At 71.2% G+C, this 56117-nt stretch carries 54 protein-coding genes and 2 riboswitches (2 of these 56 cut by a window edge); of the genes, 21 read left to right on the top strand and 33 right to left on the bottom strand.

Annotated features, from left to right (window positions below):
* On the top strand, nucleotides 1–173 hold the final stretch of the coding sequence (locus OHT77_RS32470; protein WP_328831965.1) for a DUF58 domain-containing protein. 1183 nt of this gene lie to the left of the window's left edge; the window shows 173 of its 1356 coding nt (coding positions 1184–1356); the start codon falls outside the window, past its left edge; its stop codon occupies nucleotides 171–173.
* Nucleotides 170–2551, top strand: a complete 2382-nt coding sequence (locus OHT77_RS32465; protein ID WP_328831963.1) for a transglutaminase TgpA family protein — start codon at nucleotides 170–172, stop codon at nucleotides 2549–2551. The genes OHT77_RS32470 and OHT77_RS32465 overlap by 4 nt, the downstream gene beginning before the upstream one ends.
* Nucleotides 2552–2655: 104 nt before the next feature.
* Here OHT77_RS32465 and OHT77_RS32460 read toward each other — a convergent pair whose 3' ends face one another.
* The 3 genes from OHT77_RS32460 to OHT77_RS32450 all read right to left on the bottom strand — a co-directional run bounded on the left by OHT77_RS32460 (nucleotide 2656) and on the right by OHT77_RS32450 (nucleotide 4802).
* Nucleotides 2656–3054, bottom strand: coding sequence for a DUF3040 domain-containing protein (locus OHT77_RS32460; RefSeq protein WP_328831962.1), 399 nt, complete (start codon nucleotides 3052–3054; stop codon nucleotides 2656–2658).
* Between the two features lie 276 nt (nucleotides 3055–3330).
* Nucleotides 3331–4101 carry a methyltransferase gene (locus OHT77_RS32455; protein ID WP_328831961.1) on the bottom strand — a complete coding sequence of 257 codons (771 nt, stop codon included), beginning with the start codon at nucleotides 4099–4101 and terminating at the stop codon, nucleotides 3331–3333.
* A gap of 161 nt (nucleotides 4102–4262) precedes the next feature.
* Nucleotides 4263–4802 (bottom strand): SAV_6107 family HEPN domain-containing protein, encoded by a 540-nt coding sequence (locus tag OHT77_RS32450; RefSeq protein ID WP_328831960.1) that lies wholly within the window; start codon nucleotides 4800–4802, stop codon nucleotides 4263–4265.
* 188 nt (nucleotides 4803–4990) lie between these two features.
* On the opposite strand from OHT77_RS32450, the gene OHT77_RS32445 reads away from it, so the two are divergent.
* From OHT77_RS32445 to OHT77_RS32425, 5 genes are all read left to right on the top strand, one after another.
* Nucleotides 4991–5683 carry an ATP-binding cassette domain-containing protein gene (locus OHT77_RS32445; protein ID WP_328831959.1) on the top strand — a complete coding sequence of 231 codons (693 nt, stop codon included), beginning with the start codon at nucleotides 4991–4993 and terminating at the stop codon, nucleotides 5681–5683.
* On the top strand, nucleotides 5655–7739 hold the full coding sequence (locus OHT77_RS32440) for a YhgE/Pip domain-containing protein (protein WP_328831958.1): 2085 nt from the start codon (nucleotides 5655–5657) through the stop codon (nucleotides 7737–7739). Before OHT77_RS32445 ends, OHT77_RS32440 begins: the two co-directional genes overlap by 29 nt.
* A gap of 62 nt (nucleotides 7740–7801) precedes the next feature.
* The gene (locus OHT77_RS32435; RefSeq protein WP_266767806.1) at nucleotides 7802–8431 is read left to right on the top strand and encodes a TetR/AcrR family transcriptional regulator; all 630 of its coding nucleotides are present in this window, start codon (nucleotides 7802–7804) and stop codon (nucleotides 8429–8431) included.
* A 407-nt stretch (nucleotides 8432–8838) separates the two neighbouring features.
* Entirely contained in the window at nucleotides 8839–9477 is a 639-nt protein-coding gene (locus OHT77_RS32430) for a DUF4126 domain-containing protein (protein WP_328831956.1), read from the top strand.
* A 46-nt stretch (nucleotides 9478–9523) separates the two neighbouring features.
* Nucleotides 9524–11035 (top strand): phytoene desaturase family protein, encoded by a 1512-nt coding sequence (locus OHT77_RS32425; RefSeq protein ID WP_328831955.1) that lies wholly within the window; start codon nucleotides 9524–9526, stop codon nucleotides 11033–11035.
* 87 nt (nucleotides 11036–11122) lie between these two features.
* Here OHT77_RS32425 and OHT77_RS32420 read toward each other — a convergent pair whose 3' ends face one another.
* The 6 genes from OHT77_RS32420 to OHT77_RS32395 form a co-directional block, all read right to left on the bottom strand.
* On the bottom strand, nucleotides 11123–12118 hold the full coding sequence (locus tag OHT77_RS32420; RefSeq protein WP_328831954.1) for an SCO2102 family sporulation regulator: 996 nt from the start codon (nucleotides 12116–12118) through the stop codon (nucleotides 11123–11125).
* 56 nt (nucleotides 12119–12174) lie between these two features.
* A complete protein-coding gene (gene metF / locus OHT77_RS32415) occupies nucleotides 12175–13098 on the bottom strand; it encodes a methylenetetrahydrofolate reductase [NAD(P)H] (protein ID WP_328831953.1) in 924 nt (307 codons plus the stop codon).
* A 110-nt stretch (nucleotides 13099–13208) separates the two neighbouring features.
* The gene (gene thiE / locus OHT77_RS32410) at nucleotides 13209–13868 is read right to left on the bottom strand and encodes a thiamine phosphate synthase (RefSeq protein ID WP_328831951.1); all 660 of its coding nucleotides are present in this window, start codon (nucleotides 13866–13868) and stop codon (nucleotides 13209–13211) included.
* Nucleotides 13869–13959: 91 nt separating this feature from the next.
* A complete protein-coding gene (locus OHT77_RS32405) occupies nucleotides 13960–14331 on the bottom strand; it encodes an Rv2175c family DNA-binding protein (RefSeq protein WP_033284439.1) in 372 nt (123 codons plus the stop codon).
* 64 nt (nucleotides 14332–14395) lie between these two features.
* The gene (locus tag OHT77_RS32400; protein ID WP_328831949.1) at nucleotides 14396–15625 is read right to left on the bottom strand and encodes an NAD(P)/FAD-dependent oxidoreductase; all 1230 of its coding nucleotides are present in this window, start codon (nucleotides 15623–15625) and stop codon (nucleotides 14396–14398) included.
* Between the two features lie 44 nt (nucleotides 15626–15669).
* Nucleotides 15670–16008 carry a hypothetical protein gene (locus OHT77_RS32395; protein WP_328831948.1) on the bottom strand — a complete coding sequence of 113 codons (339 nt, stop codon included), beginning with the start codon at nucleotides 16006–16008 and terminating at the stop codon, nucleotides 15670–15672.
* A 51-nt stretch (nucleotides 16009–16059) separates the two neighbouring features.
* Nucleotides 16060–16171, top strand: a riboswitch (TPP riboswitch).
* Here OHT77_RS32395 and thiO point away from each other — a divergent pair.
* From thiO to OHT77_RS32370, 5 genes are all read left to right on the top strand, one after another.
* Nucleotides 16169–17332 carry a glycine oxidase ThiO gene (thiO, locus tag OHT77_RS32390; RefSeq protein ID WP_328831947.1) on the top strand — a complete coding sequence of 388 codons (1164 nt, stop codon included), beginning with the start codon at nucleotides 16169–16171 and terminating at the stop codon, nucleotides 17330–17332. (Overlaps the previous riboswitch by 3 nt.)
* Nucleotides 17329–17529, top strand: a complete 201-nt coding sequence (gene thiS, locus OHT77_RS32385) for a sulfur carrier protein ThiS (RefSeq protein ID WP_266767819.1) — start codon at nucleotides 17329–17331, stop codon at nucleotides 17527–17529. Before thiO ends, thiS begins: the two co-directional genes overlap by 4 nt.
* Before the next feature lie 3 nt (nucleotides 17530–17532).
* A complete protein-coding gene (locus tag OHT77_RS32380) occupies nucleotides 17533–18327 on the top strand; it encodes a thiazole synthase (RefSeq protein WP_328831946.1) in 795 nt (264 codons plus the stop codon).
* A 139-nt stretch (nucleotides 18328–18466) separates the two neighbouring features.
* Entirely contained in the window at nucleotides 18467–20434 is a 1968-nt protein-coding gene (gene pknB, locus OHT77_RS32375) for a Stk1 family PASTA domain-containing Ser/Thr kinase (protein ID WP_328831945.1), read from the top strand.
* Between the two features lie 34 nt (nucleotides 20435–20468).
* Nucleotides 20469–21350 carry a deoxyribonuclease IV gene (locus OHT77_RS32370; protein WP_266767822.1) on the top strand — a complete coding sequence of 294 codons (882 nt, stop codon included), beginning with the start codon at nucleotides 20469–20471 and terminating at the stop codon, nucleotides 21348–21350.
* A 3-nt stretch (nucleotides 21351–21353) separates the two neighbouring features.
* Here OHT77_RS32370 and OHT77_RS32365 read toward each other — a convergent pair whose 3' ends face one another.
* Complete coding sequence (locus tag OHT77_RS32365) at nucleotides 21354–21968, bottom strand: sulfite oxidase-like oxidoreductase (RefSeq protein ID WP_328831943.1); 615 nt, start codon at nucleotides 21966–21968, stop codon at nucleotides 21354–21356.
* Between the two features lie 161 nt (nucleotides 21969–22129).
* Here OHT77_RS32365 and bfr point away from each other — a divergent pair, with 161 nt between their 5' ends.
* Complete coding sequence (gene bfr / locus OHT77_RS32360; RefSeq protein ID WP_328831942.1) at nucleotides 22130–22606, top strand: bacterioferritin; 477 nt, start codon at nucleotides 22130–22132, stop codon at nucleotides 22604–22606.
* A gap of 13 nt (nucleotides 22607–22619) precedes the next feature.
* Here the strand turns inward: bfr and OHT77_RS32355 are convergent, their stop codons facing one another.
* Together OHT77_RS32355 and OHT77_RS32350 are read right to left on the bottom strand one after the other, a co-directional pair.
* Nucleotides 22620–22862: a (2Fe-2S)-binding protein gene (locus tag OHT77_RS32355; protein ID WP_266767825.1), complete on the bottom strand. Its 243-nt coding sequence runs from the start codon at nucleotides 22860–22862 to the stop codon at nucleotides 22620–22622.
* A gap of 136 nt (nucleotides 22863–22998) precedes the next feature.
* The gene (locus tag OHT77_RS32350; protein WP_266767826.1) at nucleotides 22999–24351 is read right to left on the bottom strand and encodes a class II 3-deoxy-7-phosphoheptulonate synthase; all 1353 of its coding nucleotides are present in this window, start codon (nucleotides 24349–24351) and stop codon (nucleotides 22999–23001) included.
* A gap of 96 nt (nucleotides 24352–24447) precedes the next feature.
* Here OHT77_RS32350 and OHT77_RS45075 point away from each other — a divergent pair, with 96 nt between their 5' ends.
* Both OHT77_RS45075 and OHT77_RS32345 read left to right on the top strand, forming a co-directional pair.
* On the top strand, nucleotides 24448–24504 hold the full coding sequence (locus OHT77_RS45075; protein WP_073735655.1) for a trp operon leader peptide: 57 nt from the start codon (nucleotides 24448–24450) through the stop codon (nucleotides 24502–24504).
* Between the two features lie 96 nt (nucleotides 24505–24600).
* Entirely contained in the window at nucleotides 24601–26481 is a 1881-nt protein-coding gene (locus OHT77_RS32345; protein WP_328831941.1) for an anthranilate synthase family protein, read from the top strand.
* On the opposite strand, the gene OHT77_RS32340 is transcribed toward OHT77_RS32345, so the two are convergent.
* The 5 genes from OHT77_RS32340 to OHT77_RS32320 all read right to left on the bottom strand — a co-directional run bounded on the left by OHT77_RS32340 (nucleotide 26433) and on the right by OHT77_RS32320 (nucleotide 31326).
* Nucleotides 26433–27428 (bottom strand): 2-hydroxyacid dehydrogenase, encoded by a 996-nt coding sequence (locus OHT77_RS32340; RefSeq protein ID WP_328831940.1) that lies wholly within the window; start codon nucleotides 27426–27428, stop codon nucleotides 26433–26435. The genes OHT77_RS32345 and OHT77_RS32340 overlap by 49 nt on opposite strands.
* A 62-nt stretch (nucleotides 27429–27490) precedes the next feature.
* On the bottom strand, nucleotides 27491–28519 hold the full coding sequence (locus tag OHT77_RS32335; RefSeq protein ID WP_328831939.1) for a 6-phosphofructokinase: 1029 nt from the start codon (nucleotides 28517–28519) through the stop codon (nucleotides 27491–27493).
* Between the two features lie 133 nt (nucleotides 28520–28652).
* Nucleotides 28653–29330: a response regulator gene (locus OHT77_RS32330; protein ID WP_266767830.1), complete on the bottom strand. Its 678-nt coding sequence runs from the start codon at nucleotides 29328–29330 to the stop codon at nucleotides 28653–28655.
* On the bottom strand, nucleotides 29327–30547 hold the full coding sequence (macS, locus tag OHT77_RS32325) for a MacS family sensor histidine kinase (protein ID WP_328831938.1): 1221 nt from the start codon (nucleotides 30545–30547) through the stop codon (nucleotides 29327–29329). Before macS ends, OHT77_RS32330 begins: the two co-directional genes overlap by 4 nt.
* 32 nt (nucleotides 30548–30579) lie before the next feature.
* On the bottom strand, nucleotides 30580–31326 hold the full coding sequence (locus tag OHT77_RS32320; RefSeq protein WP_328834413.1) for a lysophospholipid acyltransferase family protein: 747 nt from the start codon (nucleotides 31324–31326) through the stop codon (nucleotides 30580–30582).
* 207 nt (nucleotides 31327–31533) lie between these two features.
* Between OHT77_RS32320 and OHT77_RS32315 the strand changes: the two genes are divergently transcribed.
* A complete protein-coding gene (locus OHT77_RS32315; RefSeq protein WP_328834412.1) occupies nucleotides 31534–32346 on the top strand; it encodes an alpha/beta hydrolase in 813 nt (270 codons plus the stop codon).
* A complete protein-coding gene (locus tag OHT77_RS32310; protein WP_328831937.1) occupies nucleotides 32339–32953 on the top strand; it encodes a hypothetical protein in 615 nt (204 codons plus the stop codon). The genes OHT77_RS32315 and OHT77_RS32310 overlap by 8 nt, the downstream gene beginning before the upstream one ends.
* Here the strand turns inward: OHT77_RS32310 and OHT77_RS32305 are convergent.
* The 6 genes from OHT77_RS32305 to OHT77_RS32280 all read right to left on the bottom strand — a co-directional run bounded on the left by OHT77_RS32305 (nucleotide 32950) and on the right by OHT77_RS32280 (nucleotide 38733).
* Nucleotides 32950–33696 carry an endonuclease/exonuclease/phosphatase family protein gene (locus tag OHT77_RS32305; protein ID WP_328831935.1) on the bottom strand — a complete coding sequence of 249 codons (747 nt, stop codon included), beginning with the start codon at nucleotides 33694–33696 and terminating at the stop codon, nucleotides 32950–32952. The genes OHT77_RS32310 and OHT77_RS32305 overlap by 4 nt on opposite strands.
* 591 nt (nucleotides 33697–34287) lie before the next feature.
* Entirely contained in the window at nucleotides 34288–35241 is a 954-nt protein-coding gene (locus OHT77_RS32300; RefSeq protein ID WP_033284421.1) for an ROK family glucokinase, read from the bottom strand.
* 227 nt (nucleotides 35242–35468) lie between these two features.
* On the bottom strand, nucleotides 35469–35966 hold the full coding sequence (locus OHT77_RS32295; RefSeq protein ID WP_328831934.1) for a DUF5304 domain-containing protein: 498 nt from the start codon (nucleotides 35964–35966) through the stop codon (nucleotides 35469–35471).
* A gap of 81 nt (nucleotides 35967–36047) precedes the next feature.
* Nucleotides 36048–37217 carry an ArsA family ATPase gene (locus tag OHT77_RS32290; RefSeq protein WP_328831932.1) on the bottom strand — a complete coding sequence of 390 codons (1170 nt, stop codon included), beginning with the start codon at nucleotides 37215–37217 and terminating at the stop codon, nucleotides 36048–36050.
* Nucleotides 37218–37411: 194 nt separating this feature from the next.
* Entirely contained in the window at nucleotides 37412–37855 is a 444-nt protein-coding gene (locus OHT77_RS32285) for an SRPBCC family protein (protein ID WP_328831930.1), read from the bottom strand.
* A gap of 122 nt (nucleotides 37856–37977) precedes the next feature.
* Nucleotides 37978–38733: a metallophosphoesterase family protein gene (locus OHT77_RS32280; protein WP_328834411.1), complete on the bottom strand. Its 756-nt coding sequence runs from the start codon at nucleotides 38731–38733 to the stop codon at nucleotides 37978–37980.
* 338 nt (nucleotides 38734–39071) lie between these two features.
* Between OHT77_RS32280 and OHT77_RS32275 the strand changes: the two genes are divergently transcribed.
* On the top strand, nucleotides 39072–40868 hold the full coding sequence (locus tag OHT77_RS32275) for an AMP-dependent synthetase/ligase (protein ID WP_328831929.1): 1797 nt from the start codon (nucleotides 39072–39074) through the stop codon (nucleotides 40866–40868).
* Nucleotides 40869–40905: 37 nt separating this feature from the next.
* Here the strand turns inward: OHT77_RS32275 and OHT77_RS32270 are convergent, their stop codons facing one another.
* Together OHT77_RS32270 and OHT77_RS32265 are read right to left on the bottom strand one after the other, a co-directional pair.
* Complete coding sequence (locus OHT77_RS32270) at nucleotides 40906–42486, bottom strand: GMC oxidoreductase (RefSeq protein WP_328834410.1); 1581 nt, start codon at nucleotides 42484–42486, stop codon at nucleotides 40906–40908.
* Between the two features lie 479 nt (nucleotides 42487–42965).
* Nucleotides 42966–44108: a glycosyltransferase family 4 protein gene (locus tag OHT77_RS32265; RefSeq protein WP_328831928.1), complete on the bottom strand. Its 1143-nt coding sequence runs from the start codon at nucleotides 44106–44108 to the stop codon at nucleotides 42966–42968.
* Nucleotides 44109–44239: 131 nt separating this feature from the next.
* On the opposite strand from OHT77_RS32265, the gene OHT77_RS32260 reads away from it, so the two are divergent.
* Nucleotides 44240–45475, top strand: coding sequence for a glycosyltransferase family 87 protein (locus tag OHT77_RS32260; RefSeq protein ID WP_328831927.1), 1236 nt, complete (start codon nucleotides 44240–44242; stop codon nucleotides 45473–45475).
* Between the two features lie 17 nt (nucleotides 45476–45492).
* Here the strand turns inward: OHT77_RS32260 and OHT77_RS32255 are convergent, their stop codons facing one another.
* The 5 genes from OHT77_RS32255 to OHT77_RS32235 form a co-directional block, all read right to left on the bottom strand.
* Nucleotides 45493–46683 carry a hypothetical protein gene (locus OHT77_RS32255; RefSeq protein ID WP_328831926.1) on the bottom strand — a complete coding sequence of 397 codons (1191 nt, stop codon included), beginning with the start codon at nucleotides 46681–46683 and terminating at the stop codon, nucleotides 45493–45495.
* 30 nt (nucleotides 46684–46713) lie between these two features.
* Nucleotides 46714–47736 (bottom strand): C40 family peptidase, encoded by a 1023-nt coding sequence (locus tag OHT77_RS32250; protein WP_328831925.1) that lies wholly within the window; start codon nucleotides 47734–47736, stop codon nucleotides 46714–46716.
* Between the two features lie 256 nt (nucleotides 47737–47992).
* Complete coding sequence (locus OHT77_RS32245; protein ID WP_266767844.1) at nucleotides 47993–49027, bottom strand: C40 family peptidase; 1035 nt, start codon at nucleotides 49025–49027, stop codon at nucleotides 47993–47995.
* 210 nt (nucleotides 49028–49237) lie between these two features.
* The gene (locus OHT77_RS32240) at nucleotides 49238–50581 is read right to left on the bottom strand and encodes an NYN domain-containing protein (protein ID WP_328831924.1); all 1344 of its coding nucleotides are present in this window, start codon (nucleotides 50579–50581) and stop codon (nucleotides 49238–49240) included.
* A 36-nt stretch (nucleotides 50582–50617) separates the two neighbouring features.
* A complete protein-coding gene (locus OHT77_RS32235) occupies nucleotides 50618–50857 on the bottom strand; it encodes a hypothetical protein (protein ID WP_093625796.1) in 240 nt (79 codons plus the stop codon).
* Nucleotides 50858–51016: 159 nt separating this feature from the next.
* Here OHT77_RS32235 and OHT77_RS32230 point away from each other — a divergent pair, with 159 nt between their 5' ends.
* Together OHT77_RS32230 and OHT77_RS32225 are read left to right on the top strand one after the other, a co-directional pair.
* Nucleotides 51017–51751: a rhomboid family intramembrane serine protease gene (locus OHT77_RS32230; protein WP_328831923.1), complete on the top strand. Its 735-nt coding sequence runs from the start codon at nucleotides 51017–51019 to the stop codon at nucleotides 51749–51751.
* Nucleotides 51748–52029: an Lrp/AsnC family transcriptional regulator gene (locus OHT77_RS32225; protein ID WP_019062383.1), complete on the top strand. Its 282-nt coding sequence runs from the start codon at nucleotides 51748–51750 to the stop codon at nucleotides 52027–52029. Before OHT77_RS32230 ends, OHT77_RS32225 begins: the two co-directional genes overlap by 4 nt.
* A 498-nt stretch (nucleotides 52030–52527) precedes the next feature.
* Here OHT77_RS32225 and OHT77_RS32220 read toward each other — a convergent pair whose 3' ends face one another.
* From OHT77_RS32220 to qcrB, 3 genes are all read right to left on the bottom strand, one after another.
* Complete coding sequence (locus OHT77_RS32220; RefSeq protein ID WP_328831922.1) at nucleotides 52528–53889, bottom strand: aminotransferase class V-fold PLP-dependent enzyme; 1362 nt, start codon at nucleotides 53887–53889, stop codon at nucleotides 52528–52530.
* Nucleotides 53890–54053: 164 nt separating this feature from the next.
* Nucleotides 54054–54170, bottom strand: a riboswitch (SAM riboswitch).
* 74 nt (nucleotides 54171–54244) lie between these two features.
* The gene (trpD, locus tag OHT77_RS32215) at nucleotides 54245–55309 is read right to left on the bottom strand and encodes an anthranilate phosphoribosyltransferase (protein WP_266767850.1); all 1065 of its coding nucleotides are present in this window, start codon (nucleotides 55307–55309) and stop codon (nucleotides 54245–54247) included.
* Nucleotides 55310–55442: 133 nt separating this feature from the next.
* A protein-coding gene (gene qcrB / locus OHT77_RS32210) for a cytochrome bc1 complex cytochrome b subunit (RefSeq protein WP_328831921.1) crosses the window boundary here: on the bottom strand, nucleotides 55443–56117 show its end. 963 nt of this gene lie beyond the right edge of the window; 675 of the gene's 1638 nt are visible here — the last part of the coding sequence; the start codon falls outside the window, past its right edge; it ends in the stop codon at nucleotides 55443–55445.

The following is a 56117-nucleotide window of genomic DNA, read 5'->3' as shown; positions in this document are numbered from 1 at the left end:
CCGACGTGCCCGGACCCGGTGACGGGCCCGAGGAGCGGCTGCGGATGCTGCGCGACGCGGGCTGGACCGCCGTCGCCGTACCGCGCGGCGCCTCCCTCACGGAGCTGTGGCAAATGGCGGACCGCGAGCGGAACGGCATCACCGCCGCCGGCCTCGGGGAGGGATGGGCATGAGCGGGCGGGCACGACTGGCCATCTGCGCCTGGGTGGCCACGCTGATGGCGTCCTGCGCGATGCTGCCCCTGGTCTCCCCGGCTACCTGGATCATCCAGGCCGCCTTCATGCTGGCGATCCAGACCGGCGTGGGCGCGGCGACCCGGCGGGTGCCGCTGGCCCGGCCGCTGACCGTCGCGGCGCAGGCCCTGGTCACCCTGCTGATGCTGACCCTGGTCTTCGCGCACGCGCAGGCCCTCGCCGGGTTCGTCCCGGGCCCGGAGGCCTTCCAGCACTTCGCTGACCTGCTGCGGGAGGGCTCCGACGACGTCTCCCGGTACGCGATCCCGGCACCGCTGCACGACGGCATCCGGCTGATGCTCATCGGCGGTGTCCTGGTGATCGGCCTCGCGGTGGACACGCTCGCGGTCACCTTCCGCAGCGCGGCCCCGGCCGGACTGCCGCTGCTCGCCCTGTACTCGGTCGCCGCCGGGCTGTCCGAGAGCGGCGTCAGCTGGCTGTGGTTCCTGCTCGCCGCCGGCGGCTATCTGATGCTGCTGCTGGCCGAGGGCCGGGACCGGCTCGCCCAGTGGGGCCGGGTCTTCGGCGGGGCGCCACGCACCACCCCGGGCTCGGAGTCCTCGGGTCCGCTCGCCCCGGTCCGTACCGGGCGGCGGATCGGCGCGGTCGCCGTGGCCATCGCGCTGCTGCCGCTGCCCACCATCTCGGGCGGCCTGCTGGACGCGGCCGGGACGGGTGTGGGCGCGGGCAGCGGAGGCGGCGGCACGATCTCCGCGGTCAACCCGCTGGTCTCGCTGCGCGACAGCCTGAACGTGGACGAGAACCGCCAGGTCCTGTCCCTGAGCACCAACACGAACGACGTCTCGGGCATGTATCTGCGGATCGTGTCCCTGGACGACTTCGACGGCACCACCTGGAAGCCGTCCCAGCGGCACATCGAGAGCGTGCCGAGCCCGTTCCCCACCCCGACGGGCCTGGGCGCCGACATCAAGCGCACGGAGATCAAGACCCGGATCTCGGCCGCGGACTGGTACGCCCAGGACTGGCTGCCGATGCCGTACCCGCCCAGCGGTGTGCGGATCGACGGCAGTTGGCGGTACGAGCCGGTGGGCATGACGGTCGTGGGCGACCACGGGCAGAACACCCGCGGGGCGACCTACGAGGTCAGCAGCCTGGACGTCCAGCCGACCGCGGACCAGCTGGCCGAGGCACCCGAGCCCTCGACGGCCCTGCGCAACCAGTACACGAAGGTGCCGAAGTCGCTCCCCGCGGTGGTGGCCGACACCGCCCGCAAGGTCACCGCGGGCTCGACCAGTCACTACGAGCAGGCGGTCAAGCTCCAGGACTACTTCGCGGTGACCGGCGGCTTCCAGTACGACACCCAGGTGGACGTCGGCACCGGCCGGGACGCGATCGCCAAGTTCCTGAAGGACAAGCAGGGTTTCTGCGTCCACTTCTCCTTCGCGATGGCGGCGATGGCCCGCACGCTGGGCATCCCGGCCCGGGTCGCGGTGGGCTTCGCGCCGGGCACCCCGGAGGCGGACGGCACGGTGTCGGTGGGCCTGAAGGACGCGCACGCCTGGCCCGAGCTGTACTTCGAGGGCGTGGGCTGGACCCGCTTCGAGCCGACCCCGAACCGCGGCTCGGTCCCGGCGTACACCCAGTCGACGGTGCCCGGCAGTGACGTCCCGGACCCGGCCAGGCCCTCGGCGTCCACGAGCACGGAGCCGTCCGCGGCCCCCTCGGCGAGCGAGAGCTGCACGGCCCAGCTGCGGAAGCTGGACGGCTGCGCCAGCCAGGCCCCGGCGATCGCGGCGGGTGGTGACCCGCGGGGTCCCTGGTGGTACGTGCAGATCGTGGCCCTCGGCCTGGGCGCGCTCCTGCTGCTGACGATCCCGTTCTCGCCGATGCTGTGGCGGACCCGGATGCGGTCGGTACGGCTGGGCGCCCATGGTCGTACGGAGTCCGAGGCAGCCGTCCACACGCTCGCGGTGTGGGAGGAACTGACCGATACGGCCTGGGACTTCGGGATCCCGCCCGACGAGTCGCTGACCCCGCGCAAGGCGGCGGCCAGGATGGTGCGGCTCGGGGAGCTCGACCCGGCGGCCGCCGCGTCGGTGCACCGGGTGGCGGACGCCGTGGAGCAGGTCCTCTACGCGCCCCGGCCGCAGCTCGCCTCCGGGCTCGCGCAGGACGTGCGGCGGGTGGCCGTCGGTTTCCAGGACACGTCCGGCCGCTCCGCGCGGCTGCGCGCACTGGTCGCCCCGCGCTCGACCGTCCGGGTGGTGTGGGCGCTGTCGGCCTGGTGGACGTCGGTGACGACACGGGCGGCGGCGCTCCGGCTGCCCTCGCGCAAGCCGTCCGGGCAGCAGGGCTAGAGAGCGCGGCAGGGCATACGGGAGGGGGTGACCACCGGTCCGGTGGTCACCCCCTCACTCGTCTTCGAGGAGTGCCGCGCGTGCTGCTGCGGGGCTTGGTGCTGCTACTGGCCGCCCTGTTGCTCGTCGCGGCGGCGCTGCCAGCGCTGCTCGATCCGATCCATCACCGAGCGCCGCTGCCGTCCCTGGCGGCGGGCGTGCGGAGCGCCTGCGGCGGGCTGTTCGCCAGGCTTGGGGGCCTTGCGCCAACCGGTCACGGCGAGTACCGCACAGCCCAGCATGACGAGGAATCCCACCACGCTGACCCAAATCTGCTGTGCGACCATTCCTGCCATGAGGAGCGCAATACCTACGAGGAAGCCGGCCACCGCCTGGTAGACCCGTCGCCGGGTGTACGTGCGCAGCCCGCTTCCCTCAAGCGCTGTCGCGAACTTGGGATCTTCGGCGTACAGCGCTCGCTCCATCTGCTCGAGCATTCGCTGCTCGTGCTCCGAGAGCGGCACGGAGTCCTCCTCATCGTGCAGTCGCCGGGGCGACCCGGGGGGTCCCTTCAGGATAGGCAGGGAATCGCCCCCGTGAAACCCGCCCCTCTACGCCAATTGACCAACCGGAATCCGCCATGGCCGTCCGGCTCGCTGAAGCTTCCATTCCCCAGCGGCCGTCCTGTCATGCCGGGCGGTCTCCCTCGATCATACGGCGCCGGGCCCCCGATCGGGGGGCCTGTGGCGTACTCCATGTGCTGTCGCGCCCCTGATCAGGGCTCCGGCACAGGAGGCCGCTCACGCCTCTGTGGCACCCCGTGTCTCGCCGAGCACATGAAGCTGCGTGGCCACGGAGTGGAACGCCGGCAGCTCGGCCGCCGCGGCCTCCAGCTTCAACAGCGCGTCCAGGGCGCCGGGCTCGGTGTCCACCAGCACTCCGGGCACGAGGTCGGCGAAGACCCGCACCCCGTGCACGGCGCCGACGGCGAGGCCCGCGCCCTCGACGAACGCGGCGAGCTGGTCGGCGGTGAAGCGGTGCGGGACGGGATCGGCCTCGCCCCAGCGGCCGTTCGGGTCGTCCAGGGCCTGCCGGGCCTCCTTGAAGTGGCCGGCGAGGGCGCGCGCGAGCACGGCACCGCCGAGTCCGGCGGCGAGCAGGCTGAGGACGCCCTCGGGGCGCAGCGCGGCCACCACGGTGCGGACGCCCTCGGCGGGGTCGTCCACGTACTCCAGGACGCCGTGGCACAGCACCGCGTCGTAGCCGCCGCGCTCGACCACGTCGAAGAGGCCGTGCGCGTCGCCCTGGACGCCCTTGACGCGGTCGGCGACGCCGGCCTCGGCGGCGCGGCGCTCCAGCGCGAACAGCGCGTTCGGGCTGGGGTCGACGACGGTGACGCGGTGCCCGAGGCGGGCGACGGGCACCGCGAAGTTGCCGCTGCCGCCTCCGGTGTCGAGGACGTCCAGCGCGTCCCGACCCGTGGCCTTGACCCGGCGGTCGAGGGCGTCCTGCAGGACGTCCCAGACCACGGCGGTACGGAGGGAGGCGCGGGGGCGGCTCGGGTCCGACACGGCAGTTGACTCCTCGGCGCGGCACCGCCTGTGGACGGCGGAGCGAACGGGCTGCCTCCCCGGTCCCGGTGGCTGACGGAGGGAGGGCTTCAGGCGCCTTCCACCCTATTGCCTCCGGTGCCGTACCTGGTCATGTGTCTCGCGCGGCGAACGCCGCGTGCTCAGCCCGCGCGGTCCCCCGGCCGCTCCGGGTCCTGGCGTGGCTGGGGCAGGACCGGCTGGAGGACGAGCATGCGCTCGACCAAGCGCAGGAACATCGCCACGTCGCGGATGAGGTCGTCGGCGTCCCGGCGGGTCGCCGCGCCCTGGATGCCCGCCTCGGCCCGCGCGCGGCGCCGGGCGCCGGAGGCGAACAGGGCGCTCCACTCGGTCAGTTCGGGTGCTATCTCGGGGAGGACCTCCCAGGCGCTGCGGATGCGGGCCCGGCGCCGGGCGGTGGGCTCTGGCTGGACGCGCGCGGCGAGGACCGCGGCGGCGGTGCGCAGGGCGGCCAGGTGGGCCGTCGCGTACCGCTCGTTCGACGTCTCGAGGACGGCTGCCTCGTCCAGTCCGGCGCGGGCCTGGGCGAGGAGGTCGAGGGCGGCTGGTGGGGCCGTGGCCCGGCGGAGCACGGGGTGCACATCGCTCGCCGGGCCGGTCAGTGAGGGGGCAGGGCCGGAGGCGCGGCGCCGACGGGCGGCGGCTGCGGACGAGTTGGCCATGACGAACCTCCTGTCGTCGTGTGACGGCACGCCCAGTCAGGTAGTGCCGTATGTGACCCATCGTGGGGTATGGCACTGACAATCCGTTCTGACCTGCGCTTTTGCTTCGATCGAAGGTTCGGGTTACTTTTTGCACTGACCAGTCAGTTCAAAAATGCTCGACTCAAAGGGGCAGGGGGCGGGGAACCGTGGGCGGGGTCGGTGTCACAGCCGAGGACTTCGGGGTGAAGGGGCCGCGCGGCTGGGCGTTCCGGGGGATCTCCCTGGACGCCGGGCCCGGGTCGCTGATCGCCGTGGAGGGGCCGTCGGGGTCCGGGCGTACGAGTCTGCTGCTCGCGCTCACCGGGCGGATGAAGGCGTCCGAAGGGACCGCCGTCGTGGGCGGGTCGACGCTCCCGAAGCAGTCGGCTGCCGTACGGCGGATCAGCGCGCTGGCCAATGTCGCCGGGGTCACCGACCTCGAACCGGCGCTGACCGTCGGCGAGCACCTGCGGGAACGGGCGCTGCTGCAACGGCGGTTCGGGGACTCGGTGCGCGGGCTGCTGCGCCCCCGGTCCGAGCGGGCCGTCGAGGCGGGGCTGCGGATCGAGCGGGCACTGACCGCCGCCGGGCTCGACCGCGAGGCGCTGCCCAAGGGCGCCAGGACCGCCGTACGGGATCTGGAACGGCCGCAGGAGCTGCGGCTGTCCATCGCGCTAGCGTTGATCGGGCGGCCCGCGCTGCTCGGTGTGGACGACGTCGATCTCAAGCTCTCGGATGCCGAACGGGACGAGATCTGGGCGCTGTTGAGGTCGATCGCCGACGCCGGGACGACGGTCGTGGCGGTATCCACCGAGGGGACGGAGAAGGCCGATGCACGCGCCACGACTGGCCGCGCTTGAGCTGAAGCGCTTCGGCAGGGGGAGGCTGCCGCGCGCCGCGCTGGTCGCCCTCCTGCTGCTGCCGCTGCTGTACGGCGCGCTGTACCTGTGGTCCTTCTGGGACCCGTACGGCCGCCTGGACCGCATCCCCGTGGCGCTCGTCAACGACGACAAGGGGGCGAGTGCCGACGGGAAGAAGGTCACCGCGGGCGACGACATCACCAAGGGGCTGCGGGACAGCAAGACGTTCGAGTGGCACGAGGTGAGTGCGGCCGCCGCGCGGAAGGGCGTCGAGGACGGCACGTACTACCTGTCGCTGACCATGCCGGCCGACCTCAGCCGACGCGTCTCCTCCAGTGCGGGCGACGACCCGGAGACGGGCGCGCTCCAGGTGCGGACGAACGACGCGAACAACTACATCGTCGGGCAGATCTCCAGGACGGTGTTCAGCGAGGTGCGGTCGGCCGCGTCCACGAAGGCCTCGCGGACGTTCCTGGACCGGATCTTCGTGTCGTTCTCCGACATCCACGGCCAGACCGTGAAGGCGGCCGACGGCGCCGACAAGCTGAAGGGCGGCATCGGGACGGCCGAGGCGGGCTCCAAGGATCTCGCCGACGGCCTGAAGGACGCCAAGAAGGGCAGCGGCAAGCTTGCCAAGGGCCTCAAGAAGCTCGACACGGGCGCGGGCACCCTGGCGGACGGCTCCGCACAGGTCGCGGCGGGGACGCAGACCCTCGCGGACACGGTCAACGGGGTCGCCGACAAGGCGGGTCCCTTCCTCAAGGACAACGAGAAGACCATCGGGGACACTGCCCAGTTGGTCGCCGATTCCGCCAGGACGATCCGCGCCAACCTCGACGTCCTGGTGAAGACGGCCCCGGTCGCCGCCAAGGGCGCGCACGCCGCCTCGGACACCCTGGACGAGGTCTACAAGGCGCGCTGCGAGAACGTCGTCCTGAAGGATGAGGCCTGCCCCGACCTGAAGAAGGCCGCCACGGCCGCATCCGACGTGGCCAAGGTCGCCGACGACGTCAACAGCCTGGTCGCCGACCAGCACGGCGACCTGAAGAAGCTCGACGCGAACCTGGCCACCCTCCAGACGCAGGCCCAGGCCCTCGCCGACCACGCCCCGCACCTCTCCGAGGACCTCGACGACGCGGTCGCCAAGGTCAACAAGCTGAACGACGGCGCCGGGAAGGTCGCCTCGGGCGCCAGGACCCTGCACGCCGGGCTCGGCACGGCCGACACGGGCGCCACCGACCTGGACACCGGCGTCGGCAAGCTGAGGACCGGCGCGGTCGACCTCAACGGCGGCCTGTACAAGCTCGTCGACGGCTCCGGGAAGCTCGCCGGCGGCCTGCACGACGGCGCCGCGCAGATCCCGGACTACGACAAGCGGGACCGCGACCAGCGCACCGGCGTCATGGCCGACCCGGTCCACCTGGCCTCCCAGGACCTGCACAAGGCGCCCAACTACGGCACCGGGTTCGCCCCGTACTTCATCCCGCTGTCCCTGTGGGTGGGCGCGATGGTGGCCTACATGCTCATCGCGCCGATGAACCGGCGCGCCCTCGCCGCCGGTGCCTCGGCCTGGCGGATAGCCCTCGCGGGCTGGCTGCCCGTGGTCGCGGTCGGGGTGCTCCAGACGGTGGCCCTGATGGCCGTGCTGCACTGGGCGATCGGCCTGGAGATGGTGCGGGCGGCCGGCACGATCGGCTTCCTGTTCCTGGTGACGGCGTGCTTCGCGGCCATCGTGCAGTGGCTGAACGCCCGCTTCGGGGCAGCGGGCCGGATCCTCGTACTCGCCCTGCTGATGCTCCAGTTGACGTCGGCGGGCGGCACCTACCCGGTGCAGACCAGCCCGGGCTTCTTCAACGCGATCCACCCCTTCCTGCCGATGAGCTACGTCGTCGAGGCCCTGCGGAGGCTCATCACGGGCGGTGGCCTCGGACCCGTGTGGCACGCGTGCGTGGTGCTCACCGCGTTCACCGCGGGCGCCCTCGCGCTGACCGCCCTGTCGGCCCGCCGCCGCCAGGTGTGGACGCTGGACCGGCTGCATCCGGAGCTGACCCTGTGAGCGCGCGCAGGACCCCGGCACCCCTGCCCGCGGCGCAGGCCGGGCCTGTGACAATCAGGCCCATGGAAAGCAGCAACACCCCGTCGGGCGGCAGCACGCGCCGCGAGGCCACCCGGCAGAAGCTCTACGAGGCGGCCGTCACGCTCATCGCCGAACAGGGCTTCTCCGCCACCACGGTGGACGAGATCGCCGAGCGTGCCGGGGTCGCGAAGGGCACCGTCTACTACAACTTCGCGAGCAAGTCCGTCCTCTTCGAGGAGCTGCTGCGGCACGGCGTGGGCGTCCTCACCGCCTCCCTCAGAGAGGCCGCCGAGCAGACGGCCCGGGACGGCGGCAGCAAGGTGGACGCCCTGGACGCGATGATCCGCGCGGGCCTCGGCTTCATCGCCCGCTACCCGTCCTTCACCCAGCTCTACGTGGCCGAGCTGTGGCGCACCAACCGCTCCTGGCAGCCCACGCTCCTGGTCGTGCGCCAGCAGGTGAACGCGGCCATCGAGGACGTGCTGCACGCGGGCGTGGCGGGCGGTGAGTTCAGCCCCGAGATCGATGTCCGGCTGACGGCCGCGGCACTGGTCGGCATGGTCCTGGTGGCCGCCCTGGACTGGCAGTCGTTCCAGCCGGAGCGCTCCCTGGACGACGTGCACTCGGCACTGTCCCGGCTGCTCCAGGGGCGGGTCAGCGGCGGCCACTGACGGCGGCCCACGAAGAGGCCGTAGCAAGAAGCACCGACAGCAACGGCACGCACAGAAGCGCCGGTTCGCCGTGGCCGCGTCCCCCGCGGGCCACCTCGAACCGGCGCTCCCTTGTGCTCCCCCGTACGTTCCCCCCGTTGGAACCCCCGTCGGTCGGTCCCAGGGTTCCCCCGTGCCTCGCTTCCGCCGAGATGTCCGGCGGAAGGAGCGGCCAAGGGCGCGGGCCCCGTTCCGCCGCCCCGTGTCGGCGGTTCCGGAGCCGCGCCCCTTTCCGTGCCCCTACTCTCTCGTTCGCGCAGGTCGCACCCCATCCGCGCGCGTACTCATCTCACTCCCTAGGTACGGATACTCAGCCGTACGCACTCAGGCCCAGGACGCCGGGTTGTCGAGTGGCTACTATCGCCTCCGTGTCCGTACTCCCCCTGGTCTTCACCAGCGGCTGGGCCAGCGGCATCAACGCGTACGCGGTGGTGCTGCTGCTCGGGATCTTCGGAGCGACCGGGGTGACCGACGCGGTCCCCGAGTCGCTGCAACGCCCTGAGGTCCTCATCACGGCGGGCGTCCTGTTCCTGTGCGAGGCCGTCGCCGACAAGATCCCCTACGTCGACTCCCTGTGGGACTCCGTGCACACGGTGATCCGGCCGGCCGCCGGAGCGTGGGTCGGCGCGGTGCTCGCCGGGCACAGCGGTTCGCTGAACGACGTGGCGGCGGGACTGATCGGCGGTTCGTCGGCACTGGCCAGCCACGCGGTCAAGAGCGGGACGCGGATGGCGATCAACACCTCGCCCGAGCCGTTCAGCAACGTGATCATGAGCTTCGCGGAGGATCTCGGGGTCGGCGGGATCGTCTCGTTCGCCATGTTCCATCCCCAGGCCGCGGCGATCATCGCGGCCGTACTGCTGGCGGCCGGGCTCACGGTCCTGTTCTTCCTCATCTCCCGGATCCGCCGCTTCCTGCGCCGCAGGGCCCAGCGCCGCGAGGAAAGACGCCTCGGCGCGCAGGTGGGGCACGTGCCCGGACGACCACCGGACCAAAATCCCTGGTGACCGCCCGCGGCCGTGACTGTCAGTGGTGGCCGATACAGTCGCAGGCATGGCACGGATTGCGGTGATCGGCGCCGGCATGGGCGCGATGGCGGCCGCTGCCCGGCTGGCCGTCGCGGGCCACCGGGTGGCGGTGTACGAGCGTACGGAGACGTACGGCGGTGCGGTGCGCCGCTTCGAGCGGGACGGGTTCGGCTTCGACACCGGCCCCGGGCTGCTGCCCGTGCCCGCGGTCCACCGCGACCTGTTCATCAAGACCGGCAAGCAGCCGCTGGAGGACCTGGTCGAGCTGGTCCAGGTCGACCCGTCCTCCCGGCACGTCTTCGCGGACGGTACGACGGTGTCGTTGCCGAACGCGTCCCGCGCGGGCGTCGTCACGGCCCTGGACGGGGCGCTGGGCGGCGGCGCGGGCCAGCGCTGGGGCGACTTCCTGGTCCGGGCCCGCGAGGCCTGGGACCGCACCCGCAGACCCCTCCTGGAGGAGCCCCTGTGGCCCAACTGGTCGGTGCTGGCCGACCAGGAGCCCTATCCCGCGGTCCCGCACAAGAAGCTGCTGCGCACCCGGCGCGCGAGCACCCTCGCCGAGATCGGCACCTGGGAGCTGCGCGACGACCGCCTCTCCGCCCTCCTGGAGAGCCACGCCCTCGCGTACGGCCTCGATCCCCGCACCGCTCCCGCGAGCGCGGCCGTGCTGCCGTACATGGAGCACGCCTTCGGCACCTGGTATGTGCGGGGCGGCATGCGGGAGTTGGCGCGCGCGGTGTACGAGCGGTGCCTGGCGAGGCGGGTCGAGTTCGTCTTCGGGGCCGAGGTGACCCGGGTCCTGGAGAAGGACGGGCGCGCGGCCGGAGTCGAGCTCGCCGACGGCACGGTGGCCGACGCGGACCATGTCGTCGCGGACGTGGACCCGGTGCGGCTGCGGACCCTGACGGACCGTCCACTGGACCAGGAAGGCGACGTACAGGCCGACTTGAGCTCACCGCGGGCCGTGCGCTGCACGCTGCTGCTGGCCCTGCGCGGCCCGCGCGAGGCCGGGGCGGTGCACCGCACGGTCGTCCACGCGCCGGACCGCGAGGCCGAGTTGGACCTCCTGGCCTCCCCCGGCGGCGACGAGCCCGTCTGCCCCACGGTGACCGTGCTGCGCCCCGACGACCCCGCGCTCCGGCCGGACGACGCGCACGAGTCCGTGGTGGTGTCCGCCGTGCTGTCGGGCGACGCGGGCTGGGAGGACGCGGGGACGGTCCGGCGGTACACGGACTTCCTCCTCGAAGCCGCCGGACGGGCCGTACCGCAGCTCCGCGAGCGCCTGTTGTGGCACGAGGTGCGTACGCCCGGGGACACCGAGGGCGAGACGGCCACCCGCTTCGGCGCCGTGCCCGCGCCGTCGCTCGCCGCCGGTCAGGGCCGTTTCCTGCACCCGGCGAACACCACGCGCGTGCCCGGCCTCTACCGGGTCGGCGGCTGGTCCCACCCCGGCGGGGGGCTGCCGCACGCCGGGATGTCGGGGGCGCTGGTCGCCGGACTGATCGTGGAGGGGCCGCAGTTCAGAGGGTCCCAGTGAACGACCGTCGGTAGGTGGGCCCCAGCAACCGGGGCCCAGTAGACGGCACTCAGTAGACGGACCCCTGTAGAGGGCCCTCAACTGGCTTCAGAAACGGTACTGCTCGTCGTACCCGGGGCCCGACTGCGGCTGCTGCTGGGGCTGTTGCTGGCCGTCGCCCTGGTAGGGATACTGCTGGTCCGGGAGTTCGCCGCCGTAGGTCTCGTCGTTGCGCTGCTGCGGGACCCACACACCACCGGCCGGGGTCTCGCCGACGTAGCCGCCGTTGCCGTACTGGTCCTGGGTGTAGCCCTGCTGGGGGTACTGCTGCTGGCCGTCGTAACCCGTGTCGTAGCCGGTGCCGCCGTACGTCTGGGCGCCGGTGTACGGGTCGGAGTAGGCCGCGTACTGCTGCTGGCCGCTGGTGTCGTAGCCGTACTGCTGCTGGTCGTAGCCCGTGTACTGGTCGTAGCCGTAGTTCTGGCCGTCGCCCTGGGCCGCGGCCGCGTAGGCCTGGTCCTGGGTCTGGCCCGCGGCGGCGTACGCCTGGTCCGTGCCCGCGAAGTCGGGGTCGGTGGCGTTCGCGTAGGCGGCGGTGTTGTACACGCCGTAGGAGCCGGTGTCGTCCGGGAGGGGCTGCGGCTCGTAGACCGAGGTGGTCTCGGCGGCCGTGGGGTTCAGGGGGCGGTTCGGGGTGAAGACGTCGTCGCGGTCGTAGTCGTCGTCCTGGCCGAAGGCCTTGTTCCGGTCGTAGTCCTGGAAGGCGCCCTCGGCCGACTCGGGGCCGGGCGCGTCCGGGTCCCGGTCGTCCGGTTCGCCGCGGCGGCGCTTGATGCCGCCCACGCTCGGCCGGCCGGAGACCGCCCAGCCCGCTTCGAAGCCGCGGCGGAACGAGAGGGTGACATAGGTCTGGCCGACGGCGAAGGCCACGGCGCCGAGGGCGATGACGACGACGGAGGGGATCAGCACACCCAGGACGACGCCAAGGAAGCCGACGAACGCGAGCAGTCGCCAGCGCAGGCGTGCCTTGTACTGCAGCAGCACCTCACCGAGCAACCACAGTGCGACGATGCCGAACGCGATGTAGAGGACCGTCCAGCCCATGTACGCCCCTCTCCCAGTGGCCGCTACGCAGTGTGTCGTATGTCCGGGCGGCCGGTCTAGGCCCGCGGTGGATGGTGCAGGCCCAGGTTCTCGTAGATTTCCAGCGTCGCCGTGGAGTTGTTGAGCGTGATGAAGTGCAGTCCTGGCACGCCCTCGGCCAGCAACCGGGCGCAGAACTCCGTGGCGAAGTCGATCCCGATCGAGCGTACAGCCGCCGGATCGTCTTTGGCTGTGAGGATTCGCTCTTTCAGAACGGCCGGGATGTCGGCGTTGCTGAGCTGCGGCAACCGCTCCAGCATCCGCACGCTGGTCACCGGCATGACCTCGGGGATGACGGGGGTCGCGCAGCCCGCGGCCTCGACACGGTCGCGCAACCGCAGGTACGACTCGGGTTCGAAGAACATTTGCGTGATCGCGTAGTCGGCGCCGGCCCGGCACTTGTCGACGAAGCGCGCGACGTCCGTGTCCCAGTCCGGGGAGCGCGGGTGCATCTCCGGGAAGGCGGCGACGCCGACGCAGAAATCGCCCGACTCCTTGATGAGCCGCACCAGTTCGGCCGCGTACGTCAGCCCCTCGGGGTGTGCCACCCAGTCGGCCATGGGGTCGCCGGGCGGGTCGCCGCGCACTGCGAGGATGTTGCGGATGCCGGCGTCGGCGTACTGGCCGATGATGTTGCGCAGTTCGGCGACGGAGTGGTTGACCGCGGTGAGGTGGGCGACCGGGGTCAGCGTGGTGTCGGCGACGATCTGCTCGGTCTCCTTGACGGTGCCCGCGCGGGTGGAGCCGCCGGCGCCGTAGGTCACGGAGACGAAGTCGGGGGCGACGGCCTCGACCCGCCGCAGCGCGCTCCACAGGTTCCGCTCGCCCTTGGGGGTTTTCGGCGCGGAGAACTCGAAGGAGTACGTCCTTTTGCCGGTCGCGAGCATGTCACGCACGGTGCGTGCGCGATCAGTCCTGGTGGATGCGGTTCCGAAGGCCATACCCGCAGGTTAGTCAGGGGGCGGCGGACACCCAACCGGAACAGGGAATTTGCCTGTTTTGTCGCCCTGTTGTCCACCCATCGGACACCAGGCCTCAAGGCGTACCCCGGTCAGGCCTGCCGCAGCCGCTTCGCGAACTCGGCCGCCGCCGCGCCCGGGTCGTCCGCTTCCGTGATGGCCCGCACGACGACGACACGGCGGGCGCCCGCCTCCAGCACCTCGTCGAGGTTGCCGAGGTCGATGCCTCCGATGGCGAACCAGGGGCGGTCGGTGCCCAGGGCGGCCGTGTACCGGACCAGGTCGAGGCCGGGGGCGTGGCGGCCGGGCTTGGTGGGGGTGGGCCAGCACGGGCCCGTGCAGAAGTAGTCCACGCCGTCCTGGACGGCTGCCGCGGCGGCCTCGGACTCGGCGTGCGTGGAGCGGCCGATCAGGACGTCCTCGCCGAGGATCGCGCGGGCCGCGGGCACCGGGAGGTCGCCCTGTCCGAGGTGCAGCACGTCGGCGCCGGCGGCGTGGGCGACGTCCGCGCGGTCGTTGACCGCCAGGAGTCTGCCGTGCCGGGCGCAGGCGTCGGCGAAGACCTGGAGGTGCTCCAGCTCCTCGGCTGCCTCCATGCCCTTGTCGCGCAGCTGCACGATGTCGACCCCGCCGGCCAGGACCGCGTCCAGGAACTCCGCCAGGTCGCCCTGGCGCCTGCGGGCGTCCGTGCAGAGGTAGACGCGGGCGTCGGCGAGTTCCGCGCGGGCGGCTGCTGCGGCGGTGTCGGGCATGCGTGTGTCCCCCGTTGTTCGGTGTGTGGTGGTGTCGCGTACGGGCCGCGGTGAGCTTCCCCGCGGCCCGTACACCTGGCGGTCGTCCGGGTCAGACGGCGAGCGCCTGGGCGCGGCGCTTCACCTCCGTGCCGCGATTCTCGCTCAGGGCCTGCGCGGGGGTGCCGGGCAGGCTGGGGTCGGGGGTGAAGAGCCACTCGAGCATCTCTTCGTCGGAGAAGCCGTCGTCCCGCAGGAGCGTCAGGGTCCCCGTGAGGCCCTTGACGACCTTCTGCTCGGCCCCGTCGATGAAGGCGGCGGGGACGTGCAGCGCGCGGTTCTCACCACGGCGTACGGCGATGACTTGGCCGTCCTTGACCAGCTGCCGCACGCGTGTCACCTCGACATCGAGCAACTCTGCGATGTCGGGCAGCGTGAGCCAGGCGGGGACGAGAGCATCGATCTTTGCGTCAATCTCGGTCACGTAAACAGCGTGCCATCCCGGACTGACAGTCGGAAGCCGGGCCGGTCCGACCCGGTGGGACGAACTAGGCGATAGCTGCCTTCATCGGGAGAGAAGCATCGGCCAGCCGCTCGTGGTCCATGGGGGTGGCCGCCTCGATCAGCCGGCGGCCCTGGGCCAGGTCACGGGGGCGGCCGACCGCCAGGAGGGCCACGAGACGGTCCCCGCGCAGCCAGCAGACGCTCCACGCCGGGGTGGACGGGTCGCCACGCCACAGGGTGGTGTCGGCGGACGCGTGATGACCGGCGTACTGGACGAAGCGGCCGAACTGCTCGGACCAGAAGTACGGCACCGGGTCGTAGACCGCCGAGGTCTCCCCGACGATATTCGCGGCGACCGTGCGCGGCCCCTGGAGGGCGTTGTCCCAGTGGTGGACGAGAAGTCGCTCGCCGTACCTCCCCGAGGGGAAGGAGGCGCAGTCGCCGACCGCGTAGACGTCCGGCACGGAGGTGCGCAGGTGGTCGTCGGCCAGGACCTCGCGGTGGGCGCCCAGTTCGATGCCGGAGTCCGTCAGCCAGGCGGTGGCGGGGCGGGCGCCGATGCCGACCACGACGGCGCCCGCGGGCAGCCGTGAGCCGTCGTCGAGGACCACTTCGCCGGGCTCGACGTGCGCCACGCGCGCGTGCGTCCGCAGGGTGGCCCCGGCGGCGGCGTACCAGGCGGCCATCGGTGCGGCCACCTCGGCGGGCAGCGCCCCCGCGAGCGGCCGGTCGGCCGCCTCCACGACGGTCACCGCGCAGCCCGCCTCGCGCGCGGCGGTGGCGAACTCGGCGCCGATCCAGCCCGCGCCGACCACCACGATGTCGTGCTGCCGGGCCAGCACCGGGCGCAGCCGCTCGGCGTCGTCCAGGGTCCGCAGCAGATGCACGCCGGGGATGCCGTCGGCGCCCGGCAGCCGGATCGGTTCGGCACCGGTGGCGAGGACGAGGACGTCGTAGGGCACCGGGCCCTCGGCGGTGTCCAGTTCGTGGTCGGCGGGGCGCAGGCCCACCACCTCGCGCCCCAGCTGGACCTCGAGACCGAGCGCCTCGAAGTCGACGTCGAAGGCGGAACCCTCGGCCTTGCCGAGCAGGACGGCCTTGGACAGCGGGGGCCGGTCGTACGGCTGATGGGGTTCCGCGCCGATCAGAGTGATGGTGCCGGTGAAGCCCTGTTCCCGGAGCGCGACCGCGGTCTGCACCCCGGCCATGCCCGCGCCGACGACGACCACGCGCCGTCCTGCCACCGTGCCCTGGTCCCGCGTCTGCTCGCTCACTCGATCACCATAGACACCTGACAATTTGTCAGTCAGCGGGCGCGTCAGGTGACCTGTTCCACACTGCTGGTCCCGTGTCCCTCCTGGGACTCCCACTCCCAGGTCTCCTCCAGGCGGACGCGGCCGTCGGGCAACTCGGTCACCAGGGAGACGCAGTGCCCGGAGGACGTCGTCCCGTCCGCCTTCAGCTGTACGTACCGGAAGTCGATCCGGTCCCCCGCGCGCGTGCCGACGAGACGCCCCCGTACGACGTCGCCGCCCGCGTACTCGGCCCAGATCCCGCCGTCCTGCTCGTGGTAGGTGAACCGGGTGCGGGTGCCGACCTGACCTGGGGCCTGGTCCGCGACGGGGGCGAGGACGAGACCGTCGAGCGAACGGGCCATGGACAGCGGCTCCCTTACTGGCACACAGGGCACGGGCTAGGGTGGCCAAGGTAAAGCACTCGCGGGAGTCCGGGCGTACCGGGCTGAGAGGGAGGCTGGCGGCCTCCGACCGTACGAACCTGATCCGGGTCATGCCGGCGAAGGGAGGGGCTGGACGCCCATGCCTGCACATACGTCAGACGTCCTCGTCGTGGGGGGCGGGATCATCGGCCTGGTCACGGCCTGGCGCGCGGCCCAACGCGGCTTCGGCACGGCCGTGTTGGACCCGGAGCCGGGCGGCGGGGCCGCCCAGGTGGCCGCCGGGATGCTGGCCGCCGTCACCGAGCTCCACTACGGCGAACAGACCCTGCTCGCCCTCAACCTGGCCTCGGCACACCGCTATCCGGACTTCGCGGCCGAGCTGACCGACCTCACCGGCCTGGACCTCGGCTACCGCCGCTGCGGCACGCTGGCCGTCGCCCTGGACGCCGACGACCGGGCCCATCTGCGTGAACTGCACGCCCTGCAGCAGCAGTCGGGCCTGGACTCCGAGTGGCTGTCCGGGCGCGAGTGCCGGCGCCTGGAGCCGATGCTCGCGCCGGGCGTGCGCGGAGGGCTCAGGGTCGACGGGGACCACCAGGTGGACCCGCGACGGCTGGCGGCGGCGCTGGTGGCCGCCTGCGAGCGCGCCGGGGTCGTCTTCCACCGGACCTGGGCCGAGCGGCTCACGGTCGCGCGGGACCGCGCCACAGGGGTCGTCACACGAGAAGGCGCCACGCTCGTCGCAGACCAGGTGGTGCTCGCGGCCGGCAGCCTCAGCGGGCGGCTCACGGGCGTCCCTGACGACGTCCTGCCGCCCGTACGGCCCGTGAAGGGCCAGGTCCTGCGGCTGACCGTGCCGGAGCGCCACGCGCCGTTCCTCAGCCGCACCGTGCGGGCCGTGGTGCGCGGCAGCCACGTCTACCTCGTGCCGCGCGAGAACGGCGAGCTGGTCGTCGGCGCGACCAGCGAGGAACTGGGCTGGGACACCACGGTGACCGCCGGCGGTGTCTACGAACTGCTACGCGACGCACATGAGTTGGTCCCCGGGATCACCGAACTGCCGCTCACCGAGACCCGGGCCGGACTGCGCCCCGGGTCCCCCGACAACGCGCCGCTGCTCGGCCCGACCGCCCTGCCGGGACTGCTGCTGGCCACCGGGCACTACCGCAACGGCGTGCTCCTCACCCCGGTCACCGGCGATGCCCTCGCGCACGCCCTGAGCACCGGTGAACTGCCGGACGAGGCACGCCCGTTCACCCCGAAGCGATTCGCCCGCACGGAACTCGTGGAGCAGCCCGCATGAACATCTCCGTCAACGGCGAGCACCAGGAGATCGCTCCCGGCACGCCCCTGGACGTGCTCGTACGGTCCCTCACCCCGGCCCCCTCCGGGGTGGCCGCCGCCCTCAACGAAACCGTCGTCCCGCGCGCGGAGTGGCCGTCGACCGCCCTCTCCGAGGGAGACCGCGTCGAGGTCCTCACCGCCGTCCAAGGAGGCTGACCCATGGCAGACGACCCCTTCGTCCTCGGTGGTACGTCCTTCACGTCCCGGCTGATCATGGGCACCGGGGGTGCCCCCAGCCTCGACGTCCTGGAGCGCGCGCTGGTGGCCTCCGGTACGGAACTCACGACGGTCGCGATGCGGCGCGTCGACGCCTCCGTGCACGGCTCGGTGCTGTCCGTCCTGGAGCGGCTCGGCATCCGGGTGCTGCCCAACACCGCGGGCTGTTTCACGGCGGGCGAGGCCGTGTTGACGGCGCGGCTGGCCCGGGAGGCTCTCGGGACCTCGCTGATCAAACTCGAAGTGATCGCGGACGAGCGCACGTTGCTGCCCGATCCGATCGAACTCCTCGACGCCGCCGAGACGTTGGTCGACGACGGCTTCACGGTGCTGCCGTACACGAACGACGATCCCGTGCTGGCGCGGAAGCTGGAGGACGTCGGGTGTGCGGCGATCATGCCGCTCGGGTCGCCGATCGGGTCGGGGCTCGGGATCCGCAATCCGCACAACTTCCAGTTGATCACCGAGCACGCGCGTGTGCCGGTGATTCTGGACGCGGGGGCGGGTACGGCGTCCGACGCGGCGTTCGCGATGGAGCTGGGATGTGCCGGTGTGATGCTCGCCTCGGCGGTGACGCGGGCGCGGGAGCCGGTGCTGATGGCGTCGGCGATGCGCAACGCGGTGGAGGCGGGGCGGCTGGCGTTCCGGGCGGGGCGTATCCCCCGTCGGCACTTCGCCGAGGCATCCTCCCCGACAACCGGTGTGGCCTGCTTGGACCCGGAACGCCCCGCCTTCTGAATCCCCGCCCGCCGGGCCCCACGGCCCGGCCCCGGACGCCCGCACCACCATGAGGTATCCGTCACAGGTCGGCTGCAGTACCGCCTCGAAACCGGGCGAAAAGGCCGTGCTTTCAGCCGTGGCTCGTACACTCACCTGCGTGGATACGACCCTTCATGACCCTCTCGTCGGGCAGTTGCTCGACGGCCGCTATCGCGTCGACGCGCGGATCGCCGTCGGCGGGATGGCCACGGTCTACCGGGCCGTGGACACCCGCCTCGACCGGGTTCTCGCGCTCAAGGTGATGCACCCGACGCTGGCGGCGGACGGCCACTTCGTGGACCGGTTCATCCGCGAGGCGAAGTCCGTGGCGCGGCTGGCGCACCCGAACGTGGTGCAGGTCTTCGACCAGGGCGCCGACCGGACGTACGTCTACCTGGCGATGGAGTACGTCGCCGGCTGCACCCTGCGGGACGTGCTGCGCGAGCGCGGGGCGCTCCAGCCGCGGGCCGCCCTCGACATCCTGGAGCCGGTGCTCGCCGCGCTGGGCGCCGCGCACCGGGCCGGGTTCGTGCACCGGGACATGAAGCCGGAGAACGTGCTCATAGGGGACGACGGCCGGGTCAAGGTCGCCGACTTCGGGCTCGTCAGGTCCGTGGACACGGTCACCAGCACCACCGGGTCGGTGCTCGGCACGGTGTCGTATCTCGCGCCGGAGCAGATCGAGGGCGGCAACGCCGACCCCCGGGTCGACGTGTACGCGAGCGGTGTCGTCCTGTACGAGATGCTCACCGGCCGGAAGCCGCACGAAGGCGACTCGGCCGCGATCGTGCTCTACAAGCACCTGCACGAGGACGTCCCGCCGCCCTCGGCCGTCGTGCCGGGGCTGGCGTACGAGCTGGACGAGCTGGTCGCCACCGCCACCGCGCGCACCCCCGACCTGCGGCCGTACGACGCGGTCGCGCTGTTCGGCCTGGTCCGCGAGGCGCGGGCGCGGCTGAGCGACGGACAGCTGGACGCGGTGCCGCCGCAGGCGCTGACCTCGGAGCATCCGAACGCGGAGAACCGTACGAGTGTGATCCCCCGCTCGCTGACCTCCCCCGCGCTCGGCTCCGCTCGCGCGGGGGGACCCCCATCGCGTCCGCTGCCGGTCGACGACGACGGGCCCGGTGACCCGCTCAACCGCACCAGCCGGTTCGAGAGCGGTCCGCCGCTTCCTCCCCGGCGGCGCGAGGCACGGCGGCCCCGGCGCGGGCTGCTGGCGATCGTCGCCGCGCTGCTGCTGGTCGTGGGGGTCGGGACGGGCGTCTGGTACATCAACTCGGGCCAGTTCACGAAGGTCCCGCCGCTGCTGTCGAAGTCCGAGGCGCAGGCGAAGGACCGGCTCAAGGAGGCCGGTCTCGACGTCAGAAAGGTCGACCACGCGTACAGCGACACCGTGAAGCGCGGCACCGTCATCAGCACCGACCCGGAGTCCGGCGCCCGCATCCGGAACAACGACTCGGTGGCCCTGACCATCTCGGACGGCCCGGAGACCGTGAAGGTCCCGGATCTGACGGGTCTCCGCCTGGACAGGGCGCAGAGCCGGCTGAAGCGGGACGGGCTCGCGGCCGGCATGGTCACCAGGGAGTTCAGCGACGACGTCCCCAAGGGCTCCGTGATCAGCACGAGCCCGGACGCGGGCACCGAGCGCCACGCGGGCTCCGCGATTGCCCTGACCGTCAGCAAGGGCGGCGCGGTCGACGTGCCGGACGTCACCGGTGAGGACCTGGAGGACGCGAAGGCGGACCTCCAGGAGGCCGGTCTCACGGTGAAGGTGGCGGCCACCCAGGTCACCTCGGAGTACGACGCGGGCCAGGTCGCCCGGCAGACCCCGGCCGGCGACAGCCAGGCCGCCGAGGGCGACACGGTGACGCTGACGCTGTCCAAGGGCCCGGAGATGGTCGAGGTCCCGAGCGTGGTCGGCGCGAGCGTCGACGCCGCGACGAAGCTCCTCGAACAGTCCGGCTTCGAGGTCAAGGAGGACCGCGGTCTGCTCGGCCTGTTCGGCGACACCGTGAAGAAGCAGTCCGTGGACGCGGGCGAGCAGGCCCCCAAGGGGTCGACGATCACGATCACCATCCGGTGACGGGGGCGGCACGCGCGCGTGACACCCTGGTCGGGTGAGCAGCAAGCCCCCCTCCCCCGTCTCCCGCAACCCCGTCGGCGGCCATGTCCCCGTGGCCGGCGGCCTCCACTCCGTGGGCCTGTCCTACGCCCGTGAGCTGGCCGCCGAGACCGTGCAGGTCTTCGTCGCCAACCCGCGCGGCTGGGCCACCCCGGCCGGGAACCCGCGCCAGGACGAGGAGTTCCGCGCGGTCTGCGAGGCGGAGTCGATCCCGGCCTACGTGCACGCCCCGTACCTGATCAACTTCGGCTCGCACACCGAGGCCACCGTGGAGAAGTCGGTGGAGTCATTGCGGCACTCGCTGCGGCGCGGCCGGGAGATCGGCGCGCTCGGTGTCGTGGTGCACACCGGGAGCGCGACGGGCGGGCGGGAGCGGTCGGTGGCGCTGGCCCAGGTGCGGGAGCGTCTCCTGCCCCTGCTCGACGAGTTGACCCATGACGACGACCCGTTCCTGCTGCTGGAGTCGACGGCCGGCCAGGGTTTCTCGCTCTGCTCCCGGACCTGGGACTTCGGCCCGTACTTCGACGCCCTGGACGCCCATCCGAAGCTGGGTGTGTGCCTGGACACGTGCCACATCTTCGCCGCCGGGCACGACCTGACCGGCCCGAGCGGTATGCACCAGACCCTCGACCTGCTGGTGGACACGGTCGGCGAGGGGCGGCTGAAGCTGATCCACGCCAATGACTCCAAGGACGTCGTCGGCGCCCACAAGGACCGGCACGAGAACATCGGCTCCGGCCACATCGGCGAGGACCCCTTCCGCGCCCTGATGACCCACCCGGCGACCGAGGGCGTACCGCTGATCATCGAGACGCCCGGCGGCAAGGAGGGGCACGCGGCGGACGTGGAGCGGCTGAAGAAGCTCAGGGACGCGTAGGGCTCACAGTTCGGGTCCCTCGCCGGGGCCCTCCTGGTAGGAGTACCGCTGCTCCTTCCAGGGGTCGCCCACGTTGTGGTAGCCCCGCTCCTCCCAGAATCCGCGCCGGTCCGCCGTCATGTACTCGACGCCCCGGACCCACTTCGGGCCCTTCCAGGCGTACAGGTGGGGGACGACCAGGCGGAGGGGGAAGCCGTGTTCCGCGGTGAGGAGCTCGCCGTCCTTGTGGGTGGCGAAGATCGTGCCGTCGGCGGCGAAGTCCGTGAGCCGGAGGTTGGCGCTGAAGCCGTACTCCGCCCAGACCATGACGTGGGTGACGGAGGGGGCCGGCGGGGCGGTGTCGAGGATCGTGCGGGCGGGGATGCCGCCCCATTCGGAGCCGAGCATGCTGAACTTCGTGACGCAGTGCAGGTCGGCCACCACGGAGTCGTAGGGCAGGGCCGTGAACTCGTCGTGGTTCCAGCAGTGCTTGTCGCCGTCGGCGGTGGCGCCGAAGACCCTGAACTCCCAGCGCTCGGGGCGGAACTTGGGCACCGGGCCGTAGTGGGTGACCGGCCAGCCGCGCTGGAGCCGCTGGCCCGGTGGCAGCTCGGACTGTTCGACCCCTCTCTGACCCATGACTCCATCCTGACAGACCGGGGGCGGTGCACATGACCGGCTCTGGGCGGATTCGGGCAACTCCTACTAAGCATGCACTTACTGGACGACGTCTTCGCGCCGGTGCAATCATGCGGCGCAACCCGCCAGTTCCCCCCCGTTTTCTGGAAGGAGCCTCTGCGATGCAGGGCGACCCCGAGGTCCTCGAGTTCCTCAACGAGCAGCTCACCGGTGAGCTGACCGCGATCAACCAGTACTGGCTGCACTACCGCATCCAGGACAACAACGGCTGGACCAAGCTCGCCAAGTACACGCGCGAAGAGTCCATCGACGAGATGAAGCACGCGGACAGGATCACCGAGCGCATCCTGATGCTCGACGGTCTGCCGAACTACCAGCGGCTCTTCCACGTCCGGGTCGGCCAGACGGTCACCGAGATGTTCCAGGCGGACCGGCAGGTGGAGGTCGAGGCGATCGACCGCCTCAAGCGCGGGATCGAGGTGATGCGCACGAAGGGCGACATCACGTCGGCCAACATCTTCGAGGACATCCTCGAGGACGAGGAGCACCACATCGACTACCTGGACACCCAGCTCCAGCTGATCGAGCAGCTCGGCGAGGCGCTGTACATCGCGCAGCAGATCGAGCAGCCCAGCTGAGAAGCGTCCGCCCCTAAGCGGCTTCGTCCAGCTCGGCGAGGACCGGCTCGCCCTCTTCCGGGAGCATGGTCCCGGCCACGAGGTCACGGCGCGGGCAGCTGCCGCGGCCGAGGATCGCCTGGATCCGGCGGACGCACGAACCGCAGTCGGTACCGGCCTTGCAGGCGGAGGCGATCTGGCGGGGCGTGCAGGCACCCCCACCCGCGTGCTGCTGGACCTGCGCCTCGGTCACCTGGAAGCAGCTGCAGACGTACACGCGGATTCACCTCCCGCCGGGAACTTGATAAGGCCAACCTAACCTTACCCGGCGCTCAGGTGCCACAAAAGTGCTGTGGGGCGGGGATCGTATGTGATCCCCGCCCCACGGCACACTGCTGTAACAGGTGAACCGCCTACTGGTCCCTGTACATCTCAGCGACGAGGAAGGCCAGGTCGAGCGACTGGCTGCGGTTCAGCCGGGGGTCGCAGGCCGTCTCGTAGCGCTGGTGCAGATCGTCGACGAAGATCTCGTCGCCGCCGCCCACGCACTCGGTGACGTCGTCACCCGTGAGCTCGACGTGGATGCCGCCCGGGTGGGTGCCGAGGCCCTTGTGGACCTCGAAGAAGCCCTTCACCTCGTCGAGCACGTCGTCGAAGCGGCGGGTCTTGTGACCGGAGGCCGCCTCGTACGTGTTGCCGTGCATCGGGTCGGTGATCCAGGCGACGGTCGCGCCGGACGCGGTGACCTTCTCGACCAGCTCGGGCAGCTTGTCGCGGACCTTGTCCGCGCCCATCCGCACGATGAAGGTGAGCCGGCCGGGCTCGCGGTCCGGGTCGAGGCGCTCGATGTACTGCAGCGCGTCCTCGGCGGTCGTCGTCGGGCCGAGCTTGATGCCGATCGGGTTGCGGATCTGGGACGCGAACTCGATGTGCGCGCCGTCCAGTTGGCGGGTGCGCTCGCCGATCCACACCATGTGCCCGGAGACGTCGTAGAGCCGGCCGGTGCGGGAGTCGACGCGGGTCAGGGCCGACTCGTAGTCCAGCAGGAGCGCCTCGTGCGAGGAGTAGAACTCGACGGTCTTGAACTCCTCCGGGTCCGTGCCGCACGCCCGCATGAAGTTCAGCGCGCTGTCGATCTCGCGCGCGAGCTGCTCGTAGCGCTGGCCGGACGGGGACGACTTCACGAAGTCCTGGTTCCAGGCGTGCACCTGGCGCAGGTCGGCGTAACCGCCGGTGGTGAAGGCGCGGACCAGGTTGAGCGTGGAGGCGGACGCGTTGTACATCCGCTTCAGGCGCTCGGGGTCCGGGATGCGGGACTTCTCGTCGAAGGCGAAGCCGTTGACCGAGTCCCCTCGGTACGTCGGCAGGGTCACGCCGTCACGGGTCTCGGTGCCCTTGGAGCGCGGCTTCGAGTACTGGCCGGCGATCCGGCCGACCTTCACGACCGGCACGGAGGCCGCGTACGTGAGGACGGCGCCCATCTGGAGCAGGGTCTTCAGCTTGTTGCGGATGTGGTCGGCCGACACCGCGTCGAAGGCCTCGGCGCAGTCGCCGCCCTGGAGGAGGAACGCCTCTCCCTTGGCGACGGCCGCCAACCGGGCGCGCAGCTGGTCGCACTCGCCCGCGAAGACGAGCGGCGGATACGACTCGAGGTCCGCGATCACTGCGCGCAGAGCCTCGGTGTCGGGGTACTCGGGCTGCTGCGCCGCGGGCAGGTCTCGCCAGGTGTTGCCAGCGCTGGCGCTGGTCTTAGCGTTCACGGTCACGGCCTCAACATTACGGGGTCGTGTCGAGCTATTTTCGCGCGGCTCGACAGGTGAGACACCCGCTCGCTCAGGTGCGCGTGGGGTAGGGTGCCTCGCATGTTCGCGCATTCGACCCGTAACTGGTGGTGGACCGCTCATCCGGCGGCCCACTGACTGCGCGTACTCCCAGTACTCCGCGAAGGCCGCCCGAGGGGCGGCCTTCGGTGTGTCCGGGGTCCGTTCCTCTCCACGAGAAGGAACCAAGGACCCATGCATCTGGACGACCTGCTCAGCGATCCCCGCCCGTTCGCCCTGCTGCGCCGTCGCACCCCGGGCCACGACCAGGACGTGATCGAGGTCATGCGCGGCCCGGTCGCCTCCTACGACCGCCTCGCCGACCTCCCGGCCGAGGGCCTGGCGCTGATCCCCTTCCGCCAGATCCGCGAGCGCGGCTTCGACGTCCGCGACGACGGCACCCCGCTGACCTTCCTCACCCCCGAGGAGTCGTACGAGATCCCCCTCGCCGACGCCCTGGCGCAACTGCCCGCGCACGACGTCCGGGTCGAGGGCGGGGGTTTCGACGTCGACGACGAGGCCTACGGGGAGATCGTCGGGCGGGTGCTGCGGGAGGAGATCGGGCGGGGCGAGGGCGCCAACTTCGTCATCCGGCGGACGTACGAGGGCGAGATCCCGGGGTACGGCAGGGCCGAGGCGCTGGCGCTGTTCCGGCGGCTGCTGGTCGGGGAGCGGGGAGCGTACTGGACCTTCATCGTGCACACGGGCGATCGGACGCTCGTGGGCGCCAGCCCCGAGGTGCACGTCCGGATGTCGGGCGGGACCGTCGTCATGAACCCGATCAGCGGGACCTATCGCTATCCGGCCGAGGGCCCCACCCCCGAGCACCTGCTCTCCTTCCTCGCCGACGGGAAGGAGATCGAGGAGCTGTCGATGGTCGTCGACGAGGAGCTCAAGATGATGTGCACGGTCGGTGACATCGGCGGGGTCGTGATCGGGCCTCGGCTGAAGGAGATGGCCCATCTCGCGCACACCGAGTACGAGTTGCGCGGCCGTTCCTCGCTGGACGTGCGCGAGGTGCTGAAGGAGACGATGTTCGCGGCGACCGTCACCGGGTCGCCGGTGCAGAACGCCTGCCGGGTCATCGAGCGGCACGAGCTCGGCGGGCGCGGCTACTACGGCGCCGCACTCGCACTGCTCGGCCACGACTCGGGCGGTGCCCAGACCCTCGACTCCCCCATCCTCATCCGCACCGCCGACATCGACCCGGCCGGCCGGCTGCGGGTCCCGGTCGGCGCCACCCTGGTCCGCGGTTCGGACCCGGCGAGCGAGGTCGCGGAGACCCACGCGAAGGCGGCGGGGGTCCTGGCGGCTCTGGGCGTACGACCGTCCCGGCCGCGGGACGAGAGCACGCGGCCCCGGCTGGCCGACGACCCACGCGTGCGTGCCGCGCTCGACGGTCGCCGCGACTCGCTCGCCCCGTTCTGGCTGCGGATGCAGGAGCGGTCCGAGGAGCTGACCGGGCACGCGCTGGTCGTCGACGGGGAGGACACCTTCACCGCGATGCTCGCGCACGTGCTGCGGTCGAGCGGCCTCGACGTGACCGTGCGGCGGTACGACGAGGACGGGCTGCGGGAGGCGGTGCTCGCGCACGAGGGGCCCGTGGTGCTGGGTCCCGGGCCGGGCGACCCCTCCGACACGGCCGACCCGAAGATGCGGTTCCTTCGCGCGCTGACCGCCGAGGTCCTCCGGGCGAACCGGCACGGTGTCCTCGGCGTCTGCCTCGGGCACGAGCTGATCGCGGCGGAGCTGGGCCTGGAGATCGTACGGAAGGAGGTGCCGTACCAGGGGGCGCAGACGGTGATCGATCTGTTCGGGCGGGCGGAGACCGTCGGGTTCTACAACAGCTTCGTGGCGCGGTGCGACGACGAGGCCGCCGTCGAGCTGGCCGCGCACGGGGTCGAGGTGAGCCGGAGCGGGGCGGACGAGGTGCATGCGCTGCGCGGACCCGGATTCGCCGGTGTCCAGTTCCACCCGGAGTCGGTGCTGACGCTCGACGGGGCAGCTGTCGTACGGGAGTTGGTGGGTCAGCTGCGCGGGACGAGCACGTTCTCGGAGCGGCGGCCCTCCGTGTAGTCGAGGACGTTCCGGACGGTCGCCTCGATGATCTGGCCGACGGCGTCCTCGGTGTAGTACGCCTGGTGGGAGGTGACCAGGACGTTCGGGAAGGTGACCAGGCGGGCCAGGGTGTCGTCGTCGACGGCCTCCAGGGACTTGTCGAGGAAGAACAGGCCCGCCTCCGCCTCGTAGACATCGAGTCCCACGCCGGTGAAGCGGCCCTCGCGGAGTTCGGCGACGAGGGCCGCGGTGTCGATCAGGCCGCCGCGGCTGGAGTTGACGAGGATCGCGTCGTCCTTCATCACCTTCAGGGCGTCCGCGTCGATGAGCCGCTGGGTCGCCGGCATCAGCGGGACGTGCAGGGTGACGAGGTCGGACTCGGCGAGGAGCTGGTCCTTGGGGACGTAGGTCATGCCGAGTTCCACGCAGGCCGGGTTCTCGGTGACGTCCCAGCCGAGCAGGCGCATGCCGAAGCCGTGGGCGATCCGGGTGAACGCCTCGCCGATCCTGCCGGTGCCGAGGACGCCGACGGTACGGCCGCGCAGGTCGCGGCCCATCAGGCCGTCGAGCCGGAAGTCGAAGTCGCGGGTGCGGGTCGCGGCGCGGACGATACGGCGGTTGACGGCCATCGCGAGGGTCCACGCGAACTCGGCGACGGAGTACGGGGAGTAGGAGGAGACGCGGGCGACCGTGAGGCCGAGGCGTTCGGCGACCTCCAGGTCGATGTTGTTGAAGCCGGTGGAGCGCTGGGCGATGAGCTGGGTGCCGCCGGCCGCGAGGGTCTGCAGGACCCGGGGGTTCAGATCGGCGTTGACGCTGGTGGAGATGATCTCGTGCCCGGCGGCGATCGGCGCGGTGTCCTCGTCGAGGAAGACGCTCAGGCAGCGGATCTCGTGCCGGCCGGCGAACGCGCTCTCGATCAGCGGCTTCTCGTCGGCCTGGACGCCGAAGGCGAGGATCTCCACAAGCGCTCCCGTTCTGGTGGGTTATGGGCCGAATATACGGCCGATAACCCACCAGCGCCGGTTCAGCCGAAGAAGACGCCGACCTCCTCGTACAGCTTCGGATCGACCGTCTTGAGCTGGGCCGTGGCCTCCGCGATCGGGACGCGGACGATGTCCGTGCCGCGCAGGGCGACCATCTTGCCGAAGTCGCCGTCGCGGACGGCCTCGATGGCGTGCAGGCCGAAGCGGGTGGCGAGCCAGCGGTCGAAGGCGCTCGGGGTGCCGCCGCGCTGGATGTGCCCGAGGACGGTGGTGCGGGCCTCCTTGCCGGTCCGCTTCTCCAGCTCCTTGGCCAGCCACTCGCCGACCCCGGACAGCCGGACGTGCCCGAACGAGTCGAGCGTCCCGTCCTTCAGCACGACATCGCCGTCCTTGGGCATGGCCCCCTCCGCGACGACCACGATCGGGGCGTACGACGCCTTGAAACGCGAGGTGATCCAGGCGCACACCTGGTCCACGTCGAAGCGCTGCTCGGGGATGAGGATGACGTTGGCGCCGCCCGCGAGGCCGGAGTGGATGGCGATCCAGCCGGTGTGCCGGCCCATGACCTCGCAGACCAGGATGCGCATGTGCGACTCGGCGGTGGTGTGCAGCCGGTCGATCGCCTCGGTGGCGATGCCGACGGCGGTGTCGAAGCCGAAGGTGTAGTCGGTGGCGGACAGGTCGTTGTCGATGGTCTTCGGTACGCCGACGCAGGGCACGCCGCTCTCGTCCCAGAGCCGCCCGGCCACGCCGAGGGTGTCCTCGCCGCCGATCACGATGAGCGCGTCGACCTCCTGCGCGGCGAGGTTGTCCTTGATGCGCTGGATGCCGTTCTCCAGCTTGAGCGGGTTGGTGCGGGAGGAGCCGAGGATGGTGCCGCCGCGGGGCAGGATGCCCCGCACGGCGGGGATGTCGAGCCGGACGGTGTCACCTTCGAGCGGGCCTCGCCAGCCGTCCCGGTAGCCGACGAAACCGTAGCCGTACTCCTGCACGCCCTTGCGGACGATGCCCCGGATGACGGCGTTGAGTCCGGGGCAGTCGCCGCCTCCGGTCAGTACTCCGACGCGCATGGAAATATCCCTTCGCCGCGGTTTCCTGTGAGAGCCACGCTAATGGTGATCCAGGTCACAGAGGGATGGGCGGGAAGGTCAATTCGACTGAATTATGGGGGAGTTGATCTACACGACGGATCAACCGGCCCGGCTACGCGTCGTCGAGGCCGCGCTCTATGGCGTACCGGACCAGCTCCACACGGTTGTGCAGCTGGAGCTTGCCCAGGGTGTTCTGCACATGGTTCTGGACCGTGCGGTGCGAGATGACCAGGCGCTCGGCGATCTGCTTGTAGCTCAGGCCCTTGGCGACCAGGCGCAGCACCTCGGTCTCGCGGTCGGTGAGCTGGGGCGCCTTGGGCTCGTCGCTGCCGGCGGCCGGTGCCGGGTCGGAGGCCAGCCGGCGGTACTCGCCGAGGACCAGTCCGGCGAGGCCTGGGGTGAACACCGGATCGCCCACGGCCGTCCGGCGCACCGCGTCCAACAGCTCTTCCGTGGAAGCCGACTTGAGCAGATAGCCGGTCGCCCCCGACTTCACCGCCTCCAGCACGTCGGCGTGCTCGCCGCTCGCGGAGAGGACCAGGACGCGCAACGCCGGGTTGGCGCCCACCAGTTCCTTGCAGACCTGGACACCGGGCATCGCCGGCAGGTTCAGGTCGAGGACGAGGACGTCCGGGGCGGCGGCCTTCGCCCGCCGTACCGCCTGCTCGCCGTCACCGGCGGTGGCGACCACGTCGAAGCCCGACTCGGCCAGGTCGCGGGCGACGGCGTCGCGCCACATCGGGTGGTCGTCCACCACCATGACCCTGATCGGGCCCTGCTGCTCACTCATCGTGTCCCCGCCTTCCCCCGTGCCTTCGGTACCTTCAGCTCGACTTCCGTGCCCTGCCCGGGAATCGACACCAGCTCCGCGCTCCCGCCGAGCTCCCGCAGCCGCCCCCGGATCGACAGGGCGACCCCGAGCCGCCCCTCCCCCTCGGCTTGCGCGAGCCGCCCCTCGGGAATCCCGGGCCCGTCGTCCCGCACGGTCACCACGACCTCCCGGGGCTCGTCCTCGACCAGGATCCACGCCCGCGCGTCCTCACCGGCATGCCTGCGGACATTGTCCAGCGCGGCCCCGACGGCCGCGGCCAGCTCCTTCGCCGCGGGCGCGGGCAACGGCACCGGCGCCCCCGGCTCGGCGAAACTCACCTTCGCCGCGGCGTACGGCGCGAGCAGCGCCCGCAGATCGACCGCCCCCTCGCCTTCGTCCACGTCGTCCTCCTCCACGGCCCGCACGACCGCGCCCTCCGCCGCGTCCAGGGAGACCCGGGACACGGGCACCAGGCCGCCGGAGACCAGGGTGCGCAGCGCGATCTCCTGCTCGCCCGCCATCCGGCCCAGCTCGCCCGCCTCGCCGCCGAGGACGGCACCGCGCCGCTGGACCATCGCCAGCACCTGGAGGACGCCGTCGTGGATGTCACGGGCGAGGCGCTCCCGCTCCCGGGTGGTGGCCTCGATCTCCAGGGCGCGGGCGAGGGTGCGCTCGGAGGCGCGGGCGACCTCGACGACGTAGCCGATGGCGATGGAGGCGACCCAGACGAGGACGACGTTGTGCACGGTGTCGCGGGCCGGGGAGCCGCGCTCGATCAGGTTGGCGACGGCGACCGGGGTGGAGGCGAAGGCGGCCCAGCGCCAGCCGCCCTTGATGGCGTAGGCGAGGACCGAGCCCGCGGTCCATATCGACGGGAGGGTGGGGCCGCCGCTCTGTATGTGGTGGTCGTCGGCCGCGATCGGGGTGAGGACGATGCCGGTCAGCGCGATCGCGAGGTCGACGGCGAGGAAGCGCTTGGTGCAGGCGACCGCGCTCTGCACCCGGGGCAGGGTCGCGAGCGTCCAGACGACCAGGACGACGTAGAAGGCGATGGCGATGCCGGGGCGGTCGAACTCGTCGTAGGCGGAGGCGAACAGCCCGATCGCGTACAGCATGGTCAGCACGCGGTAGCCGCTCAGGGCACGCCAGAGCGGCTGCTCGACGGACATCCTGATGACGCGTACCCGCTTGGCCATCTCCCCCACCCCCGACACAGACTCCGGCCCGCCTAGGGGCTGGTCTGTTCCTTCTCCGTCTGCGCGAGCGCGGCCTTGGCCGCCTTGTCCGCTTCCTTGTCGGCCTTCGCCGCGTCCGCGATCCGGCGCTTGGCCGCCGTCGCGTAGATGTCGACGTACTCCTGGCCGGAGAGCTTCATGATCTCGTACATGACCTCGTCGGTCACCGCGCGGAGGACGAAGCGGTCGTGCTCCATGCCGTTGTACCGGCCGAAGTCGAGCGGCTTGCCGATCCGGATGCCCGGGCGCATCAGCTTGGGCATGACCTTGCCGGGCGGCTGGATCTTCTCCGTGTCGATCATCGCGACCGGGATCACCGGAGCGCCGGTGGCGAGCGCCACGCGCGCGAGGCCACCGGGTTTGCCGCGGTAGAGACGGCCGTCAGGGGAGCGCGTGCCCTCCGGATAGATACCGAACAGCTCACCGCGCTCCAGGACGTCGATCCCGGCCTTGACCGCGGCCTCGCCCGCCCCGCGCGCACCGGAGCGGTCCACCGGAAGCTGGCCCGCGCCCTTGAAGAACGCGGCCGTCAGCTTGCCCTTCACCCCGGGTGTCGTGAAGTACTCGGCCTTCGCGATGAAGGTGACCTTGCGGTCCAGCACCGCGGGCAGGAAGAACGAGTCCGAGAACGAGAGGTGATTGCTCGCCAGGATCGCGGCGCCCTCGTCCGGAATGTTCTCCAGGCCCTCCACCCAGGGTCGGAAGGCGACCTTCAGCGGTCCCCCGATGGCGACCTTCATCGTGCCGTACAACAACCGAGTGCCTCCCGTGTCTGTCGATCAGACCTTAACCCGGAGCACCGTCAAAGGACCCGACGACCCTGGTCGGTGTCAGTGCGGTCGCGTACGGTTAACCGCACCTGGACTTGTTCACACCCCTCTCAAGCACATCCCTCTCATGGACACGCGTCTCACGAACACGCCCCTCTCATGAACAGGAGACCGAAGGTGCCGGTCCTCCCCGGAGCCGAGCCGTACCGCCACGAGGGCGGGGAGGTCGGAGTTCTCCTCTGCCACGGCTTCACCGGTTCCCCGCAGTCGCTGCGCCCCTGGGCGGAGTACTTGGCCGAGCGCGGCCTCACCGTGTCGCTGCCGCTGCTGCCCGGGCACGGCACCCGCTGGGAGGACATGCAGCTCACCGGCTGGCAGGACTGGTACGCGGAGGTGGACCGCGAGCTGCGCGCCCTGCGCGAGCGCTGCTCGCAGGTCTTCGTCGCGGGCCTGTCCATGGGCGGCGCGCTGGCCCTGCGGCTGGCCGCGAAGCACGGCGACGAGATCAGCGGTGTCGTGGTCGTCAACCCGGGCATCAAGGTGCACGGCCTCGCGGCGTACGCCCTTCCGGTGGCCCGCCATCTGGTGCGTACAGCACCGGGCATCGCCAGCGACATCGCGAAGGAGGGCAGCGAGGAGGTCGGCTACGACAAGGTGCCGCTGCACTCCGCGCACTCCCTGCGTATTTTCTTCCGCCTCGTCGACAGCGAGCTGCCCCAGGTCACCCAGCCGCTCCTGCTGCTGCACAGCCCCCAGGACCATGTGGTCCCGCCGGCCGACTCGGCCCGTGTCCTCGGCCGGGTCTCCTCCGCGGACGTGACGGAGATCCTGCTGGAACAGAGCTACCACGTCGCGACGTTGGACCACGACGCGGACCGGATTTTCGAGGAGAGCTTCGCGTTCATCGGCCGGCTCGCACCCAGTGTCGGCAAGCAGGCGTCCGACACGGGCCGGGTGAGCGAGCAGGAAGGGACGGCCACAGGTGGCTGAGCACGACTCCGACCGCGAGGGCCTCGAACCGGACGAGCAGGGCGTCCCGTTCGACGAGGAGGCCGCGTGGGCCGCGATCGTCGCGGGGTACGGCGAGGAGCCCAAGGATCCGCCGGGCGCCAAGCCGTTCAAGTCGATCGAGGACCTGGCACTGCTCGACCCCGAGAAGAACGACGCCGAGCCCGCGGAGAAGGCCGACAAGGCCGAGAAGACGGACAGGGCGCAGCAGGCCGACGCCGAGGAGCCGCCCGCGCCCGCCAAGCCGCTGGGCAGCTCGGTCTCCTTCGCGCCCGGGGTCGGCGGACCCCGCGACTACTCCGCGCCGGCCTCCTCCGAGGAGGACTTCGACGAGGACGACGAGGGCCACTTCGTACCGCCGGAGCCGCCGCCGCTGCCGTCCGCCGACACCACGGCCAAGTTCGCCTGGCTCGGGGTGATCGGCGGGCCGATCCTGCTGCTGCTCGCGGTGCTGCTCAGCTGGGACATGACCTGGTGGCTGGCGACCATCGGCATCGGCGGGTTCCTGGGCGGCTTCGGCACGCTGGTGATGCGGATGCGGACGGACGAGGAGGACGGGGACGACCCCGGACGCGGGGCCGTCGTCTAACTCGCGGGCACCCTGAGGGCGGCCAGGACCGGGAAGTGGTCCGTGGCCGCCCTCACGTCTGCCTCCGTGACGCCGGGCAGGCCCAGCGGTACCCCGCAGCCGAGGACCTCGATGCCGTGCGAGGCGAAGATCGCGTCGATGCGCTGGAAGGGGTTGCCGGGGGTCCAGGTGTACTCCTCGCCCCAGGGGGCGGTGGCCCGGCAGTCCTGCAGTTCCTTGGCCAGCCGCTCGAAGGTCCGGCCGTCGGGGCGGTCGTTGAGGTCGCCGCCCGCGATCACGTGGTCCACGCCCATGCCGGCCAGCCGGTCGAGGAGCATGCCGCCCTGCTCGTAGCGCTCGTCCTGGCGGAGGCTCAGGTGGCAGCTGAGGACGCCCAGTCGGGTGCCGCCGATCCGTACGACCGCGGTCGCGAAGCCGCGGCGGTGTTCGCCGGGGGTCAGGGGGAGGAGTACGTCCTCCGAGCGCTCGACGGTCGCCCGGAGCGAGCACAGCAGGGCGGGGCCCGCGGCGGTGCCTCCGCCGCCGAGGACGACGAGGTCGGACGCGGCTGCCAGGCGGGCCAGTTTCTTGCGCCAGCGGAAGAAACGGGGGGCTTCCTGGAGCAGGACGAGGTCCGGGGCGCAGGCGCGGATGATCCGGGCCAGGGCGTCGGTGTCGTCGCGCAGTGAGCGGATGTTGTAGCTCAGGACGCGGATGATCGCTGAACCGTCGGGTTCGGTGCGGGAGTTGGGGAGCGGCGCCATGTGGATCAATCTACGCCTGACGGGTCGGGGGGCGGGGTACGTGGGCCGCCGGCGGTTGTGTGTGGCTTGTCGCGCAGTTCCTCGCGCCCCTTAAAGGCAGGAAGTGGGGCGCGCGGTTCGTGGGTGAGTGCCAGTTGTGTGTGGCTGGTCGCGCCGTTCCCCGCGCCCCTTAAAGGCAGGAAGCGGGGCGCGCGGCTCGTGGGCGAGTGCCAGTCGTGTGTGGCTTGTCGCGCCGTTCCCCGCGCCCCTGAAAAGCAGGAAGCGGGGCGCAAGGTTCGTGGGCGAGTGCCAGTTGTGTGTGGCTGGTCGCGCAGTTCCTCGCGCCCCTGAAAAGCAGGAAGCGGGGCGCAAGGTTCGTGGGTGAGTGCCAGTTGTGTGTGGCTTGTCGCGCAGTTCCTCGCGCCCCTGAAAGGCAGGAAGTGGGGCGCGCGGCTCGTGGGTGAGTGCCAGTTGTGTGTGGCTTGTCGCGGTGTTCCTCGCGGCGCTTAGAAGCAAAAAAGTGGGGCGCGAGGTTCGTGGCGACTGCCGGTTGTGTGTGGCTGGTCGCGCGGTTCCTCGCGCCCCTTGAGAGCGCAGGCAAAGGAAGGGGGTTTACATGATCGGGTCCGGTTCTCTGGCGAGGTCTGCTGCTCCGACCATGCCTGCCTTGTTGCCGAGTTGGGCGGCGATCACGTCGGCCACCGGGCGCCAGTTGCCGCCCACCAGCCAGCGTTTGTAGGACTTGCGGATCGGGTCGAGGACCAGTTCACCCTCGTCCGAGAGGCCGCCGCCGACGATGAACGCGGAGGGGTCGAAGAGCGAGGCCAGGTCGGCGAGGCCGGCGCCGGCCCAGCGGGCCAGTTCGCGGTACGAGTCGACCGCGACCGGGTCACCCTGCCGGGCGGCCATGGAGATGTGCTTGCCCTCGATGCCCTCGGGGGTGCCGTCGCCGAGCGAGAGCAGCACCTCCGCGGACTCGGGGGTCGCGTTCGCGCGCTGCTTGGCGTAGCGCACGAGGGCACGGCCCGACGCGTACTGCTCCCAGCAGCCCTGTGATCCGCAGCCGCACAGCAGCCCGTCCGGCACCATCCGGATGTGCCCGAACTCGGCGGCCACCCCGAAGTGTCCGCGGCGCAGCTTGTTGCCGATGATGATGCCGCCGCCGAGGCCGGTGCCGAGCGTGATGCAGATGACGTTCCGGTGGCCCTTGCCCGCACCGAACTTGTACTCGCCCCAGGCCGCGGCGTTCGCGTCGTTCTCCACGACGACGGGGAGGCCCACGCGGGCCTCGACCTTCTCCTTCAGCGGCTCCTGGCGCCAGTCGATGTTCGGCGCGAAGTAGACCGTGGAACGCTGGCGGTTGACGTATCCGGCGGCACCGATGCCCACGCCGACGATCTCGTGCCCGGCGCGCGCCCCGTCGACCGCGGCGGCGATGGCGTCCACGATGCCCTCGGCCGTGCCCGGGGTCGGCACCTTGTGGGTCGAGAGGATGTTGCCTTCCTCGTCGACCACCCCGGCCGCGATCTTGGTGCCGCCGATATCGACGCCGATGGTGAGTCCCATGAATCCCTCAGTTTCGGTCGAGCCCCGCTACGGCCCACCGTACCCGAGCGCCTGCCGCCGGAATCGCGTCGTTCGCCCGTAGGGCATGGCCGACGGGGTCCGGTGCGTGGAGCCGCGGGGCGCGGAAGGGGGTCATGGCCGAGCCGTGCCACCGACGACAACGCCGCAGATCCGCGTGCCGGACCCCACCGGGCGGACGCGCGTCCGGCGGCAGGACCTCGGGGCCTCTAGTCCAGGTCGATGCGTTCGCCGGGGCCGGAGTCGTCTCCGCCGTCGCCGTGATCGTTCTTGAGGTCCTTCAGTTCGCGGTCGCGGGACGTCCAGCGCTGTTCCTGGGCCTGGACGGCGGAGCGGTACGCGGCGAGGAGTTCGTTGCCCGCGGCCGCGAGGTGGTCGAAGACGTCCGGGTTGCGCTCGATGACGGGCTCGACGGCGGCCCTGGCCTGCTGGACGACCTGCTTGACCACCTGCTGGGCGGCCGGTCCCGCGACCTGGCCGAGCAGCGGGGACTGGAGGCCGGACAGCTTGTCCGCGACGGTGTCGACGAGCTTGCGCAGTTCCTCGGCGGCCGAGCCGGGCGGCGGGCCGTACTCGGTGCGGCGGCGGGCCTTCTCCGCGGCGAGGTCTTCGGCGGCCGCCGTCGCCCAGGCGTCGGCGTCGGACGCCCGCACCTCGTCGCGCGCCTCTTCCGCTCCGGCCTCGGACGGGGGGAGGTCTTCGCTCATGACGGACTCCTGACTACGGTTCGTCTCTACGACGTTACCCGAATGGGCGTACGTGCTTCACGGCCGCGCACCCACCAATCCTCACCGTCCCTGCGGCCACAGGTCCGGGTCGGGGGCGAAGCGGATGCGCAGTTCGCCCTCGCGCAGGGCGGCGCCGGCGACCGTGCAGCGGCGCAGGGCCGACGGCAGCGGCACGATCCGGCGGAACCGGCCGACGGTGACGACGAGTTCGTCACCGCGCCGGATCAGGTCGAGCTCGTCGCGTATCGCGCCGGGCAGCGGGATGTGCCAGACCAGCACGCCGTCCTCGGCCAGCCGGTCGGTCACCGGCCACTCGACGGCGGAACCGGCCTCGTCCGCTCCGGGCACGGCGAGCGCGGCGAGGTCGTCGGTGCCGCGCGGATCGTGGCCGAGGTGACGGACGGTCCGGACGTCGTACGTCCCCTGCCACTCGTCCAGCGTCTTGCGCTGCTGCGCGTTGAGACCGGCGAGCCAGGTGTCCTCGACCGACTCGGGCAGCACCCGGTTGGCGACCAGCACGTCGGGGCGCAGGCCGCGCAGGGCGAGCGCGAGTCCGGCCGCGCGGACCGCGTCGGCACCGGCCGGTCCGGGCTCGGCGACCAGTCGTACAGCCGTGTTCCGGTCGGCGAGAACCGCTTCGACGGCGGCCAGTTCGACGTCCCAGCGGCCTGCCGTGTCGTAGAGCCACTCGGAGGGCATCGGGACGCCGGCGAGGCGGCCGAGGACCGGGCGGAGGGCGCGGGCCGCCTGGCGCTCCGCGGGGAGGAGGCGGCGGAGGTAGCGGCGGAGTTCCTCGGGGAGGGCGAGGAGCGCGAGCGCGTGGGGGGTCGGTGGGAGGTCTACGACGAGGAGGTCGTACCTCTCGGACAGGGCCGCGTCCCTGAGGGCCCGGAGGAGGGCCAGTTCCTCGGCGCCGGGGAGGGGGGTCAGTTCTTCCGCGTCCAGGCGGGCGGCGCCCAGGAGTTCGAGGGCGGTCGCGGCTCTGTCCTGGAAGGCGGTGAGGTCCGCGCGGAAGGACTCCGTGGCGTCGGGGCGCCATGCCGTGAGGTTCTCGGCGGCCTGGGTGGGGGCCGCTCCCGTCACCACGCCCAGGGCGGCGCCCAGAGTGTCCGCGCGGTCGGCGCCCAGGACCAGGGTCCGGGTGCCGGTGCGGGCGGCGGCTTGTGCGGTGGCTGCGGCGAGGGTGCTTCGGCCGCTGCCGCCTGGGCCGGTGATCAGGAGGGTACGCATATGAGTGAACGGTAGTCGCTCGGTGGGGGTTGGGCGCCGTTGCCGGGGGCTCCGCCCCCGGACCCCCGTCGGCCCTGAAGGGGCCTCGTCCTCAAACGCCGGACGGGCTGAGACATACCGGCCTGGGTCAGAAGGCGCCGGAAGGGCTGGGTGGTGCCGACCAGGGCTGTGAAGTGAAGCCCCTCGACGCCCCCTTACTTCTCCCCCGACTCCACGCGCTTCTTCAACCCCGCCAGCGCCCGGTCGATGATGACCTTCTCGGCCTTGCGCTTGATCATGCCCAGCATGGGGATCTTGACGTCGACCGTGAGGAGGTAGGTGACCTCCGTCGCCCCGGTGCCCGCGGACTTGAGGATGTAGGAGCCGTCGAGGGAGCGGAGCATCTGGGACTTGACCAGGGTCCAGGACACCTCGTTGTCGCCGGTCCAGGTGTACGCGAGGGTCTGGTCGTCCTTGATCGCGCCGGCGTCCATGACGAGGCGGACCTGTTCGGCGCGGCCCCGTGCGTCGGTCTTGAGGACGTCCGCCTCCTTCACCTCACCGGTCCAGTCCGGGTAGCGGGCGAAGTCGGCGATCACTTCCATCACATCGGCCGGTGCCGCCTCGATCGTGATGCTCGAACTGGTGTGTTCCGCCATCGCTGTGGCTCCTCCAGATGCGGACCGGCAGGGCGTCGTCGTGCGCGTGTGCGTGCAGCGTGAAGGCTACCTCCCCGCCAACCCCCTTACCGCACCCCCTACCTGCGGACATCAGGGGGTGATCACCATTCCAGCGCCCAGGACTTGCCGGTCCCGGCGAAGTGGCCGACGTTGACGCACTCGGTGGCCCCGATCCGCATCCGCCGTACGAGCGGCTGGTGGACGTGTCCGAACAGTGAGTAGCGGGGTCGGGTGCGGCGGATGGCGTCCAGGAGGGCGCGGCTGCCGCGTTCGAAGCGGCGCGCGACGGTGTCGTAGACCAGCTCGGGGACCTCGGGCGGGATGTGGGTGCAGAGGACGTCGACCTCGCCCACCGCCTCGATCTTGGCCGCGTACTCCTCGTCGCTGATCTCGTAGGGGGTGCGCATGGGGGTGCGGAGGCCGCCGCCGACGAAGCCGAAGGTCCGGCCGCCGATCTCGACGCGCTGGCCGTCGAGGACGGTGGTTCCGGGGGCGGCGTACTCGGGCCAGAGGGCCGGCATGTCGACGTTGCCGTAGGTGGCGTACGTCGGAGTGGGGAAGGCGGCGAACATCTCGGCGTACTGTTTGCGGACCGCCTTCTCGATCAGGGTCGCGCGGTCGCCGCCGACCGAGTCCCAGAGGCGGGCGCCGAGTGCGCGGGCCTCCTCGAAGCGGCGGGCCGTGCGGAGCTCGACGAGGCGGTCGGCGTTCTCCTCGCCGAAGAGTTCGGGGAAGATCCCGCGCGTGTGATCGGCGTAGTCGAGGAACAGGACCAGGTCGCCCAGGCAGATCAGGGCGTCGGCACCCTCGCCGGATCTGGCCAGGTCACGGGCGTTGCCGTGCACGTCGCTGACCACATGGATGCGCGTCCCGGAGTTTCCGGCGGGTGTGGGTGCCATGACGATCAAGCGTAGGCGTGTGCGGCAAACGTGAACAGTGGCGGCCGGGCCTGCCGTTACTGGCCAGTCAAGAAAGGCGTGGACTACTGTGCGCGAGGAAACACCAATCTGTGTGACGCAGCGAACATCTCGCCGGGACCCCCTGTCGTAGGAGCCATACCGGCGGGTAACGTCCGGGCAGTCCAGTCGTGCTCAGGATTTCAACCACCGGGTCCTGACGCACCTGCCCGAGCCGTGGACCGGACCGTCGCATCACACAACGTCGTGGCGCCGGCGCCCTATGAGGAGCAGCAGTCTTGCGCGAGTTCAGCCTTCCGGCTTTGTACGAGGTCCCTGCGGACGGCAATCTGACCGACATCGTCCGCAGAAACGCCGCGCAGCACCCAGATGTCGCCGTCATCGCCCGCAAGGCGAACGGCGGCTGGCAGGACGTGACCGCCACGGTCTTCCTCGCCGAGGTGCACGCCGCCGCCAAGGGGCTCATCGCCTCCGGCGTCCAGCCCGGCGACCGGGTCGGCCTGATGTCCCGCACGCGGTACGAGTGGACGCTGCTCGACTTCGCGATCTGGTGTGCGGGCGCTATCACCGTGCCGGTGTACGAGACCAGCTCGCCGGAGCAGGTCCAGTGGATCCTCTCCGACTCGGGCGCCACCGCCGTGATCGTCGAGCAGGACGGACACGCCGCCGCCGTCGAGTCGGTGCGGCAGCACCTGCCCGCGCTCAAGCACGTGTGGCAGATCGACGCCGGCGCCATCGACGAGCTGGACCGCGCGGGCAAGGACGTCACCGACGCGACCGTCGAGGAGCGCAGCTCGCTGGCGAAGGCCGACGACCCGGCGACCATCGTCTACACCTCCGGTACGACGGGCCGCCCCAAGGGCTGTGTGCTGACCCACCGCAGCTTCTTCGCGGAGTGCGGCAACATCGTGGAGCGGCTGCGCCCGCTGTTCCGCACCGGTGAGTGCTCGGTGCTGCTGTTCCTGCCGCTCGCGCACGTCTTCGGGCGGCTGGTGCAGATCGCGCCGATGATGGCGCCGATCAAGCTGGGCCTGGTCCCGGACATCAAGAACCTCACCGATGAACTCGCCTCGTTCCGGCCGACGTTGATCCTGGGTGTGCCGCGCGTCTTCGAGAAGGTCTACAACTCGGCGCGCGCCAAGGCCCAGGCGGACGGCAAGGGCAAGATCTTCGACAAGGCCGCGGACACCGCGATCGCCTACAGCCAGGCGCTGGACACCCCGTCCGGTCCGTCGCTCGGCCTGAAGATCAAGTACAGGACGTTCGACAAGCTGGTCTACAGCAAGCTGCGCGCGGTGCTCGGCGGCAAGGGCGAGTACGCGATCTCCGGCGGCGCCCCGCTGGGCGAGCGCCTCGGGCACTTCTTCCGCGGCATCGGCTTCACGGTCCTGGAGGGCTACGGCCTGACCGAGTCCTGCGCGGCCACCGCGTTCAACCCCTGGGACCGCACGAAGATCGGCACGGTCGGCCAGCCGCTGCCCGGCTCGGTCGTACGCATCGCGGACGACGGCGAGGTGCTGCTGCACGGCGAGCACCTGTTCAAGGGCTACTGGAACAACGAGGCCGCCACGGCCGAGGCGCTGGCCGACGGCTGGTTCCACACCGGGGACATCGGCACCCTCGACGAGGACGGCTACCTCAGGATCACCGGCCGCAAGAAGGAGATCATCGTCACCGCGGGCGGCAAGAACGTCGCCCCGGCCGTGATCGAGGACCGCATCCGCGCGCACGCGCTGGTCGCGGAGTGCATGGTCGTCGGCGACGGGCGGCCCTTCGTGGGCGCGCTGATCACGATCGACGACGAGTTCCTGGGCCGGTGGGCGGCCGAGCACGGCAAGCCGGTGGGTGCCACCGCGGCGTCGCTGCGTGACGACCCGGATCTGCTGAGCGCGATCCAGGACGCGGTCGACGACGGCAACGCCGCGGTGTCGAAAGCGGAATCGGTGCGGAAGTTCCGCATTCTGTCCTCCCAGTTCACGGAGGAGTCGGGCCACCTGACGCCGTCCCTGAAGCTCAAGCGCAATGTGGTGGCGAAGGACTACGCGGACGAGATCGAGGCCATCTACCAGAAGTAGAGCGGCAGTCGGGACTTCACGAGCATCCCCTGGAGGTTCAGAAGTCCTCGGCGAGGACCCGTTCCAGCGTGCGCTCGGCGAGCGCGGTGATGGTGACGAACGGGTTCACGCCGATGTTGCCGGGCACCAGCGAACCGTCCGTGATGTACAGCTTCGAATACCCCTTCACCCGGCCGTAGTTGTCGGTCGCCTTGCCCAACACGCAGCCGCCCAGCGGGTGGTAGCAGAAGTCGTCGGCGAAGACCTTGCTGCTGGAGCCGAACAGGTCGTACCGGTACAGCGTGGCGTTGGCCGCGTTGATCCGGTCGAACAGCTTCTTGGCCATGGCGACGGACACCGCGGACTGGGCGGCGGTCCAGCCCAGTTTCACCGTGCCGCTCGCGGAGTCGTAGGTGAACGAGGCCCGTTGGGGGTTCTTGGTGATCGCCAGATAGAGGCTCACCCAGGTCTCGAACCCGATGGGCAGCGGGGCGATCTCCGCGAAGACCGGGTTGGCGGTGTTGGCCCAGTCGTCGATGCCCATGACCGGCATCGTCGCCTGGTTGGCCCCTGTGGTGTCCCAGATGTGGTTGGCGCGGCCCACCATGGTGTTGCCGTTGGGCCCCCAGCCCGCCCCGACCGTCGCGTCGAGCGCGGGCAGCGTGCCCGTGTCCCGGGCGCGAACGAGGAGTTCGGTGGTGCCGAGGCTGCCGCCGCCGAGGAACAGATAGGTGCAGCTGTACTGCTTGGTCTCGACGACCGCGCCGGTGTTGTCGATCCGGTCGACGGTCAGGACGTACGACCCGTCGCTCGCCCGGGTGATCGCCCGCACCTTCTCCAGGGTGTGGATGGTGACCTTGCCGGTGCCGAGGGCCGAGGCGAGGTAGGTCTTGTCGAGGCTCTTCTTGCCGTAGTTGTTGCCGTAGATGACCTCCTGGGCGAGGGCGGACTTCGTGGCGGTGCCGGCCGCCTCCTTCTGCATGTAGCCGAAGTCGTAGACGTTGGGCACGAAGGTAGTCTTCAGGCCCGCGTTGGCGGCGGCCTTCCGTGAGGTGCGGGTGAACTGGTACCACTCCGTCGACTCGAACCAGGTCGGGTCGACGGTGTTGACGCCGAGCATGGTGCGGGCGCGCGGGAAGTACGTGCCGTACATCTGGGTGGCGTCGACGGTGGGGAACTGCTCGGTGAAGTACGACTGGAGCGGGGTGACGGCCATGCCGCCGTTGACCAGCGAGCCGCCGCCGACGCCGCGGCCCACGTACACGGACATGTTGTCGTAGTGCACGCGGTCCAGGACGCCCGGGTAGAGGCTGATGTCCTTGTTGACGAGGTCCAGCCACAGGAAGGTGGCGAGCGGGGCCTCGGTGCGGGTCTTGAACCACATGGAGCGCTGGTCGGGGGCGGCGGTGGAACAGAACACCTTGCCGTCCGGACCCGGGGTGTTCCAGAGGCGGCCCATCTCCAGCACGAGGGTGGTGATACCGGCCTGTCCGAGCCGGAGGGCGGCGACGGCGCCGCCGTAGCCGGAGCCGATGACGATCGCGGGGGCGGACTGGACCGCGGCGGGTTCGACCGCCTGCGCGGACTGCAGACCGATACGGGTGAGACCGGCGGTGGCGGCGGTCTGGAGGGCGATCATGCCCAGTATTTGACGTCTCGTCAGCTGATGCTGCGTCAGTTTTGCTGTCATGCGCGCAGCATGTGCGGATTATTGGGTTCCGCCAAGGGGCTGCGCCGCGTTTGGGGCGCGGTGGGTGGGTGCGGTTGGTGGGTACCGGGTGGGGTGACCGGTCGGGTGCGGGCCGGTGGGGGCTGGTCGCGCAGTTCCCCGCGCCCCTAAAAACAGGGGGTTCCGCGACGCACCCTCGGCGAAGCCACCGGGGCCACGCGGCCCACCACAAACACCCACAGCCACCGCCTTTCAAGGGGCGCGGGGAACTGCGCACCCACCCGACGAACCCGGCTTTCAAGGGGCGCGAGGAACTGCGCGACAAGCCCCCACCGACCCGCACCCACCCACCGAACCCCCGGCATTCCAGGGGCGCGAGGAACTGCGCGACCGGCCCCCACCGCGCCGCACCCGCCCGGCAACCGCACCCGGTACCCCAGAAGGCGCCCCTAAAGGAGTGCCCGGAGCTTCTCCGCCAAGAGGTCCCAGCGCCAGCGTTCCTCCACCCACTGCCGCCCCCGCTCACCCATGTTCCGACGGAGTTCCGCGTCGGCGAGCAGCGCGAGGACGCGGTCCGCGGCCTCCTCCGGGGAGCCACCCCGGACGACCCACCCGGTCTCCCCGTCGAGGACCGCGTCGGGCGCACCCCCGGAGTCCCCGGCGACGACAGGCAGCCCCGTCGCGGACGCCTCCAGGTAGACGATGCCGAGCCCCTCGACGTCCAGCCCCCCACGCCGCGTCCGGCACGGCATCGCGAACACGTCACCGGCCCCGTAATGCGCGGGAAGTTCGGCCCAGGGCACGGCCCCGGTGAACCGCACGGATTCGGTGACCCCGGTCTCCCGCGCAAGCCGGCGCAGATCCTTCTCGTACGGCCCCCCGCCCACGATCAACAGCACGGCATCCGGCTGCCGGGCAAGAATCCGCGGCATCGCGAGGATCAACGTGTCCTGCCCCTTGCGCGGAACGAGCCGGGACACACAGACGACCACGGGCCGATCGGTGAGCCCGAGCCGCGCCCGCACCTCCGCCCCACCCGACCCGGGATGGAAGACCTTCTCGTCCACACCGGGCGGCAGTTGGACCATCCGCGCGGCCGCCTCGGGGCTCAACGCCGCGGCGATACGCGAGCGCGTGTACTCCCCGAGGTAGGTGATCGTGTCGGTGGACTCCCCGATGCGGTGCAGGAGTTGACGCGAGGCGGGCAGCTGCGCCCACCCCGCCTCGTGCCCGTGGGTCGTGGCGACCAGCCGCTCCGCACCGGCCTTCCGCAACGCCGGCGCCATCAGCCCGAGCGGCGCGGCCGCCCCGAACCACACCGCCGTACAGCCGTGTTCCCGCAGCAGCCCGACGGCCGTACGGGTCGCGGCGGGCGTCGGCAGCAGCATGGTCGTGGTGTCCCGTACGACGGTGAAGGGCTGCTCGGCGTCGAACGCGGCCGTCGCCTCGGCACCCTCCCGCCCCCGCTTCCACGTCGACGCGTACACGACGAGCCGCTCGGGCTCCAGCCGTAGCGCCATGTTGTGCAGAAAAGCCTGGATGCCGCCGGGCCGGGGCGGAAAGTCATTGGTCACGATCAGGGTCTTGCGCACGCGGCAGACCCTACCGGCCGCACCGGACGACGACTCACAGGCCCGCACGGCCGCGCTTCATGGCCATCGCACAGCAGATCGGGAGAACATGTGGCCCACATCCGCAGGCACGGCACGGAACAGGGGCTCAGGTGGAGATCGCGGGCGCGGGACGGCGGCTGACGCCGCTGCTGGGAACCTGGGGCCTGACCCGAGTCGTACTCCTGCTGTTCGTCTTCAAGGTGCTCGTGTTCCCCGGCCCGGACGTGACCAGTGACGTGTCGGTGATCTACCACGGCTGGTACGAGACGCTCCGCCACGGCGGCTTCCCGCTGGACGACGTCACCTGGCAGTACCCGCCCGCCGCCGCCCTCCCGGTCCTCTCCCCCGCCCTGCTGGGCTTCCTGGACTACGCGTCGGCGTTCTTCGTCCTCGCCCTCCTCGCCGACCTGACCGTCCTGGCCCTGCTCGGGTACACGGGCCTGCGCCCCGGCCGCAGCCTGCGCGGCGCCTGGGTGTGGACGGCGGGCGTCCCCCTCCTCGGCCCCACCGTCTACGCCCGCTACGACGTGATGGTGACCGCGGTGGCCGTGGCGGCCCTGCTCGCGGGCGCCCGCCACCCCCGTGTGATGGGCGCGCTGGCCGGCTTCGGAGCGCTGCTGAAGGTGTGGCCGGCGCTGCTCCTGCTGGGCGCGGTCAAGCGCCGCGCGTGGGGAGCGGCGGCGCTGACGGTGGCGGCGATCGCGAGCCTCTTCGCGGTGTCGATGCCGGGCGCGTTCGCCTTCCTGAACTTCCAGCGCAACCGCGGCACGGAGGTGGAGTCGGTGGGCTCCCTCGTCTTCCACGTGGCCCGGCACTTCGGCTGGCGGGGCCAGGTCCTCCTGAACTACGGCTCGGTGGAGTTCGTCGGCCCGTACGTCAACTGGGTCAGCACCGCCGCCCTGGGCCTCACCGCGATGGCCTTCGGCTGGCTCATGCTCTGGCGCCTGATGGCGGCCCGCTTCCTCCCGCACACCCTCGCGGACGCGGCCTTCGTCGCCGTCCTGATGTTCACGGTCACCAGCCGCGTCATCAGCCCCCAGTACATCGTCTGGCTGATCGGCCTCGCCGCCGTCTGCTCCTGCTTCCGCGCCAGCCGCATGCGCCGCCCGGTCGCCCTGGTCCTGGCCGCCGCCTTCGTCACGGTCCTGGAGTTCCCGATCTGGTTCGCCCACGTCGTGAACAGCGACGCCCTGGGCGTGACCCTCCTGCTCCTCCGCAACGGCCTCCTGGTGGCGGCGACGCTCATCGCCGCACGCGAGCTGTGGCGGGCGTCGGTCACCTGGGCGGACGTACCGCCCCTGCCGACTCAGGCGACCCGCTCGAAGGCGACGTCGGCGTCTTCCTGAGGCACGTCCCGCCCGGATCAGCCGAGTTGACCCTCGAGATAATCCCGCCACTCCGCCGTGAACTCCGCCAGTGTCACCCCGAGCACGCTCTTCAGCGCGTCCTCGACCGCACCCGGCCGCTTCTTGTGGGTGCCGACCGCCCGGTAGAACGCGCCGAGTCGGGCGACCCCCCACCGGTCCTCGATCATCCGGCAGGCCATCCAGCCGCCCTCGTACGCCTGGGCGAGTTTCGCCGGGTCGCTGCTGAAGCCGAAGTCCTTGTCGGTGGGGAGGGCGGTGGGGAGGTCGCCGTCCTGGACCGCGCTGTGGAGTTCGGGGGCGGCCTGGACGGGGGTGCGGCCGGTGCCCCGGTAGCCGATCCAGTCGGCGTAGCCCTCCGAGAGCCAGAGGGGGGTGGCGGAGGTGGTGTGGGCGCGAGTCGCCACATGGGTCGTCTCGTGCGTGAGGACGACCTGCTTGCCCACCGCGCCGAGCATCGCGTACGCCTCCGGGTTGACGATGATCCGGTCGGCGGGCGCGCTGCCCGAGCCGCCCGCCTCGCCCGTCGTCACCGCGGCGATGCCCCGGTAGGAGGCGGCCGGTGAGCCCAGGAGGCCCGCCATGCCGTCCAGGGTGCCGGGGACGAGCACGACGACGTGCCGGGACCAGTCCGTGCCCCAGGCGCCGGACACGGCCGGTACGGCGTGGTCCGCGAGGGCGCGGTAGTCGGCAAGGCTGTCGGCGGACTGGCCGACCCCCATCACCAGGCTGTGCGCGCCCTTGACGACACGCACCCTCCCCTGGTCCCACAGCTGCTGGCCGGACTTCTTCGAGGGCTTGTCGGAGTCGACGTACCACTTCCCATCGGCGGTGAGACTGAGGGTGAGGACGCGGCCGACGGTGACGGGCGCGGTGTCGTAGCCCCTGACCTTGTAGCTCAGTTCGGCGTCGGCGGTCGCGGTGGCGCCGGTGCGGTGGAGGGCGGTCAGGCGGTAGGACCAGGAGGCGAAGGGGACGGCGCTCAGGTTCTCGTACGCGGTGCGCGCGCCGGTCCGCGTGTACGCCGTCTCGTCGTGGTGCAGGACCGCCGCCGACCGGCTGTCCAGCAGGCGCTGCACATCCGCCTTCGCGCTGTCCGCCGCCGGCTGTCCGCCGCACGCCACCAGCGAGACGAGCAGCAGACACAGCGCGAACACTCCGGAGCGCGACGCCCGCCTACGACCAGTCACTTCCCGATCGTACGACCCTTTCGCGCCGGTTCAGACCCTCGTGACCGACGAGATGGGCATCATGCCGACCGGGTCGTAGCGCACCGGCGCGCCGGGGTAGGGGGCGTGGATGACCTGGCCGTTGCCGACGTACATGGCGACATGGCTGGCGTCGGAGCGGTAGACGACGAGGTCGCCGGGCTGGGCCTGGGAGAGCGGGATCTGGTGGCCGGCGTAGCGCTGTTCCTGCGAGGTGCGCGGGAGGTGGACGCCCGCGTGGGCGTACGACCACTGCATGAGGCCGGAGCAGTCGAAGCCGCCGGGGCCGTTGGCGCCCCAGATGTACGGCCTGCCGAGGGCGGAGCGGGCGGCGGCGACGGCGGCCGCCGCGCGGCCCGAGGACGGGACGCCGGCGCCGAGGTCGGGGATGTCCTCGCGGGAGGAGCGGGAGGCGCGGTCGTAGGAGGCGCGCTCGGCGAGCGGCATCCGGTTGAGCAGCTGCCTCGCCTTGGCGAGCTTGTGCTCGACGGTCCTCTTGTGGGTGGCGACGGCCTTGCGGCTGCGCTCCAGCTCGGCGAGGTGCCCGGCGGCCTCGGTGCGCTCCTGGGCGAGTTCGCGCATCGCCTCCTGGAGGTCCTTGAGCTGCTCCGCCTGCTGGGCGGTGATGCGGTCGAGGACGGAGGCCTTGTCGAGGTAGTCGGCCGGGTCGTCGGAGAACAGCAGCGCGACGGTGGGGTCGATGCCGCCGGAGCGGTACTGGGCGCCGGCGAGTGAACCGAGCGCGTCCCGCATGGTGTTGATGCGCTGCTGCTGCCGGGCGATCCGGTCCTGCGCGTTGCTCACCTGCCGGTGCAGCTGCCCGGCGCTCTCGTCGGCCTTGTCGTAGGCCTCGGTCGCCTGCTCCGCCTCGTGGTAGAGCCGGTCCACCTCGGCCTTGGAGTCGTCGTGCGGCGCGGCCACGGCGGAGGTGGCCGGCAGGGCGCCGAGTGCGGCGGCGGCCGCGCTCAACACACAGACCGCGGCGCTGGCGCCTCGGTCGAACCCGGACGGTGCAGGGCGGCGACGAGATCCCACGGGGAGTCGCACTCCTTCCGCTGGCGGACACGGACCGCTTCCCCGGTGCGGGGAAACGCGCCAGACAGTAGCTCTGTGAAGGGGTGCGGGCCAAAGACCGCCGCAGGCACACAACGTGACGCCCCGCCTATGACGCAGGTCATCGGCGGGGCGCGGGGTCATCCTGGTGTGTCGCAATTCGCCCGTTCGGGCGGCGCACAAGGGCCGGAGAACGACCGGAGGGGAACCGGATCCGGACGGATCACATCCCGACGGATCAGATCCGGACGCCGAACTCGAAGGTCATGTTGCCGATCGCCTCGTAGCGGACCACGGCACCGGTGTGCGGGGCGTGCAGCACCTGGCCGTTGCCCGCGTAGAGACCGACGTGGTGGAAGTCGCCGTAGAAGATGACCAGGTCGCCGACCTTGAGGTCGCTCTGGCTGTAGATGCGGGTGCCGGCGTTCGCCTGCGCCTCCGACGTCCGGGGTATGGAGACGCCGGCCTGGGCGTAGGCCCAGGAGGTGAGGCCGGAGCAGTCGAAGGAGGACGGGCCGGAGGCGCCGTAGACGTACGGGGAGCCGATCACGGACTGGGCGGCGGCGAAGGCGGAGGCCGCGCGGCCCGAGGCGGAACCGGTGCTGCCGAGGTTCACGCGCGAGGTGGAGCGGGAGGCCGCCTGGGCCTGCTCCTGGTCGAGCGCTGCCTTCTCGGCCGCCGTCAGGGTGTTCAGGAGCTTCTGGGCCGTGGCCAGCTTGGCCTTGACCTCGTCCTTCTTCTTCTTGAGCTCGGTGCGGGTGGCGGAGAGGTCCTTGAGCTTGCTGCTCGCCTCCGCGCGCTCCTGGGCGAGTTCGCGCTGCTTGCCCTGGATCTTCGTGAGCGCCTCGACCTGCTGGCTGCTCAACTGGTCCATCGTGGACGCCTTGTCGAGGTAGTCGTCCGGGTCCGAGGACAGGAACAGCTGGATCGACGGGTCGATGCCACCGGTGCGGTACTGCGCGCTCGCCATGGTGCCGAGGCCGTCCCGGAGCTTGTTCAGCTCCTCCTGGCCGCGGGCGACGTTGTCCTGGATGGTGGAGATCTCCTTCTGGAGCTTCTCCTGCTTCTCCTGGGCGCCGTCGAGCTTCTCGGTGGCCTGCTCGGCCTGCTCGTAGAGGGCGTCGACCTTCGCCTTGACCTCGTCCTTGCTGGGCTTCTCGCTCGGCGCGGCATTCGCGGCCTGAGCGCTGAAGGCAACGGCGGCTGCGGCTGCGGTGGTCAGCACAGTCACACGCGTGCGGCTCGGCTGCTTCGGTCGACGATGGGACGCCACGGAGTCGAGCTCCTTCTATTGAGTGATCACCCGTTCGGAGGTTCGAGGCCTGACCCTAGTGATGTTTCTGTGATCAGTTCAAATCCTCACACGAAAAAATGCCGTCACTCAAAGCATTCTTTGCACATAACCAACGTGCAGTGATGGTCGATTGACGCTACGTTGCGTGACAGTTCGGCCAATTCAGGCATTAAACCTGTACGTTGACCTTCACGACAGTCGCTTCAGGAGTACCGCAGAAGCGACGGGCCGCGCGCCCGCCTTCGCGATCCCGTCGGCCACCTCGCGGTCGGTCGACGCGACGATCACCGGCCGGCCCGGCGGCTCGGCACGCACCAGCTGACGGATCAACTCGTCGGCGGTGACGCCCGGTTTGGAGAACAGCACCCGCACCCCGCGCGGCGGCGCGAGCAGCACGGGCGCGGCCAGCTCGGCCCCGTCGAAGACACAGGTGACCTCGGCGCCGGTCTGCGCGGCGAGCTGCGAGAGCTGCCCCAGCAGCCTCAACCGCTGCTTCTCCAGGGGCATTTGGGGATAGCCGGTCTTGGTGACGTTGTAGCCGTCGACGACCAGGTGGGCCTGCGGCAGCGCGAGCAACTGGTCTAGGATCGCGGGGTCGTTCTCCGACAGCGCCCGCGCCGCGATGTCCTTCGGGGTCATTCGTCCCGGTTCGACCGCGTCGACGGTCTCGGCGGGCCGCACGGACACCGGCGGCAACGCCAGCTCGCGGCGCAGCCCTTGGGCCGCGTCCAGAACGGTGTCGAGCAGCAGCCGTACCCGCATGTCCTCGACGCTGCGGCCCTCACGGGCGGCCTTGCGGGTGGCCTCGAGGGCCGCCTCCGCCTCGCCCAGGCGTGCCTTCAGACGGCGGCTCTCGCTCTCGGCGGCGGACACCTGGGTCTGGCTCTCGGCGCGCGCGGCGTCCGTCTCGGCCCGCAGCTTGCGCAGGGCGGCCTCGCCGCGCTTGACGTCACTGTGGGCGGCACGCAGCTTGCGGTGAAGCGATTCCGCTTCCTTCTTCGCCGCGTCCAGCTCGGTGCGCAGCCGCTCGGTCTCGGCCCGGGTCGCGTCCCGCGCCTGCGCCAACTCCTCGCGCAGCCGCTCCAGTTCGGCCCGGCTCTCCTCGTCGGCGCGCTCGGCGTCGGCGCGCAGCGCCTCCTCGCCCGCGGCGGTGACGAGCTTCACCCAGCCGGTGGGGCGCAGAACATAGGCCGCGGCCGCCACATCGAGCGGGTCCGCGGCCGGGGGCGGCGAGCCGGAGTCGAGGGCACCGGCCAGTTCCGACTGGGCCTCTCTGAGTTTCTCCCCGATGCGCTGCCGGAACAGCGGATCGGTCTCCAGCGCGGCCGCCATCGCGTTGCCCGCGAACTTGGCGCGCCGGTTGGGGGCGAAGCGGGCGTACTGTCGTAGCTGCGCGGGCAGTTCGGCGACGGTGAGGCCGCCGAAGCCGTCGGAGACGATCTGTACGACCCGCCTCCGCACACCGTCGGGCAGCGGACGGTCGAGCACCTCGGCGGCGCCGTCGCCCGGCCCCCCGCCTGAGTTCTCCACCATCCTCACACCCCAATGTCTGTGCGGGGCCTCTCCCTCTCAGGAGGCGGCGCCCGGCCTGTCCACGAGTTCCACCTGATCCACGGCGTTGCACCAGCGGCAGCGCACCGACTCGATGGTCTCACTGACCACCTCGCGCTCCTCCACCTTCGGCTCACCGGCCAGGTCCAGGTGGAGGTACTCCACGACCTTCGACGAGCGCGTCACGTCGAAGCGCGTGAGGTTGCCGCAGAGGGTGCAGCGCCACCGCGTCGAGGCGGTCGGCAGGGGAACCGTCATCGTGGCTGTCCGCTTCCTTCGTTCCAGTTTCCGTGATCGCCGGTTTCCCCGGCGCGTGTGGCTCGTAACCCTACGGCCTGGCGGGTACTCACCGCTCGGCCGTCCGCAGCGGCGATTCACCCTGTCCCGTTGCGTCCCGTTACGTCATGCTCTGTAGCCATGATCAGCAACTGGGGCTCGGCCCTCGTCAGGACGTTCCGCGGCACATCGGCACCGATGACCTACGCCCTGATCGGCCTGTGCTGCCTGATCTTCGTCCTGGGCCCGGCCTCGGGTTTCGTCCCGTCCTACGGCACCAGTGACACGCTGCTCGCCGCGCAACGGGCGTACTTCCGCCGCTGGGGCGTGGTCCCCGCCGAACTGTTCGCCCACCCCACCCGCGAGGCGCTGACCCCGGTCACGGCCCTGTTCATCCACGGCAGCTGGGTCCACCTCCTCGGCAACATGCTCTTCCTCTACGTCTTCGGAGCGATGACCGAGGAACGGCTGGGCCGGGTCGAGTTCACGCTGTTCTACCTGGTCTGCGGGTACCTCGCGCTGCTGGGCTACGCGGTGGCCAACACGGACTCCGAGCAGTCGCTGGTCGGCGCGTCCGGGGCGATCTCGGCGGTCCTCGGGGCGTTCCTGTACCTGTTCCCCCGGGCGCGCGTGACGAGCCTCCTCCCCTTCCTCTTCTTCCTGCCGCTGCGCTTCCCCGCGTGGGTCGTGCTGCCGTTCTGGGCGGCCCTGCAGTGGCTGGCGGCGGGGCAGGCGGCGACGGGGCCGGGGGTGGCGTACCTCGCCCACCTCGTGGGCTTCACGCTCGGGTTCGGCTACGCGTGGGTGCGATTCGGTCGTACGACTAGAGTTGGGGCCGCCCCAGCAACGGTCCCCGAGGGAGAGAACCAGCCGTGATCACCGCGATCGTCCTCATCAAGACCAGCGTGGACCGGATTCCGGAGATCGCCGAGTCGATCGCCGCGCTCGAATCTGTGAGCGAGGTCTTCTCTGTCACCGGTACGTATGACTTGATCGCGATGGTTCGGGTGCGGCAGCACGAGGATCTGGCCGAGGTGATTCCTGGGCGGATCAGCAAGATCCCCGGGGTGGAGGGGACGGATACGCACGTCGCCTTCCGGACGTACTCACAGCATGACCTCGAGGCCGCGTTCGCCATCGGGTTGGACTCGTGAGGTTGGGCGCGTAGTGGGGTGGGGGGCGCGGATCGTCTGCGGGTGACCGGTCCGTCGTGGCTGGTCGCGCAGTTCCTCGCGCCCCTGAGGGGGTTGCTCTCAGGCTCGTTGCATCGGTTCGGGGGCGCCTCGGGCCCGCCGGGATGCAACGGCACTCGTTGTGACTGCTCGCGCCCGCGGGGCGGAGCCGCAAATCGACACCGCTCCGCGCCCTTTAGGGGATCGGCCTGAGGCTTGTTGCATCGGACCGGGGGCGCCTCGGACCCGCCGGGTACAGCGGCGCTCGTCGTGGCTGGTCGCGCCCGCGGGGCGGAGCCGCAAATCGACACAGCCCCGCGCCCTTTAGGGGATCGGCCTGAGGCTTGTTGCATCGGACCGGGGGCGCCTCGGACCGCCGGGTACAGCGCCGCTCGTCGTGACTGCTCGCGCCCGCGGGGCGGAGCCGCAGATCGGCACCGCCCCGCGATCCTCACGGCATCCGCTTGACGTCAGGCGAGATCACACCGCCGGGACGCAGCGGCCGTTTTCTGTGTGGTAGGTCCACTTGGCTCCCTTGGTGACCAACTCGCGGACCGCGCCTACGAAGCGGTCGACGTGCTCGTCGGGGGTGCCTGCGCCGAAGCTGACTCGGATGGCGTTGAGGGACTTTTCGCCGGGGGCCGCTTCGGGGGCGCCGCATTCGCCCTGGGTCTGGGGGTCGGTGCCCAGGAGGGTGCGGAGCAGGGGGTGGGCGCAGAAGAGGCCGTCCCGGACGCCGATGCCGTACTCGGCGGAGAGGGCGGCGGCGAAGTGGGAGCTGTTCCAGCCGTCGACGACGAAGGAGATCACGCCGACCCGCGGGGCGTCGTCGCCGAACAGGGACAGGACCTTCACCTCGGGGACCTCGGCCAGGCCCGCCCGTACCTTTTCGATCAGGTGCTGCTCGCGGGCGACCAGCGTGTCGAAGCCCGCTTCGGTGAGCGCCTTGCAGGCCGACGCGATGGAGTAGGCGCCGATGACGTTCGGGGAGCCCGCCTCGTGCCGGGCGGCGCTGTCGTGCCACTCCACGTCCACTCCCCCGTCCTCGCGCCGCGTGACCTTGCGGCTGGCGCCGCCGCCCGCGAGGTAGGGGTCGGCCGCCTGGAGCCAGTCGGCGCGGCCGGCCAGGACGCCCGAGCCGAAGGGGGCGTAGAGCTTGTGGCCCGAGAAGGCGATCCAGTCGACGTCGAGGTCCTGGACGGAGACCGGGTGGTGCGGAGCGAGCTGGGCGGCGTCCAGGACGATCCGGGCGCCGTGGGCGTGCGCGGCGGCGGCCAGTTCGCGCACCGGCCACAGCTCGCCGGTGACGTTCGAGGCGCCGGTGACGCAGACCAGGGCCGGCCCGTAGGGGTCGCGGGCGGCGAGGGCCTGCTCCAGGGTCTCGACGGCCTGGCCCGGGGTGCGCGGGGCGTTGAGGTAGGTGACCCGGGCGTCCTTCCAGGGCAGCAGGGACGCGTGGTGCTCGGTCTCGAAGACGAAGACCTGGCAGTCGGCGGGGAGCACCGCGGCGAGCAGGTTCAGGGAGTCCGTCGTGGAGCGAGTGAAGATCAGCTGGTCGTCGGGACGGCAGTCCAGGAACTCCTCGACCGTCTTGCGGGCGTTCTCGAACAGGTCGGTGGAGAGCTGCGAGAGGTAGCCGGCGCCGCGGTGCACGCTGCCGTAGTACGGGGCGTAGGCCGCGACGTCGTCCCAGACGCGCTGGAGGGCGGGGGCGCTGGCCGCGTAGTCGAGCGCCGCGTAGGTGACCTCGCCGCCCGTGACGAGCGGGACGGTGACATCCCGGCCGAGAACGGGCAGCGGTGCACAAATGGTCTGGGCGGCGGCAACGGTGGCGACAGACATGGTGAACTCCCGTGAGAGGCAGGCGAATTCACTGCGCGAGCCGACACGGCTGCGGCGCAGGAAAAGAAGAAGGGGGTATGCGGAGGCGGGGCTCGACGCCCTATCGCATTCGCTTGCTCACAGAGGGCTCCCTCGATGACCAGGACCCCTGGTGTCTTTCGAGGGGCCCGCGCTTGCCGCAGACCTCGCTGCCTACGGCCTGGTCTTCACCCGGGGCACCCCGCCACGGACGGAGGGTTGCCGGACAGTCGGCCGGGGCCTCATGACTGTCACTCATGACCTGGTCAGAAAACTTACGCGATGTGATCGTCGTCCCGCAACCCGTGTCCGGATCGCGGGACGACGACCCACTCGGTCACGCGTTGCTGGCGGCCGCCCAGCGCTCCAGCGTGCGCTTCGCGGCCCCGGAGTCGATCGACTCCCGCGCCTTCTCCATCCCGGCCCTGATCCGGTCCGCCAACGGCCCGTCCCCGGCCTCGAGGGCCACCAGGGCGGCCGCCGAGTTCAGGAGTACGGCATCCCGCACCGGGCCCGTCTCGCCGTCCAGGAGACGGCGGGCCACGTCCGCGTTGTACTCGGGGTCGGCACCGCGCAGGGCCTCCACCGGGACGAGTTCGAGGCCCACGTCCCGGGGGTCGAAGGCCTCCTCGGTGACCTTGCCGTCGCGGACGTTCCACACCCGGGAGGTGGCCGTGGTGGTCAGCTCGTCGAGACCGTCGTCACCGCGGAACACCAGCGCGGAGGAACCCCGTTCGGCCAGCACGCCCGCGATCAGCCCGGCCATGCGGGTGTCGAAGCAGCCGACCGCCGACGAGGTGACCTTCGCCGGGTTGGTCAGCGGGCCGAGGAGGTTGAACGCGGTCGGCACCCCCAGGTCCCGCCGGACCGCCCCTGCGAACCGCATCGTGGGGTGGAACTTGGCCGCGAAGCAGAACGTGATCCCGGCCTCCTCCACCACCTGCGCGACCCGCTCGGGCGACAGGTCGAGGTTGATGCCGAGCCGCTCCAGGACGTCCGAGGAACCGCTCGCCGAGGACGAGGCGCGGTTGCCGTGTTTGACGACCTTCGCGCCGGCCCCGGCGATCACGATGGCGGACATCGTCGAGATGTTCACCGTCTTCGCCCGGTCGCCGCCGGTGCCGACGATGTCGACCGCCGGTCCCGGGATGTGCAGCGGCTTCGCGTGGGCGTACATCGTCTCGACGAGCCCGGTGATCTCCTCGACCGTCTCGCCCTTGGCCCGCAGCGCCACCAGGAAGCCCGCGATCTGCGCGTCGGCCGCCTCGCCGCTCATGATCCGGTCCATCGCCCACGCCGTGTCGGCGGTGCTCAGGTCCTGTCCGGCCAGCAGCGCGCTCAGTACGTCGGGCCAGGAACGGGCCGCCGCGGTGTCGCCTCCAGCGGGGGTCACAGCGCTCATACGGCCGCTCCTGGGTGTCGTAGAAACCTGGTTGAAATACCGCCCCCACCCTATCCAGCGCGGGACACGGCGAAGGGCCCCGTCCGGTGTTCGGACGGGGCCCTTCGACTGTGGCGTGGCGACGCCTCAGCGATCAGTGGTGGCCGTGGCCGCTCGTGATCTCCTTGTACTCCTCGACGGTGGGCTTGGGGATCTGGGACTCCTCGCCGTAGTACGCCTCGCTCAGCTTGGCGCGCAGCTTCTCGGAGCCCTTCACCTTGCGTTCCACGCCGTTGTCGTCGACGGTCGCGCCGATCGCGGCCGGCACGTACTGCTCGTGCGCGGTGAGCGTGTGCAGCGCGTCCTGGCTGAGCGGCTCGTGGATCTCGACGAACTCACCGTGCGGCAGGCGCTTGATGATGCCGGACTCGCGGCCGTGCAGCACCTTGTCCCGGTCCCGGCGCTGGAGGCCGAGGCAGAACCGCTTGGTGGCGATGAAGACCAGCACCGGCACCACGAAGAAGCCGACGCGCACGAACCAGGTGATCGAGTTGATCGACAGGTGGAAGTGCGTGGCCCAGATGTCGTTGCCGCCACCGACGAGCAGGACGAAGTACCACGAGATCCACGCGGCACCGAAGGCCGTACGGGTCGGGGCGTTGCGCGGGCGGTCCAGGATGTGGTGCTCGCGCCGGTCGCCGGTGACCCAGGCCTCGATGAACGGGTAGACCGCGATCGACACCAGGACCAGCGGGAAGATCACCAGCGGGATGAACACACCCAGGACGAGCGTGTGACCCCAGAAGTTGATCTCCCAGCCCGGCATGAC

It is taken from the genome of Streptomyces sp. NBC_00252 (genome assembly GCF_036187565.1).
In the GTDB taxonomy this organism is placed as follows: Bacteria; Actinomycetota; Actinomycetes; order Streptomycetales; family Streptomycetaceae; genus Streptomyces.
Note: the sequence above shows the minus strand (reverse complement) of the source record. Positions and strands in the feature narration are given on the sequence as shown.

Bases quoted from the DNA above. Each gene is read 5' to 3' on its own strand.
- OHT77_RS32435 (WP_266767806.1), top strand. From the start codon at position 7,802: ATGGAAAGCAGCAACACCCCGTCGGGCGGCAGCACGCGCCGCGAGGCC.
- OHT77_RS32425 (WP_328831955.1), top strand. From the start codon at position 9,524: ATGGCACGGATTGCGGTGATCGGCGCCGGCATGGGCGCGATGGCGGCC.
- OHT77_RS32395 (WP_328831948.1), bottom strand. From the start codon at position 16,008: ATGGCCCGTTCGCTCGACGGTCTCGTCCTCGCCCCCGTCGCGGACCAG.
- OHT77_RS32345 (WP_328831941.1), top strand. From the start codon at position 24,601: ATGCATCTGGACGACCTGCTCAGCGATCCCCGCCCGTTCGCCCTGCTG.
- OHT77_RS32270 (WP_328834410.1), bottom strand. From the start codon at position 42,486: ATGATCGCCCTCCAGACCGCCGCCACCGCCGGTCTCACCCGTATCGGT.
- OHT77_RS32230 (WP_328831923.1), top strand. From the start codon at position 51,017: ATGATCAGCAACTGGGGCTCGGCCCTCGTCAGGACGTTCCGCGGCACA.
- OHT77_RS32330 (WP_266767830.1), bottom strand. From the start codon at position 29,330: ATGAGTGAGCAGCAGGGCCCGATCAGGGTCATGGTGGTGGACGACCAC.
- OHT77_RS32235 (WP_093625796.1), bottom strand. From the start codon at position 50,857: ATGACGGTTCCCCTGCCGACCGCCTCGACGCGGTGGCGCTGCACCCTC.
- metF (WP_328831953.1), bottom strand. From the start codon at position 13,098: ATGGCCTTCGGAACCGCATCCACCAGGACTGATCGCGCACGCACCGTG.
- thiO (WP_328831947.1), top strand. From the start codon at position 16,169: ATGCCTGCACATACGTCAGACGTCCTCGTCGTGGGGGGCGGGATCATC.
- OHT77_RS32300 (WP_033284421.1), bottom strand. From the start codon at position 35,241: ATGGGACTCACCATCGGCGTCGATATCGGCGGCACCAAGATCGCGGCC.
- OHT77_RS32290 (WP_328831932.1), bottom strand. From the start codon at position 37,217: ATGCGTACCCTCCTGATCACCGGCCCAGGCGGCAGCGGCCGAAGCACC.
- OHT77_RS32285 (WP_328831930.1), bottom strand. From the start codon at position 37,855: ATGGCGGAACACACCAGTTCGAGCATCACGATCGAGGCGGCACCGGCC.
- OHT77_RS32220 (WP_328831922.1), bottom strand. From the start codon at position 53,889: ATGTCTGTCGCCACCGTTGCCGCCGCCCAGACCATTTGTGCACCGCTG.
- OHT77_RS32440 (WP_328831958.1), top strand. From the start codon at position 5,655: ATGCACGCGCCACGACTGGCCGCGCTTGAGCTGAAGCGCTTCGGCAGG.
- OHT77_RS32295 (WP_328831934.1), bottom strand. From the start codon at position 35,966: ATGAGCGAAGACCTCCCCCCGTCCGAGGCCGGAGCGGAAGAGGCGCGC.
- bfr (WP_328831942.1), top strand. From the start codon at position 22,130: ATGCAGGGCGACCCCGAGGTCCTCGAGTTCCTCAACGAGCAGCTCACC.
- OHT77_RS32240 (WP_328831924.1), bottom strand. From the start codon at position 50,581: ATGGTGGAGAACTCAGGCGGGGGGCCGGGCGACGGCGCCGCCGAGGTG.
- OHT77_RS32320 (WP_328834413.1), bottom strand. From the start codon at position 31,326: ATGAAGGTCGCCATCGGGGGACCGCTGAAGGTCGCCTTCCGACCCTGG.
- OHT77_RS32305 (WP_328831935.1), bottom strand. From the start codon at position 33,696: ATGGCGCCGCTCCCCAACTCCCGCACCGAACCCGACGGTTCAGCGATC.
- trpD (WP_266767850.1), bottom strand. From the start codon at position 55,309: ATGAGCGCTGTGACCCCCGCTGGAGGCGACACCGCGGCGGCCCGTTCC.
- thiS (WP_266767819.1), top strand. From the start codon at position 17,329: ATGAACATCTCCGTCAACGGCGAGCACCAGGAGATCGCTCCCGGCACG.
- OHT77_RS32420 (WP_328831954.1), bottom strand. From the start codon at position 12,118: ATGGGCTGGACGGTCCTCTACATCGCGTTCGGCATCGTCGCACTGTGG.
- OHT77_RS32450 (WP_328831960.1), bottom strand. From the start codon at position 4,802: ATGGCCAACTCGTCCGCAGCCGCCGCCCGTCGGCGCCGCGCCTCCGGC.
- OHT77_RS32335 (WP_328831939.1), bottom strand. From the start codon at position 28,519: ATGCGCGTCGGAGTACTGACCGGAGGCGGCGACTGCCCCGGACTCAAC.
- OHT77_RS32465 (WP_328831963.1), top strand. From the start codon at position 170: ATGAGCGGGCGGGCACGACTGGCCATCTGCGCCTGGGTGGCCACGCTG.
- OHT77_RS32380 (WP_328831946.1), top strand. From the start codon at position 17,533: ATGGCAGACGACCCCTTCGTCCTCGGTGGTACGTCCTTCACGTCCCGG.
- thiE (WP_328831951.1), bottom strand. From the start codon at position 13,868: ATGCCCGACACCGCCGCAGCAGCCGCCCGCGCGGAACTCGCCGACGCC.
- macS (WP_328831938.1), bottom strand. From the start codon at position 30,547: ATGGCCAAGCGGGTACGCGTCATCAGGATGTCCGTCGAGCAGCCGCTC.
- OHT77_RS32365 (WP_328831943.1), bottom strand. From the start codon at position 21,968: ATGGGTCAGAGAGGGGTCGAACAGTCCGAGCTGCCACCGGGCCAGCGG.